The sequence below is a fragment of the Legionella impletisoli genome (assembly GCF_900639875.1).
Classification (GTDB): Bacteria; Pseudomonadota; Gammaproteobacteria; order Legionellales; family Legionellaceae; genus Legionella_A; species Legionella_A impletisoli.
The window spans coordinates 288,358-346,028 of record NZ_CAAAIA010000001.1 but is presented as its reverse complement, the minus strand read 5'-3'; the positions used below and the strand labels follow the sequence as shown (position 1 = coordinate 346,028).

The following is a 57,671-nucleotide window of genomic DNA, read 5'->3' as shown; positions in this document are numbered from 1 at the left end:
AAAGATGATTCAATCATTACCTTAGAATCCGATAAAGCCAGCATGGAAATCCCTTGCCCCAATTCAGGCGTTGTGCAAGAAATGCATGTTAAAGTAGGTGATAAAGTTTCCGAAGGCGATTTGATCTTAATATTAGAAACGACTGATAAAGCTGCGAAAAAGCCTAAATCAGAAGAGGAGCCGAAGAAAAAAGCTGAGTCTGAAAAAGAGCAAGCAGATATTTTGGAGTTAAAAAAATCAGAAAAGCAAGTGCCCGGTGAGCCTTCCAAGGCCTTTGCTTTGCCTTCAGAGTCCTTAACTGAAATTGGCAGCTCTGTTTTTGCTGGCCCCGCCGTCCGTCGATTAGCACGAGAGTTGGGTGTGGATTTGAAGCAAGTTAAAGGAACCGGTCGAAAATCACGAATTTCTAAAGAAGACGTGCAGGAATACGTTAAAGCTAGATTGCAGGATAAATCAGCTGTGACTGGTTTATCATTACCGCCTAGTCCTAGCATTGATTTTAGCAAGTTTGGTGAAACTGAAATAAAGCCTTTGAATAAGATTAAGCGTTTAACCGGTGAAAACGTTCATCGGTCCTGGTTAACGATTCCTCACGTGACACAGTTTGATGAGGCAGATATCACTGAACTGGAAGCGTTTCGAAAGAAAGAAGCTGAACAAGCAAAAAATGAAGGATATAAATTAACCTTGCTTGCTTTTGTCTGTAAGGCTGTCAGTAAAGCGTTAGTTCAATTTCCACAGTTCAATACCTCGCTGGATCCAAGCGGTGAACAATTAATATATAAAAAATATTGTAATATAGGTGTTGCGGTTGAAACACCAAATGGGTTAGTGGTGCCTGTGATTAAAAACGTAGATAAATTATCCGTGAGTGATATAGCAAAGGAAATGTCTCGATTAAGCGCCAAAGCACGCGAAAAAGGACTAATGCCTGCTGATATGAGTGGAGGATGCTTTACCATATCCAGTTTAGGCGGTATCGGGGGTACTGCATTTACACCGATTGTTAATAGCCCCGAAGTAGCTATTTTAGGATTGTCACGTTCTGTTATGAAACCTGTCTATCGTAATAAAGAGTTTGAGGCGCGGCTCATGCTTCCCCTCTCACTTTCCTATGATCATCGTGTGATTGATGGAGCAGAAGCGGCTCGCTTTACGCGGTATTTATGTGAAGCGTTAGAAGATATCAGAAAAATATTATTATAACTTCAAGTTTTAGAAACAAGAGGCTTTAAAATGAGCAAACAAGTAAAAACCGAAGTGGTTGTAATCGGTAGTGGTCCAGGAGGATATACCGCAGCCTTTAGAGCGGCTGATCTAGGGAAAAAAGTCGTTCTTATAGAGCGTTATGAGAATATTGGTGGCGTCTGTTTAAACGTGGGATGTATTCCCTCTAAAGCGTTACTTCATATTGCCAAGGTATTAGATGAAACTGACGAGATGGTTGATTATGGTGTAACCTTCAATAAGCCTAAAGTCGAAGCCAAAAAGTTAGTTGAATGGAAAAACAAAGTCGTTGGGAAATTAACAGGTGGGTTAAAAGCCTTAGCGAAACAACGCAAAGTAGATATTATTACAGGAAAAGCTAAATTCACCGGTTCCCACAGCCTTCAAGTAGAAGGACAAGATGAAACTGTTGAAGTGGAATTTGAGCATGCCATTATTGCCGTAGGCAGTGAGTCGGTTAATTTGCCGTTTATTCCAGAAGACAAGCGTATTTTCAGCTCCACAGGGGCACTTGAATTGGCTGATATTAAAGGCGATATGCTTGTATTAGGCGGCGGAATTATTGGTTTAGAAATGGCGACGGTTTACTCCGCACTGGGCGTTCATGTTACGGTTGTGGAATTCATGGATCAATTGATCCCTGGAGCGGATGCCGACTTGGTCAAAGTGTTACAAAAGAGAATGACTGACAAAGGGGTAAAATTCTTACTAAAAACTAAAGTCACTGAAATGGAGGCCAAAAAGGACGGCATCTATGTCACAATGGAAGGTGAACACGCCACCGATAAGCCTCTTGTATATAAACAAGTGCTCGTAGCCGTTGGTCGTAAGCCTAATGGTGATAAAATCGATGCGGATAAAGCCGGTGTTAAAGTTGATGAACGTGGCTTTATTCATACCGATAAACAAATGCGTACAAACGTTGATCATATCTTTGCCATTGGTGATGTAGTCGGTCAGCCCATGCTGGCTCACAAAGCGATTCCTGAAGGTAAAGTGGCAGCAGAAGTGATTTGCGGTAAAAAGCATTATTTTGATCCCCGTTGCATCGCTAGCGTGGCATACACCGATCCTGAGCTCGCTTGGGCCGGACTCACAGAGAAAGAAGCAAAAGAAAAAGAAGTGGCTTACGAAAAAGCTAGCTTTCCATGGGCTGCAAGTGGTCGAGCGTTAAGTATGGGTCGCGAAGAAGGCATGACTAAATTACTATTTTGTCCAGATACAAACCGTATTTTAGGCGCAGGTATTGTAGGTATTAACGCAGGTGATTTGATTTCAGAAGCTGCTTTGGCTATTGAAATGGGTTGTGATGTTGAAGACATTGCTCTGACCATTCACCCTCATCCAACATTGTCTGAAACAATTGCTCAAGCTGCGGAAATATTTGAAGGCACGATTACCGATTTGTATATGCCTAAGAAGAAGAAAAAATAAAAGAAGGAAGAAGATCCTAGGGTCTGTTGACCTAGATGCTCGAGGAATTTCTTAAAGTGGATGATGTTATGAATCATCCACGGTTAACTACTTCTTATTTCGAGCCATTTAGCTGTACTGTCTCGCTATAGGTGTCAAAGCAGCAAAAAGCCAACAGTTAACTGGAGTGTGTGTGAATAATGAAAACCGGTCGTTAAACACAAATGCTCATTTTCAGCTTAGACCAATGGAGCTTGGCGATATTGACCAAGTTTATGCCATTGAATCTACTGCGCACAAAACACCATGGTGTCGAAAAGTGATACATGATTGTATCCTCATTGGTTATCACGGTCGTGTCTTAGAAATTATTCACAATTCAACCCTTTTGATTGTGGCTTATACTATTTCACGTATTGAAGACTCAGAGTGCCATATTTTAAATTTATGTGTTGCACCTTCCTTTCAAGGACAAGGATACGGACGATTAATTCTCAAAGACTTACTGGAAAGTCTGAATAAATATTCAAACCTTAAACAAACTAGTTTAGAAGTTCGCCTTAGTAATCAAAAAGCGATTCGACTGTACGAACAAATGGGCTTTAGAATGATAGGTATTAAAGAAGCTTATTATAAAGATGAGGATGGGTTTGAAGACGCAGCGGTATACCAAAAATGGCTTTAGTATTACTAATCTAATGCTCTGCTAGTTAAAAGACCTCTCTAAAGCATGAATGAATCCTATTCTGAGTTTAACTGGATTTTAAATGGTAATTACCCCATCTGATTGATAAATTCCTGTAAGTGCATCTTATCAATCTCTGATTTAAGATAATTTTTCAAGCGCTCGATGGCTAGATTATATTCCGATTCATTTATCGTATGACGCATGAGTTCGAATTTTAAATAAACACAATACGTGTTTAATACATCCGTTTCACAGTAGTCTCTAATCCCTTTTAGATTTCCTTTGCAGTACTCATCCCAAACTTTAGCGCCACTCATTCCCATTTTTCCTGGAAATCCAAGCATGCTTGCGATTTCGTCTAACGGGGCAAACGCTTTATTTTGATAGCTGGCTAAAACGTCCATTAAGTCTAAATGACGATAATGAAATCGATTCAAGTAATTGTTGTACCGAAAGGATTGTTGATGATCACCTGTTTCCCAATAAGTGGGAGCCGAGATACCATGGTACAATGCTCTGAAATGCAAGACGGGCAAATCAAAACCACAACCATTCCAACTAACGAGTGTGGGAGTATTTTTGTCAATGCCGTGGAAAAAGCGTTGAATTAATTCACGTTCATCGGCACCTTCATCACCTAGTGACCAAACTTTGAGCTGTGATCCGTTACTTATGACCAAAGAGATTGCCACAACTTTCTGTAAATAATGGGGTAAAAACTCAGACCCCGTTTTGGCTCGTCTCAAAGCGTACATCGCTTTTGCTGTATCTGTGTCTGATAGGTCCTGCAAGCCATAAAGCTTACGTCCGCTTTCAATGTCTGGAATGGTTTCAATATCAAACACAAGCACGGTCATATTGGACAAATTCTCACGATTCGAAATTAATGATAAGCTAACACATCTTTAATTTTAAATAAAATTTTGATACTAATTAAAGTGCGTTCGATATCAGAAAAATCCAAATTTTGCTGATATCGAACTGGCTTATTTTGAATGGATCTCGTACAAAAAGCTTCGCTTTTTTTACTGGATAATGTTCGTTTAGCGCCACAAAAGTCATAAATGACTTTTCTGTCGAACTCACATTAATTAGGAATGCTCTCTACTTGGGACAAGAAATGCTGTCCATTAACTTAGTTTAAGGATGCCTTTAATGATCCACATCAAATATCTATTGATTCTATTCGTTATTGGGTTATTAACTGGGTGTGTGAGCGCGCGCCCCTCCGATGTGAATAATATTTGTCGCATATTTAAACAATATCCAGACTGGTATGCCGATGCTAAAACAGTCGAAAAAAGATGGCATGTCCCCATTCCGGTGCAAATGGCTATTATTCACCAGGAGTCAAAATTCAATGCGAGGGCAAAGCCTCCACGAACGAAACTGTTATGGATTATACCATGGACGCGCCCGTCAACTGCCTACGGATACACGCAAGCATTGGAAAGCACTTGGGAACATTACAAACGTAAGCGAGGAGGACGCTGGGCATCACGAGATGATTTTGGAGATGGTGTAGATTTTATTGGTTGGTATGCCACCATGGCGAATCAGAGAGCAGGTATTTCAAAACATGATCCATATTCACTTTATTTAGCTTACCATGAAGGCATTGGTGGTTATGAACGGAAAACGTACTTAAAAAAACCTTGGCTTATACAGGTTGCGCATAAGGTGTCAGCGCGTGCTCAAATATATCAAGCTCAACTTAAACAGTGCCAGGATAAATTGAAAGGGAAATCTTGGTATAATTTATGGAAATAATAAGAAATTTCACCCTCGAAAGTCAGGGAACTGTATGGGTAAGCTCGCGAGAACGTAAGATATAATTGAGTGTTTTTTTCATCCCTTACGGTGGTAAATAATGATTTCAGGGTGACAATCAAAGTTTGAACGGGTACGATATAATCCGATGTTTCAGTTGGAGTTTATGAATGGGGTTAATGCGATTAATGTTACTAGGTGGTCCCGGAGCTGGTAAAGGAACACAAGCAGCAAAATTGGTTGATCAATATAATATTCCTCAAATTTCTACAGGCGATATGCTTCGAGCAGCTATTGCCGCGAAAACGGAACTTGGATTAAGTGCCAAAAAAATCATGGATGCCGGTCAATTGGTTTCTGATGAAATAATGATTAAATTGGTTAAAGAACGCTTGCGGCAAGAAGATTGTAACCATGGCTTTCTGCTAGACGGGTTTCCAAGAACAATCGTTCAAGCCGAAGCATTAAAGAATGCCGGTATTGAGTTAGATCATGTTATTGAAATCGCAGTGGGTGATGAAGAAATTGTAAAGCGTATCAGTGGAAGACGAATCCATCCTGGATCGGGTCGCGTGTACCATGTTGAATACAACCCTCCCCAAGAGCCTGGGGTTGATGATGCCACGGGTGAAGACTTGATTCAGCGCGAGGATGATCGAGAAGAAATCATCCGAAATCGGTTGGAGGTATATCATAAGCAAACCGAACCCTTGATCCAATATTACAAAAACTGGGCAGCTAACGATCCTGCTAATGCACCTGAGTTTCACAGCATTGAGGGCAAAGGCAGTGTCGAGGAGATTTTTAATCGAATTGTAACGGCTATCGAAGGAGAAGAATAAATGCCAGATAACCATTCCACTCGTGCTCTGACAAGAGCGAACTTCGAGTCCGTGATTAATGAAAATCAAATTGTATTTATAGACTTTTGGGCTGAATGGTGTGCCCCTTGCAAACAATTTGCAAGAGTTTATGAACAAGTCGCTTCTCAGTTTAAAGACGTAATCTTTGCTCAAGTTAATATTGAAGAGCAAGCAGAGCTTGCTGAAACATTTCAAATTCGATCAATACCTCATTTAATCGTATTCAAGGAAGGCATTGTTATTTATTCTGAAGCGGGCAGTATGCCTGAATCCACATTAAAAGAGTTAGTCCAGCAAGCGGTTGACGTAGACGTTAGTGAAATTAAAGCACAATTGGATAAAGAAGGATAAACTAATTGTAACCCCCAGGTTGTGGATGAAGTTCAGGATTGCGTACCTGGGGGAGCGCCCTTTTTTTCAGGAAGATCCCTTAACACGTTATGAGTTGGTTACTAAGAATATACTCCTTTAAGGCCTTTTGGCTTTTTTGATCCATAACGAGACCAAGCTTCGTTCTTCGCCAGAGAATATCTTCAGTGGTTTTTGCCCATTCGTACTTCATCAAATAATCGATTTCAGCTTGGTAAACAGTTTTGAAAAATTCGTTTCCTAGATCGCTTTCTTGATGTTTTCCCAACAAAATATATTCTGTAAGGGTCCCGTAGGTATTAAGAAACCTTTGTAGTGTTTCTACAGGCATCCAGGAATATAGTTCTTGTGCTTTTTGTTTGTATTGATCCAAAGTATGACTTTTATAGAGAGCGCCGGGTAGAGGGGTATTCCCTGTTTTGGAGTGCGACAGTTCCTGAAAAACAGGGTGCAAAGCGCTAACCACATCGGATGCGAGTTGGCGGTAAGTGGTAATTTTTCCTCCGTAGATGGTAATAGAAGGAGCTGGATGAGTGGCATACTCGAACGTGTAGTCTCGGCTTAACTCTTCTGGGTTTTTCCCCGACGCTGCTAATAACGGTCTTACACCGCTCCAGCTATACACGATATCGTCGTTTGTAACACTTTTTTTGAAGTAAAGATTAACGATATCTAATAAGTAGCGGATCTCTTCAGAAGAAACATCCATAGCTTGAGAAGGCAGAGAACATGGTACTTCTGTGGTTCCTATCATGGTAAATCCATGATAGGGAATAACAAAAATTAAACGTTCGTCGGAGTGCTGTAAAAAATAAGCGTGTTCGCCTTCATATAATTTATTCACTAAAAGATGGCTGCCTTTCACTAAACTCATGTCGTGAAGAAAAGGGGCTTTAAGCATCTGATTAATGGATTCAATCCAGGGGCCAGCAGCATTGATAACTACTTTGGCTTTAATTCGATAGCTTGAGCCAGATTGTGGTTTTAGCGTGAGGCACCATAATTTATCTTCAACTTCTGCGTTGACAACCTTGGTGCGAGTTTTTATCCTAGCGCCATGATGACTTGATTGCAAAGCGTTTGTGATGGTTAAGCGCGCATCGTCTGTAGTGCAATCGTAGTAACTAAATCCTTTGTCATAATCTTCTTGCAAGGGTTCAAAAAGTGGTTTGTTGTTCTTTCGGTTAACGTATCTTGCTTTAGGTAGTTTATTGGTAGAGCTGAGATGATCGTAAATAAACAACCCAGTTCTAAGCATCCAAATTGGTCGCATGTGTTTTCGATGAGGTATCACGAGTTCTAAGGGTTTTACTAGATGTGGGGCCAGGGTTAACAGTCTTTGTCGTTCTTGTAATGCTTTTTTGACCATTCCAAAATCATAATGTTCAAGATATCGCAATCCGCCATGGATAAGTTTCGTACTACTCGAAGAAGTTTTAGATGCTAAATCGTCGGCTTCAAATAAAATGACGGATAAGCCTCTTAAAGCAGCATCCGCAGCCACGCCACAGCCGTTTATGCCCCCTCCTATAACGGCAATATCATAAACGTTATCCATTTTAGTTTTCCCCGGTATAATGTACTACCTAATTTTAAGGGTTATTAGGACAGAATAATAAACTCAGAAAGGTTTGACAATTTGTTTACTGAATTTAAAGTGATACCTGTCCCGAAAGATGAGTACAGGGAAGCTAGCAGACAGACCTAACTAGCTCAATCTTAGAGTTGTGCGGATATTGTTGCTGAATTTGCTTAATTACAAAAACACTTTAAAATCCCTTGGATAATATAAGGAAATTGAAATCAATGAAGTACATTTTAGCGATTGATGAAGGTACCAGCAGTACTCGAGCCAGGTTATATACTCTGAAGGGACGCCTTGTTAAAAGTAGTCAATATCTTTTAACACAATATTATCCAAAGCAAGGTTGGGTCGAACATGATCCAGAGGAAATTTGGCAAAAAACCATCGCGGCCATTCACGATGTGACGGAGTCGATTCATACCAAAGATATTTTAACTTGCGGAATTACTAATCAGCGTGAAACAACCTTAATTTGGGATAAGCAAACGGGAAAGTGTCTTTCGAACGCACTAGTCTGGCAAGACCGAAGAACAGAAGAATTTTGTCGATCATTATCGGCTCTATCGGAAACGATAGTAAGAAAAACCGGACTGATGCCTAATTCTTATTTCTCTGGCAGTAAATTACGCTGGCTCTTAAATGAAATCCCTGAAGCAAATACACTTGCTCAGCAAGGTCGACTCGCTTTTGGTACGATTGATAGCTTTCTTATTTGGCGGTTAACTAACGGTAAAAGCCACGTTACGGATGTAACGAATGCTTCGCGAACTTTGTTGTACAATATATTTGAACATAATTGGGATGAGGATTTATTACGGCTCTTTGAGATACCTTATTCTCTTCTTCCGGAAGTATTAGATTGTGATGGAGATTTTGGATGCATTGCTTCGGATATATTGCCGAATAACATTCCAATTACAGGCGTTGCAGGTGATCAACAGGCGGCACTTGTAGGTCAACGGTGTTTTAAAGAAGGTATGATTAAAGCTACCTATGGAACCGGTGGTTTTTTACTGTTAAATACTGGCGTAAATCCAGTGTTATCCAAGCACCAATTGCTGACAACTGTCGCCTATCGAATGAATAACAAAATGGCTTACGGGCTTGAAGGCAGCTTTTATCAAGCCGGTACAACGGTTAAATGGTTACGTGATCAACTGAAATTGATTTCTCATGCTGCTGAAACAGAATCGCTTGCAAGAAGTTTATCCAGCAACGAAGGCGTGTATTTAATTCCATCTTTTACTGGCTTAGGTGCTCCCCATTGGTTATCCGTCAATGGGGCAATGATCACTGGTTTATCATTATCCAGTAATGCTGCGCATTTTGCTAGGGCTGCTTTGGAGTGTGTATGTTATCAAACACATGATATATTGCGCTCCATGCGGGATGACAGTGGGTTAGACTTATCGTTGCTGCGTGTCGATGGTGGTATGTCTGAAAATTCCTGGTTCTTACAATTTCTCGCTTCGCAAGTAAATGCCTTAGTTCAACGACCCCATGACGTTGAAACGACTGCTTTAGGAGCCGCGTTGCTTGCAGCTATAGGAGCGAATTTGGTTGATCCTCTGGAGGGGTTTGAGGAAAATCATTCCTTTGAAAGAGAATTTTCTCCAAGTGATGATTGCGACTCAGCACAAAAGGATTATGAAGGATGGTTAAACACATTATCTTTATTAAAGGATAGGAATTCCAACCAGCAATGAGCCGAATTTAATTCCTACCTGCCATGCTTGAATGGGCAATCAATAATCTTGTGTATATCTTTGTGTATGTATTTCATTTCGGCTTTGATAGCAGCATCTAATGTTCTTGCTTAAAGCACAGCACGTAGGATTGTATGCCAAAAACTAATTTTTATTACATCTACGTACTGCAGCTTTGACCGCAGTACCCAGAAATCTTGCTGGCTTCTAGCATGGATGCTGTGGTCGAGCAATTAGAAACGAAATAAATTGCTCTTATTCAACATCACGTTTTTCTTCGCCCGTGTATAGCTGGCGAGGACGTCCAATTCTTGATTTGCTGGCTGCCATTTCCATCCAATGAGACATCCAGCCAACCGTTCGTGCTAAGGCAAATATCACAGTAAACATATTGGTTGGAATACCTATGGCACTTAAGGTGATGCCTGAGTAAAAATCTACGTTGGGATACAGTTTTTTCTCAATGAAATAATCATCTTCTAAGGCAATGCGCTCAAGTTCCATAGCCAGCTTAAATAAAGGCTCATTGTGTGCATCAACTGCATTTAAAACTTTATGGCATGTTTCCCTCATCACCTTAGCGCGAGGATCATAACTTTTGTAAACACGATGACCGAAGCCCATCAGTCTAAAGGGATCGTCCTTATCTTTGGCGCGCTCGATAAATTCATTGATTCGACTAACATCGCCAATCTCTTTCAACATATTCAAACACGCTTCATTCGCACCTCCATGAGCAGGGCCCCAAAGCGCACCAATACCTGCGGAAATACAAGCAAACGGATTGGCACCGGTTGAGCCAGCTAAGCGTACGGTTGAGGTGGAGGCGTTTTGTTCATGATCAGCATGGAGTGTGAAAATTGTATCCATGGCTTCAACGATGACGGGATTCGGAGTCGTTTCCTCAGTTGGAACTCCAAACATCATGTGAAGAAAATTTTCAGCATATGACATCTTATTCTGAGGATACATGTATGGCTGGCCGATTGAATATTTATAGCTCATGGCAGCCAGTGTTGGCATTTTGGCAATCAATCGCACCGCTGCGGTGTAGCGATCATCTTGATTATTAAGATCCATCGAATCGTGATAAAAAGCGGATAACGCGCCAACGATACCGACCATAATAGCCATAGGATGGGCGTCTCTGCGAAATCCATTTAAAAATTGGTACATTTGCTGGTGTACCATTGTGTGGTTATTAATTAAATCATTAAAATGTTGTTTTTCATCCTTATTTGGTAATTCACCATTTAGAAGCAAATAACAAACGTCAACGAAGTCCTTTTTTTCTGCCAGTTGTTCAATAGGATAACCGCGATATAGGAGCACGCCTTTTTCACCATCTATAAAGGTAATTTTGGATTCACAAGAAGCAGTAGAGACAAAGCCTTGATCCAAGGTGAAAATGCCGTTAGAGCCAAGATTACTGATGTCAATTACATCTTTTCCCAGGGTGGGGCTATATATTGGCAGTTCGATAGGCTCAGACCCGTTTATTGTTAGTTTTGCTTTTTTACTTGTCATTGGGACTCCTGTTGATTAAGAACGGCTAAACAAGTATAGCCCTATTTTGATTTGGTTGATCAGAGGGATATAATTGATTTATACCCACCTCAATTCGAGTGGGTGTATTGCGTTCTGGTGCAGAACTATATAAAAATGAATAGCAGTCGTCAATTTATGTGCATAAAAAAAGCAATGCTTTGCGATACATTGTGATTTTAAAAAAATGGTAAGCATGTGAAAATTTATGCCATATGCGTCATGATAAAAATGATTGGTTATGGAAATTCATCAAACATAGGATATTATCATGTACAAACCGGCCGATTTGCCACTTAATCAACGGGGTGCAGTCTATCATCTTGATTTATTGCCAGAAGAGCTTGCGGATACCGTGATAACGGTTGGCGACCCTTCTCGTGTGCAACTGGTTAGTCAACGATTTGATCGAGTGGAAATTACTCGAATGCATCGCGAGTTTGTTACGCATACTGGGTATCTAGGCGAAAAGCGCATCACCGTATTGTCAACGGGCATTGGGGTCCCGAATATTGATATCGTTATTAATGAATTAGATGCTCTTGCTAATATTGATTTGAAGACAAGAACGCCACGCAATCAGCATAAAACATTAACCATTATTCGATTGGGTACAACCGGGGGCTTAGATCATGCTTGTGTGCCAGGGGATGTATATATTAGCCGCTATGCAATAGGTTTTGGTACCCTACTGAATTATTATCAGCACCAGCCATCAGCAACTCTTAAACAATTACATGCGAATTTACAGATCCATTTAGAGTCAAGATGTGGCTTGTTTTATTTAGCCGAGGCCGATGCGGATTTATTTGAACAGTTTGTGACTCTCGGCGCACCCAGTATTACTGCTACGTGTAATGGATTCTATGGCCCCCAAGGTCGAAGATTACGCATTCCGCTAGCGTATCCGGATCTGTTAGATAAATTAGTATCCTTTGAGTTTGAAGGATACAAAGTGCTTAATTTTGAAATGGAAACAGCAGGTATTTTAGGACTAGGAAGATTGTTTGGACATCGCTGCCTTTCTTTAAGTGTGGTTTTAGCAAACCGAATGACGGGAGAGTTTTCTGAACAAGTGAATGAGAAAGTTGTAGGTTTGATAGATAAAGCACTTCCCTTGTTATAATAAGGTGTTTCAACTATTTTCTAAGTGCATTACATGGTATTATATAATTCCCTCTTGGGTTAAAAAAATAGCTTTTCTACCTGAAGATGTTGGGATTTCACGGGCGTGTTTTACGTTGACAATGGTTTAAATACTTGGTTGTCAAAGAGAAATCAGTTCGTGAAAAAACCAGCATCTTCAGGTAGAATGGATGTATGATTTTCATTTCTTGCATGAGGATGTCAAAGGACCATGGTGTCAGCCAAAGAAGTTACCCCTGTCAATATTGAAGATGAGTTAAAGCAATCCTATTTGGATTATGCAATGAGTGTAATTGTCGGGCGTGCCTTGCCTGATGTTCGAGATGGATTAAAACCTGTCCATCGGCGCGTGCTCTTTGCAATGAGTGAATTAAATAACGATTGGAACAAGCCCTACAAAAAATCAGCGAGAATCGTTGGGGATGTCATCGGTAAGTACCATCCTCATGGTGATACGGCCGTGTACGATACCATCGTTCGAATGGCTCAACCATTTTCAATGCGTTACATGTTGGTGGATGGCCAAGGCAACTTTGGATCGGTTGATGGAGATGCTCCAGCAGCAATGCGTTACACCGAAGTGCGAATGTCAAAACTTGCTCATGCTTTATTAGCGGACTTAGAAAAAGAAACCGTTGATTTTGTCCCGAACTACGATGAAACTGAGTTTGCTCCATCGGTTTTACCCTCCCGTATTCCTAACTTACTAGTCAATGGATCATCCGGTATTGCAGTAGGTATGGCCACTAATATTCCTCCCCATAATTTATCTGAGATCATAGATGCGTGCGTTACCGTGGTTGACAACCCGAATGTTTCTATTGATGAACTAATGGAAATTGTTCCCGGCCCTGATTTTCCTACCGCAGGCATTATTAATGGGCGAGCAGGGATTGTTGAAGCTTATCGCACGGGACGAGGTCGTATACAAATTCGAGCCAAAACCGATATTGAAACGGATGAGGATACTGGGCGGCAAGCCATCATCATTCACGAGCTTCCATATCAAGTTAATAAAGCCAGATTAGTTGAGCGAATTGCTGAATTGGTTCGAGAAAAGAAAATTGAAGGTATATCTGGGTTGCGTGATGAGTCGGATAAGCGAGGTATGCGCGTCGTTATCGAACTTAAGCGCGGTGAAGTGGCGGAAGTGTTGCTTAATAATTTATATGCGCATACCCAAATGCAAACCGTATTTGGAATCAACACAGTCGCTTTGGTTGATGGGCAACCGCGAACCTTAAATTTAAAAGAAATACTCGATTACTTCATTAAACATCGTCGTGAAGTAGTTACTAGAAGGACGATTTTTGAGCTCAAAAAAGCTCGTAATCGTGCACATTTATTAGAAGGGCTTGGCATTGCTCTAGCAAATATTGATGAGATGATTGAACTCATTAAGCAGTCTCCAACCCCGCAAGATGCAAAAGAAAAGTTGCTTTCAAAAGCCTGGCAGCCGGGTCTTGTGAAAGCTATGCTTGAAAAAACAGGAAGCGATGGCTCAAGGCCGGATAATCTTCCTCAGCACTTTGGTTTAAGTGATGAAGGCTATCGTTTATCTCCTGAACAAGCTCAGGCTATACTTGAGCTTCGTTTGCATCGTTTAACTGCATTAGAGCAGGATAAAATTCTTAAAGAATTTGAAGAGCTGCTTGATCTCATTAAAGAGCTACTAGATATTCTTTCTTCTCCTGAGCGATTAATGCAGGTTATCCGCGATGAATTGTTAGAAATGAAACAACAATTTGGTGATGGGCGTCGTACTGAAATCATTGCTTCGCAAGAAGATTTAACTATTGAAGATTTAATCACCGAAGAAGACGTTGTGGTCACAATGTCTCACCAAGGCTATGTAAAATATCAACCGTTATCGGCCTATCAAGCTCAGCGTCGTGGTGGAAAAGGTAAGTTGGCGACGCATGTAAAAGAAGAAGATTTTATTAACCGGTTAGTTGTGGCCAGTACTCATGATACCTTACTGTGCTTTTCGAACTTCGGAAAAGTATATTGGTTAAAAGTGTACGAGCTCCCTTTAGCAAGCCGTATTTCAAGAGGAAAACCTATCATTAATATCCTTCCTTTAGGTGAAGGAGAAACCATCAATGCGATGATGCCTGTTCGTGAATATCAAGAAGGTTGTTTCGTCTTTATGGCAACGAAAAAAGGTACGGTGAAGAAGGTGCCCTTAAACGCATTTAGTCGACCACGATCCAGTGGCATTATTGCTGTCCATTTAGATGAAGATGATAGCCTGGTAGGAGCTGATATGACTGATGGCAATAAAGACGTGATGCTTTTTAGTGACACAGGTAAGGTGATTCGTTTTAATGAGTCGCTCGTACGTCCCATGGGTCGTACAGCTCGAGGAGTTCGTGGCATTCGTCTTGCTGAAAAACAATCGGTCATATCATTGGTTGTTGTTCATGGAGATGGCACCATTTTGACCGCAACGGAATTTGGCTATGGAAAGCGTACGGATATCAGTGAATATCGTATTACAGGCCGCGGTGGGCAAGGGGTTATTTCTATACAAGTTAATGAGCGCAATGGAAAAGTCGTTCGAGCATTACATGTTAGCGAAAATGATGAAGTCATGCTTATCACGGATAAAGGAACGTTGGTTCGTTTTAAAGTAAATGAGCTATCGATTATTGGCCGAAATACCCAAGGGGTTCGTTTAATTAATGTTTCTTCAGGTGAACGTGTGGTTGGTATGCAGCGTATTGAAGAAATACAAGAGGAAGAGCCTGAGGAAAATCCTACGTGTAATTAATACATGCATAATAGACCATATAATTTTAGTGCGGGGCCTTCCATGCTCCCGGACGCCATTTTAAAGGAAGTGCAGAGAGAATTATTAAACTGGCAGGGAACTGGCAAGTCGGTAATGGAAACAGGCCATCGTACTGAAGCCATAAAATCATTAATGAATGAAGCTCAGGATGATTTAAGAGCGCTTTTAAAGATCCCTTCTGAGTATCATGTTTTATTTATTCCAGCCCCGGCTCGGATGCAGTTTTCAATGATTCCTATGAACCTGCTTCAGAATAATAGGGTTGGAGCATATTGGGTTTCAGGCATATGGTCTGAGCTTGCTTTTAATGAAGCTAAAAAAATAGCCGATGCTTGCTGTGTTGGCAGCTCTAAGGCAAATGAGTTTACTAAGGTACCTGAGCTTCATCTAAGCGCTGCTCCAGACAATACTGCATATGTGTACTTCACTCCGAATGAGACCATCAATGGCGTAAAAGTCCCTGTGCCAATGGTTAATATGCCGCTAATTGCCGATATGACCTCATGTCTTTTGACAGAACCTATAAACGTTAGAGATTATGGGCTGATTTTTGCGGGTGCTCAAAAAAATATTTCAATCCCAGGCTTGACAGTTGTAATTCTTCATAACGATATTCTGGCTAACCATCACAATAAGCCTTTGCCAACTATGATGGATTATCAAACGCACATTGCGCATAAATCTCTCTATGCAACACCTCCAGTTTTTAATTGTTATATCGCCCATAAAATGTTTCAGTGGATCAAAACCCAAGGTGGGGTTGATGCGTTATTTATGATGAACCAATTGAAAGCACGCCGATTGTATGAGTTTATTGATGAGTCTTCGTTTTATCATGGTTCGGTTGATGAAAAGGCCCGTTCTATTGTCAATGTTTGTTTTAAATTGATAAATAAAGAACTGGAGGACAATTTTGCCAAACAGGCAGAACAACAGGGCTTACTGGCTTTAAAAGGACACAGAACAGTGGGGGGTCTTAGAGCAAGTTTATATAATGCAATGCCCATGGAAGGAGTGGAAGCGTTAATTCAATTTATGCATCGATATGCTAAGGAACATTCGTGACCAATTCCTATCATTTTATTAGTCACCCGGTTAATACGTTAAAAGGTGATATCACGGTACCAGGTGATAAATCCATTTCTCATCGCGCCATTATGCTTGGTTCTATTGCGAAAGGAACAACTACCATCAGTGGCTTTCTGGAGAGTGAGGATTGCTTAGCAACCATAGCCGCCTTTCGCTCTATGGGTGTTACTATTGAGGGGCCGGTAGCGCAGAAAGTGATCATTCAAGGGGTTGGCAAATATGGTCTTAAAAGTCCTGCAAGCGTTATAGATTGTGGTAATTCAGGAACTACCATGAGGCTAATGGCAGGTTTATTAGCAGCACAATCGTTTGATAGTGAGCTCACCGGCGATAAAAGCTTATTAAAACGACCCATGGAACGTATCGCCCGTCCTTTGATGATGATGGGTGCTGGTATAAAAACTAATGAAGGGAAGCCCCCAATTTTTATCGAAGGTAGCCATACATTACACGGTGTAACTTACGAAATGCCAGAAGCAAGTGCTCAAGTTAAATCATGTCTATTATTAGCTGGTATGTACGCTGAGGGAGAGACTTGTGTAATTGAGTCAGGCATAACAAGAGACCATACGGAACGGATGTTGACGACTTTTTCTTATCCCATTCAAAAACTCGATAACGCCATCATGATTAATAACGCCAGTGAATGTGTTGGAACGGATATTATTGTGCCAGGCGATATTTCTTCCGCTGCCTTTTTTATCGTGGCTGCAACAATAATTCCCGGCTCAGAAATATATATTCGTAATGTAGGTATTAATCCTACTCGCACGGGCGTTATTCAAATTTTGCAAGATATGGGGGCAAACATTACGATACACAATAAACGACTTTGTGGGGAGGAACTCGTTGCAGATTTACATGTTACCTACGCTGAGTTAGAAGGCATTGATATCCCAGGTAATTTAGTTCCTATATCCATTGATGAATTTCCAGCTATTTTTATAGCCGCAGCTTCTGCAAAAGGGCAGACCTTGTTGCATGGAGCAAAAGAGCTAAGATGCAAAGAAAGCGATCGGATTGCTGCAATGGCAGAGGGATTATTACGTTTAGGTATTGAGGCACAAGCACTGGAGGATGGTATATTTATTAAGGGTGGGAGGTTACAAGGAGGTGAGGTAGATAGTCACCATGATCATCGAATTGCTATGGCGTTTGCTATTGCTGGAGCCGTGGCAAATCAGCCAGTAAAAATTAAACACTGTGCCAATGTTGCCACTTCATTTCCGACATTTTTAGATACAGCGAATCAAGTCAGCCTCTCTATTCAATCGAGTAACCACTAGTTCATCAGGATTTATTATGCAAGAACAACATATACCGGTTATTACGATTGATGGTCCTAGTGGTACTGGGAAAGGAACCATCAGCTTAAAATTAGCTCAATATTTAAATTGGCACTATTTGGATAGTGGAGCGCTCTATCGAGTTCTTGCGTATGCTGCTGAAAAGCACAACATTAGATTTGATGATGTTCCCAAGTTAGTAAAACTAGCACGCTCCCTGGATTTACGTTTTGAAATTAAAGAGTCTCAAACCGTTGTTTTGCTGGATGGCGAAGATGTATCGAAAGATATTCGATCTGAATCTTGTGGGCAGAATGCATCAAAGCTCGCATCGATTCAAGAAGTAAGAGAAGCATTATTAAATCGGCAACGTAATTTCGCAAAGCCTCCAGGGTTAGTGACGGATGGTCGTGATATGGGCACGGTGGTGTTTCCTGAAGCCGATCTAAAACTCTATTTGTATGCGAGTGCAGAAGAAAGGGCGTATCGACGATATAAACAGTTGAAAGACAAAGGAAATAATGTTAGCCTCGCGCAGGTTGTCGAAGAATTACAGAAGCGTGACGAAAGGGATACAGCTCGTTCGCATTCACCCTTAAAGCCAGCCGAAAATTCGGTTTTAATTGATACAACCAGACTAAATATTGTACAAGTATTCAACAATGTATTACAATTAGCATTACAGCGAATTAATAATCGCAGTTGAATAATTCGAATAATAAACGGATAATTTGCCCTTTCTAATAGCGGAATCGGCAAAAATAGTTTATTATTTGTTTTTTTGTGCAAAAAAATTAGTCGAAACGTACGCTTTTAACGTACGTATTGGGGGGAAAAAGAGAGGATCTCTGATTCCATTTGTTTACTAAAGAGTTTATTAACATGTCTGAAAGTTTTAAAGAGTTATTTGAGAAGAGCATTGCAGGAGCCCAGTTTTATCCCGGTGCCATTATTAACGCAAAAGTCATCGATATTGATGAGGATTACGTCACGTTAAATGCGGGTTTAAAATCTGAAGGTATCGTTGCCATTGAAGAATTCCAAGATAAAAATGGTGACTTGGAAATTAACGTAGGCGATACCGTTGAAGTGGCCCTAGATTCGGTGGAAGATGGGCACGGGGAAACCGTGTTATCTCGCGAAAAGGCGAAGCGCCAAGAAGCATGGCGTAAATTATCTAAGTCTCATGAAAATAATGAGACCGTTACTGGATTGATTTCTGGTAAAGTCAAAGGTGGCTTTACGGTTGAAATCGGCTCAATTCGTGCTTTCTTACCTGGCTCTTTAGTGGATGTCAGACCTGTACGTGATCCTTCTTATCTGGAAGGCAAAGAGCTTGAATTTAAAGTTATCAAGATGGATCTCAAGCGCAACAACATTGTAGTTTCACGCCGCGCAGTGGTTGAAGAGGAAAGCAGTGCAGATCGCCAAGCACTTCTTGAATCGCTTCATGAAGGTCAAGTCCTTAACGGAATTGTTAAAAACCTCACAGATTACGGTGCATTTATTGATCTAGGTGGTATTGATGGCTTGTTGCATATTACCGATATTTCCTGGAAACGTGTTAAACATCCAAGTGAAGTATTAAGTGTCGGACAAGATGTTAAAGTTAAAGTACTAAGTTTTGATAGCGATAGAAATCGCGTTTCACTTGGTATGAAACAACTTGGCAATGATCCTTGGGTTGATTTGGTTGAACGTTATCCTATCGGCAAACGATTGGAAGGAAAGGTAACCAATATCACCGATTACGGCTGCTTTGTTGAAATCGAAGAGGGTGTTGAAGGATTAGTTCATATGTCTGAAATGGATTGGACTAATAAGAACGTTCACCCCAGCAAGGTTGTTTCAGTAGGTGATGAAGTTGAAGTCATGGTCCTTGAAATTGACGAAGAACGCCGTCGTATTTCTTTAGGTATGAAGCAATGCGTGGGTAACCCTTGGCAAGAATTCTCCAAAGCTCATAGCAAAGGTGAAAAAGTTACCGGCAAAATTCGCTCAATCACTGATTTTGGTATCTTTATAGGTTTAGAAGGGGATATTGATGGATTGGTACATTTGTCAGATATCTCTTGGGATGTTCCTGGCGAAGAAGCAGTAAAACAATATAAGAAAGGCCAGGAGTTAGAAGCCGTTATCTTAGCAATTGATGCGGATCGCGAGCGTATCTCACTCGGTTTGAAGCAGTTAGAAAGCGATACCTTTACAACCTATATTGAAGAGCATGGTAAAGGCTCTGTTGTATCAGGAAAAGTTACGGCTGTTGATCCAAAATCCGTAGTGGTTGAATTGGCTAATGATGTTTTTGGAACCATTAGTGCCAGCGACTTATCGGAAGAAAAAGTAACCGATGCCACCGCCATCATTAAAGAAGGCGACGAAGTTGAAGCGAAAATTGTAAATATTGATCGCAAAAACCGTAATATTAAACTTTCAGTGAAAGCTAAAGACGCGCAAGATCATGCTGAAGCCATCAAGAAGTATTCTCGTACGGGTGAAGCAACAGCGACATTGGGCGACTTGTTGAAAGAAAAAATGGCAACGAAAGAGGATGAATAATCCTCTTCTCATAAAAAAAGCGTAGTTTACTACGCTTTTTTTATATTTTTCGTCTTCATAAATAATCAAACAGGCCCTAAGCCTTTATACCCAAAATGTAGTTTTTTAAAAAGCTCGTAATTTGTGACTAAGCGCGATATGCTTAGCACAATTTAGCCTATTGGAATTCCTTAATAAGAATAAGGATTATTTAATGCGGATATTAATGATTATCGTTTATCTGATAATAATTCTATTTGGTGTAAGCTTTGCTGTATTAAATGCGAAGCCTGTCCTTATAAATTTTTATTTCACTACCTTTCAAATGCCCATATCCGTTTTAATTACATTGACTCTCGGACTGGGTGTTGTGATCGGGGCTCTTTTATTATTATCTAAATATTGGCGATTAAAATTAGAACATCATAAACTAAAAAGCCAACTTAAATTGACTGAAAAGGAAATTAAAAATTTGCGTGCTATTCCGCTGAAAGATCAGCACTGATTGGATCAACTAACGGCTCGATTATTAAATTCTGATTTATTCAAGTGTTTAGATGAGAGCAGTACAGTATCCAATATTTTAGGCAATACAGGCGGGAATTGCCGAATTACGGTAAATGTTTCACGGGAGATCATTGATGATTAATTTGTGGCCATTATTACTGCCTGCCGCGGCTTGGTCGGGTTGGTGGGTTGCAAACCGTAACTATACAAATAAAAGTGCTGGCTCAGGAAGTAACTTCTCCAGAGAGTATGTCGTTGGGTTGAATTATTTATTAAATGAACAGCCTGATAAAGCCGTGGATGTCTTCATTAAGTTACTGGAGGTGGATAGCGATACCGTTGAAACGCATTTAGCGCTGGGAAGTTTATTTCGAAGACGAGGCGAAGTCGATCGCGCGATACGAATCCATCAAAATCTAATTGCACGACCTCAATTGAGTCTGCTTCAACGTAAAGAAGCGTTGATGGCTTTAGGCCAGGATTACATGAGTGCTGGAGTATTTGACCGAGCTGAACGGATCTTCACTGAAGTGGTTGAGCTTGGTGGTACACGGGAAACAAGCAGCCTTCATGGCTTATTAGCTATTTACCAGCAGGAAAAAGCTTGGGAAAAAGCGCTGGACATTATAAGAAAGCTCGAAGATTCAACGGGTAATAGCATGCATGCGCAGGCGGCGCATTACTACTGTGAAATAGCAACCCAATGCCTTAAGCAAGGCGCATACGATAAAGCCTTTAGCGCCATCAAACAAGCATTCATGACGGATAAAGAGTCGGTCCGTGCTAGTTTAATGCTTGCGAATCTTGAAATGAAAAACGGTCGATACAAACAAGCCATTAAGGCATTGAAACGCGTGCCCGAACAAGATCCTGAATTTTTAACTGAGATCATTGAGCCGCTGGTGCATTGTTATCGTGAATTAAATGCCATGAATGAATGTGTCTATTACTTAGAGCAAACCTTAGCGGAATTTCCGCGTGCTTCGGTGATTTTTGTTGTAGGTGAATATTTACGTCAGGAAAAAAATACAGATTTCGCCATTGACTTCGTATCCAACCAATTAAGTCGACATCCATCCATACGCGGACTAAATCGGCTAATTTGTTGGCATTTGGAATCAGCACACGGTAAAGTACGTGAAAAATTGCAGATGCTATATGATATCACCAGCAAATTTTTGGATAATAAACCCATCTACCGCTGTGGCCAATGTGGATATGGAGGTAAACTCTTGCATTGGCAATGTCCAAGTTGCAAACAGTGGGGCAGAATGAAACCCATTCATGGTTTAGAAGGAGATTAAACTTAAATATTTACTCTTATGCTTTATCCCTTCAAGAAACAAACTCTGGAAACAAAATGACTCCAAAACTCATCATCGCACTGGATTATAACAGTGATATCAATGCTTTATCTTTTGTGGAGCAGTTAGATCCCGCTCTCACTGCTTTAAAAATTGGGAGTGAACTTTATACCTATTATGGTCCAAGATTTGTTAAAAAAATTATAGCGAAAGGGTTTAAAGTTTTTCTGGATTTAAAATTCCATGATATTCCAAATACAGTCGCTGCAGCCTGTAAAGCCTCAGCAGATCTTGGTGTTTGGATGCTAAACGTTCATGCCGCAGGTGGTTTTAAGATGATGCATGCAGCTAAACGAGCGCTTGATGAATATGGCTCCGAACGTCCTATCTTGATAGCCGTCACTGTTTTGACCAGCATGAGTGAGCCAGAACTTAAGGATATTGGGATTGTAACCTCGCTACAACAACACGTTGTAAAATTGGCGAAGTTAGCTAAATCGGCAGAATTAGATGGGGTTGTCTCATCTGCTCATGAAGTAAAAGCTGTTAAGGAGGCTTGTGGTTTAGACTTTCTGACGATTACTCCAGGAATTCGATTGCCCTCCAGTGGCCAAGACGATCAAACACGCATTGTGACTCCTGAAGCGGCAGTACAAGCTGGTAGTGACTTTTTAGTTGTTGGCCGACCCATAACGAAAGCAGAAAACCCCAATTTAGTTATCAATCAAATTATTTCAATGCAAGGCTCGTAATGGATAAGGCATTGCAGTGTTACTATTTACACCAATTAGGCATTGAACCCTGGACTTTACGTGAAAAGGCCAATCACGGACAGGCACTTCGCCAGCTTGAAAAAATAGTTCACTCCTGCGTGAAATGTGAACTTCATAAAACGCGAACTCATGCCGTATTTGCACGTGGCAATTTAGAGGCCAAACTTATGATCGTGGGTGAAGCTCCAGGCTATCATGAGGACAAGCAAGGACAACCATTTGTTGGTAAAGCGGGGATGCTGTTAAACAAAATGTTGCAAAGTGTTGGATTGTCACCGGAAGAAGTTTACATTGCGAATGTTTTAAAATGTCGACCACCAAGTAACCGTGACCCCTCTGTTGATGAAATTTCAGCCTGTGAGTCTTATCTTAAGGAGCAAATCGCATTAGTTAATCCATGCGTCATTCTTGGGGTAGGTAAATTTGCCGGTCAATTTTTAACGAATACGAAACTTCCCCTAAATAAAATGCGTCAACAGGTTCACGAATATGGTGGTATATCGGTTTTCATTAGTTTTCATCCGGCTTATCTTCTTCGAAATCCTCTTGATAAAAAGAAAGCTTATCTTGATTTGTTAAGCGTTAAACAATTATTAAAAAAGTTTGCATGTTAAGTCATCGTGGTTATAGCCTCATTGAGCTATTAGTTGCACTCGGAGTGTTTGCCGCGATTTTATTTGCTGCAATACCCTCTTTTGAAGGTACATTTAAAAAAAATAATCTTCAAATACGAATCGATGACGTCAAAAGAATCATTCATTACGCACGATTTAAGGCGCTCACAGAGGGTAAGGCATTACGACTAGTGCCGGTTAATCATCAGAATTGGTCCGAGGGAGTTAAACTTATCGAAAGCGGCCGAATAGACGAAACCAAGGCAGCGTCTTTGCATGAATGGCGCTGGAATTCCCCACGGATTACCGTGAATTGGCATGGGTTTCAATCAAATGAGTATCTTACGTTTTCTCCTACCGTTAATGATCAGGTAGCCAATGGTTACTTTGAAGTCAGTAATGGCACACAAACCTATAAGCTTATTTTAAATCGCATTGCGAGAATAAAAGTTGATGCTATTCTTCAGGGGAAACATATCTAAATTTGACCCTTGCGCACCCGCCTACTTGCCACTGGCAGCTCCCTAATCTGTCTTGTTAATAAAGAACCTACTGGAATGGTCTATGCAAGGCCATAGTGTTCTATAATTGGTATATATGGTCATTGTTTTTGGAAGTATGATATGCGAGAAAAGTTAATGGCCGGATTCACACTGGTTGAGTTTATGACCGTTTTGGCCATCGCAGCCATTTTCACAACATTGGTTGTTCCTGGGTATAAAGCAGTTATTCAGAATAATAAAGTAGTAAGCGCTACGAATAAATTATCAGCCAGCTTACAAACTGCCCGAATGGAAGCCATCAAAAGAGGGATTACTGTTGCAGTTTGCCCAACTGCTAATGCAGCATTTAACGCTTGTGGTACAAATTCACAATGGGCTAATGGTTGGATTGTGTTTCTGGATGCTGATAAAGATAACACAATTGATTCTAGCAGTGATTTAATCAAAGTTTCTCAAGAATTTGCTGATGATGCACAAATTACTTCTTCAAGTAGCATTGTTAGTTATGATAGCAGCGGCTTTGTAACCTCAGGTGCAACAAGTTTTTCATTAAAGACGACGGGATGTACTGGGAATAATGCGCGAATCGTTAGTGTTTCTTCTAGTGGGCGAGTCAGTATCGCAGTTGCTGCGTGCAATTAAAAAGACATACACTAGCTCATTGTTGGCGAATATCTAAATCAGGCCGCTTCATTAAACTACTTTAATGAGGCAGCCCCAGGGCAAGATCATACCATTTTGAACTAAATTTGAAGTCAGTTCATCCTGCGAATTGTGTCATTCCTGCGCAGGCAGGAATCCATTTCTCAACCTGGTACATCACTTTGTTTTCCAGATGGATCCCCGACTGCTCGGGGATGACATAACTTGGATTATAAAAAAGCAAAGTATGCGTTTTCCCTGGAGGCAGCCCTGATATCTAAACTTCGAAAGTGGAAAAAATAGTAGAGGAAAGGTAAGATAGCGCTATCATTTTTGTCTAGTATTCTACTATGCCACCAAATCCAGACTCACTGCTTAAGGTGAACAGTGAACCACCAAGCGGTTTAACTTGTTGGATAAATAGCACCGACTCCTTAACTGAACAACTTAAAACACAAACGGGCGATGCCTGTCTTCAGCTATTGCGACAAGAATGGTGCCTTCCTAACTGGTGGGATAAACAGGTGTTACATATTCAGGATAAATGGGTCATGCATCGTGAAATTTTAATGCATTCCCATCAATATACCTGCTGGTATGCGCGAACTATTGTGCCAGAGAAAAGCTATAAAAATAATGCGTGTTTTTTTAATCGTTTAAATAAAGAACCACTTACCAACTTAATTTTTAATAACTCTTCAGTAGAGCGTGTATCTTTTATCCGTTATCCAATTACCTCTGAGACCATAGAATATTACTGGCTTGAAGACTTCATGCACCAACATCAGCTTGTCCTTTGGGCGAGGTTGGCAGAATATAAAATTCATGCGGTTGATTCTTTTTATTTGCTCGAGCTCTTACTTCCTGATCTTCTAGAGTGTGCGGTATGAAAGTAGGTGCTTATTTAAGGTTAATGCGTTTTGATAAGCCGGTTGGAACGTTGCTTTTGTGGCTTCCTACTGCCTGGGCTTTATGGATATCGAACCAGGGTAAACCCGCACCTAATCTTTTATTTATTTTCTTATTCGGCACGATTATCATGCGTGCCGCAGGTTGTGTGATCAATGACATTGCCGATAGAGATATTGATAAATACGTTAAACGCACCAAGCTTCGCCCGTTAACTCATGGTGAAATTTCACTTAAGGAAGCATTTATCATACTCATTGCGTTACTTTCAGTAGCGCTCTTGATTCTCTTGCAATTACCTTATCACTGCTTTTTTTACGCGTTAATGGCGTTAGGTATTACTATTCTATATCCCTTTTGCAAACGCATTATACAAGCTCCTCAGCTAGTTCTAGGCATCGCTTTTTCAATGGCAATCCCAATGGTTTATTGTGCCTCAGGAGCAGTCATGAGCACTCAAATGATGATTTTAATGGTGTTAAATACGATCTGGATTATTTCCTATGACACCATGTACGCTATGGTGGATCGCGCGGATGATTTACAAATTGGCGTGCGCTCCACCGCTATTTTATTTGCTCATTATGATAGGTTTATCATTTTTGTATTACAAAGTTTTTTTCATATGTTATGGCTTTATTTAGCAATAAAGGCCAATTTATCTTCACCTTTTTATATTGCTTGGTTTATAGGAATAGGAGTTTTGACTTATCTTCAATATTTAGTGAATACGCGTAATGAAATGGCTTGCTTTCAAGCGTTTTTAATGAATGTCTGGTATGGTGTAGTTATGTGGGTTGGCTTGATTATGGCTTATTAAAGGAGTGATAAAGGATGTTTAAATATCATAAGGATTTGATTTGTTATAATCAGACTGATATTGCACACGATCAAGATAACTTATTTTTTTTAGATAAGCACAGCACAAACGAAGGTACGTGGGGGTTATTTCAACTAACGGGCGGGGAGATAGAATTTATTTTTGTGGATGGTGAAGGACATGAGTTGTCGCGCCATTACTTAAACCCCATCGAAGCTCCTGTATTTATTCCCCCTGCAGCGTGGCATAAAATCCAACCGATTAGTGAAGCATTCTATGGCAATCTTGAATTTTATTGTAAACCACACCGTTATTTTAGTAAAAAACATCGTTTAAACGAGGTTCACAGCGATTTACTTTATGTGTATCAGAGTTATTTACAGGATCAAGGGCCCTTAGATATTTTGGATATTGGCTGTGGGGTAGGGCGAAATGCTTTATTTTTAGCTCTCCAAGGGCATAGCGTTCATGGTATTGATATCAACGAATCGAGTTTACGTCAGTTGATGCATATTGCGCATCAAGAAAAATTAAGTAACATGACCACCTCATTGCATGATCTTAATCAACCCATGATGTTAAATGATAGGACTTATGATTGGATAATATCCACTGTGAGTCTGCAATTTCTTCAATCCACACGCATTCCTTCATTGCTTTCTGAACTGCAACAAGCAACACGCCCCCAGGGCGTGCATTTTTTAGTCTTCCCGATTGAGTCTGAAAATTTTACCTTACCTTCATCATTTACATTCATGCCTGAAAGCGAGGAATTGCTCCATTTTTATCAAGATCAAGGCTGGGCTATTTTAGAATATAAAGAAACGGTTGGTCGCTTGCATCGTCTTGATGAATTTGGTAGGCCTATACAAGGGATTTTTGGGCATTTATTAGCACAAAAGCCAGCAGCCTGAGATTATTCGGATCGAATGCGCTATGCGGCTGTTATTATGTGTTGCAAGATAGAAAGCAGGTTTTTTCATATCATCCAACAACGGTTTACTGAATTCCTCACATAAAGCGCGCGGAGCATAGACATTTTTGTTTTATTTAATGCTATTCGATGCGATTACCTTGCTGGAGTATAGACCTAGACTTAGTGTGATAACTATGTTGAAATTTAATAGAAGAAATTTTTCAAATCTGTAAAGGGGGGTACCATGAAAAAATTAATACTGCCTGTGATTTTAAGTTCGATTCCCTCCGTAGTTTTGGCTGAAAGTGCATGTGGCTATTTGCATATCTCTATTCAAAATTACACTGGTGGAGTTTGTAAGCTCCAAGCGGCTAATGTGATGAGCGGGTCTTTGGTCTCGGGTCAAGTTCCAAAACTCATTTACAATGGCGAGATGTCATCAAGTTTTCAAATGCAGCAAGGCTATTTTTCAGGCCCAGCAATTCAGTTGATTTATAATTGCAAAAATAAATCGATTTCACTGACCTCTAAACAAAATCTTTGCTTTTTAGCAGCAGGGGGTATTACTGGAGATGTGAACACGGCGAATAATCTTCATGCTAGATATCTTCCCTATGAGGGAAGTTATTGGTCTTCTAAGCCGGGTGCTATAGTCTGGACCATTGTTTAAAAAAGGTTCTGTCTCCTACTTGCTGTGGCTTTGACCGAAGTACCCATCGGTTTTGCTGCTCCTAGCATGGATGCTGTGCTTAAAGCACAGCAGGTCAGGACTTATGGGCTGCGTCCTATCTGCTTACGGCTTAATCGCGGCACCCCAGTCATTCCTACTTGCTTCGGCTTTGACCGAAGTATCCAGAGGTTTTGAGGACTCCTAGTATGGATACTGTGCTTAAAGCACAGTACGTAGGTAATTATGCTCTATATCTTGACCACAGATCCTATTCCGACTCTGTGGCTTTGACCGAAGCATTCATCAGTTTTGAGGCTCATATCATGATTGCTGTGCTTAAAGCACGGCAGGTCGGGACTTATGGATTGCGTCCTATCTGCTTATAGCTTGATCGTGGCAACCCAGTCATTCCTACTTGCTTCGGCTTTGACCGAAGCATCCAGAGGTCTTGAAGGCTCCTAGCATGGATACTGTGCTTAAAGCACAGTACGTAGGTAATTATGCTCTACTTGCTCAGGCTTTGATCGCGGCATGAAGTTTGGATTAAACAATTTCAGTTTCGCTTAACGATTTTTCTACTAAAAGTTCTTCGAAGTTTGCAATTACTTGATCCGCATTTTTTAATTCCTGTTGACGATGCGTGGTGGCTAAAGCCGTAACCTTTAAACCCGCTTTTTTTGCAGCTTCGATTCCGTAAGGAGAATCTTCAAACGCTTGGCAATATTTGGGTAAAACACCCAGACGGCTTATGGTGAGAAGATAGCCTTCTGGAGAAGGTTTCCCATACTGAATTTCTTCAGAAGTGACTATGACATCAAAATAATGGGTGAGATTTCCTGATTTAAACCGCTCAAGAACGGGAAGGAGTTCCGTTTTTGTTGAGCCAGTGCAAATGGCTATTTTTATAGCTGCTTTACGCAAGTTTAAAAGATATTGTTCAACACCTGGAATGAACGGTAATTTATTGCGACTATTAATGAGATAAGCATAACTTTCAATTTTTTTATCCAGCAGTTGATTGACTTCTTTTGGAGAAAGGTAATGGCCTTTGCTCATCAATAACTGTGGAAACATTTCTTTATCAGATAACCCAAGATAATCCGTCATATAGTCGGTATAGCTAAGCGATATGCCTATGGTTTTTAATGCCATACAGCATGCTTCATAATGAAGAGGCTCGCTGTCTAAAATAACTCCATCAAAGTCAAATATCACCGCTTCCAGCATGGTAGTCTTGGTTTTCATTAAGTCTCAAAAGAAGTCTATGGTACTCGTTCATCATGAAATTTAAAAGAAAATTTTTTTGTAATTTAATACTTTAATGAAACTTGAGCCCAGGTTTGCAGCATTAAAATGACCATAATAATTCCAGAGCCATAAAGAAACCAACGATAGTTCGTTAATCCAGCATCTGGTAACTCCTCCCGAAACACATTTAATAAAACAGAGCCAGCTAAAAAAGCGACCATAAAGGCTGCAATAACCACATTGACTGGATCAAAAATAACGGAGAATAACCAACCTAAAAATAAAAAGGCGATTAAAATAAAACGGCCGAGGTGATTAAATAAATTTTTATAAAGTCGAGAAAATTTACGATCCGTTAATACAAAATGCAAGGCCATGGAGAACGTAAAAAGAATCGTCGCACTCGTACTTTCTTGTGCCCGTAAAGACATCGTATATGTGATGAGAAAGTTATAAAGACAAAACATTCCTAAATGTAGACTATATACAAGCCAATAATCATGATCAGCACGATGGTAGTGTTCGGCAGTTAATTCAAGTCCGTAATAAACAAGAAATCCAATCAAAGCTACAATATATATTGTTAATTCAGTAAACGGGGTTAGCCAATCTTTAGTCATAAGGAATCGCCCAATGGGCTCATTGTATTCGACAAGCTCAGGCAACATATGTAAAAACACATAGGCTACAGCCGTACCTCCGGCAAAGGAGATAAATGTCTTTCCTTTGCCCGGAAGACGATCAGCAAACCAAGGACTTAAGTAATGGAATACAATTAATATGAGCGTGGCTAATAATGCAATCCATAAATGAAATTGGCTAATCCATATCACGTTGAAATTCCTAATTAATTAATTTGAATAGGCCCCATACTAAAGTTTCGCTTGTTTACGGCATAACGTTGGTTTAGCGTCACAAACGTCATCAATGACTTTTCTGTTGTACTCACGTTAATTAAAAGTCCAACCAACAGATAAGCTTGCTACATAATTGATTTTGTTTGTAATACTAAACCATTGTTGAGATGCTGGTATTGCAGCGCCAAATTGGATATATAATTGTTCCGTTGCATAAATGAGAGACGGTGAAACAAAAATTATGTTATTACCTGAATTAGGCTTTGCAAAGCCTCTAATTTGATCAAAACCTGAATAGACTCCATTGACTTCTACTAAAGCAAACCAATAATACCGGTTGGGTACACTGTATAGATTTCTTCCAATCCCCGCATCATAGTAATAGATGATGTTTAGATCGGAGTTGTTATTGGGTGGAATCCAAGTAAATCCTGGAGAAATAAATCCATACCAATCCACATATGTTCGAGCATATGTTGCCCCTAAAAAAACTGAAGCAGCACCATAACCTGTGCTGGGATTTTTATGTGCTGAGCCTGTAGGTACGGTGCCAGCAACAACTAAGGTGGCTTGATCCGTATATCGTCGATTAGAGCCATTATAAAACGCATATTCAAATTGTATTTCAGTATCAGTTGGCCCGTAGGAGTACGAAGGCTTTTCATAATAAGGCGCTGCAATCGGTGTACTAATAAATAGAGCAAGGTTATCAGTTATTCCATAAACGTAAAAGGGTGAAATAGTCCACTCGTATTGTTGAAAGCCATTCAAATAACTTGGGTTTAGAAACAATTGAGATTGGTTTTGATTAATGGTGAATTGTCCAAAAGCAAAAAGAGGTCCGGGTTGTTGTGAGCCTTGGACAGAATAATTACCGATACTAGGAGGTTGATTCGCGTCGTTTGCTGATCGTGTCATCCCTTTAGAAGCATAACTGTTTGATATAAAAATCAATAGGGCTGTAGCGATTAAGCGTTGCATCGCTTTTAGGAATAGTATTTCATTACCCATGCCGCGATCCCACATCGAAGCTTGCTGAACTCGAGCAATCTTTGTACATCTCCCATGTTTCTACAGGTGTAAATGTTTTGTGATGTTCGTCGTAAATCTGTAATTCGCCTGTTCCAATGTTATAAACACAACCATGAATTTTTATGGAGTCTTCACTAAGTGCTTCACCGACTGCAGGGTGCGATTTTAAATGTTCAAGTTGGAGAAGAACATTTTCTTCTATAGCACGTTGAAGCCGCTCTCTTGGGTTAGGAATTTCTCCAATTTTTTCTAAAACAGGCGCTGCAATGCGTAAAAGTTGGCGAGTAGCAGGCAAATCTTCTACCAGCCTAGGATTAATTAATCCTTGCATGGCGCCGCATTCAGTATGACCACACACAATAATTTCTTTAATTTTTAGGACTTTTAAAGCATATTCTATAGTTGCAGCCACTGGTGCATCTGTGGGGGCAGGGTGAATTATATTTCCAATCGTACGATCAACAAATAATTCACCAGGTTTGGTTTCGGTAAAAATACTGGGAACAACGCGTGAATCACAGCAGGTAAACAACAAGGCTTCGGGACTTTGTCCTTTTTCTAATGATTGAAAAAAGCGCTGGTCTTCGAGTGATCGTGATCGAAGAAAATGTGCATTTCCTTGGCCCATTCGAAACATGTTGATTCTCCACATTCTAATTCTAGAAAAAATCAGGCGAAATCAGCATTTTTAAGATTTACCTAAATTTGGCAATCGAATTTAGGTAAAAGCGCTCCTGTGGGTTCGTTCTTCATCACACTCATCGTCACTCATGTCGTTTGAACTAGAAAACCGATGATGAAAAACGGGTTGATGATGAGGGTCGCTTGCTTTAGCTGCTATTAATTCCGCTCTGGATTGAATATCAAAGTCCTTATGAAACTCATTAAGATCATTGCATATTAATTTGATGCTGGATTTTAATGAATTCAGTTTATGCAATTCAGCAGTATTTCGGATCGCTTGTGCCGCAACGAGTATAGCAAGAGCTAGGGCAACTCCTAATATGCTTACCCCAAGCACTGGCAAAGCAGCAAAACCACTGATCACTCCTAGGCCTGATAGCAACCCCATAAATCCTGCTGAACACCCTGCAATCGAGCCAAATGCTCCTGCAAATGCTACAAAACCGGTTTTAAAACTACTTGAAAATGGCAAAGGACTCAAGGGGATATCTAAAACTAGTTTATTAACGAGGTTTTTAATGCATAATCTCTCAAGCGCTTGATCTTCTTCGTTTGTAATTTTATGCATTATAAAAGCAGACAATAATTTGTTGCTTTTTTCTTGTTCAATTAAATCCTCTAAGAGGTTTAATAGGTAAGGAGAATGCAATGGAGTCGGTGACTTTGATTTTTTGATTTTAAATTTAATCCATCCTAGCATGAATTGCAGTGCTTCTTCCGGATCTACTGCTTTACTGTGTAATTGACTATGTGCTAAATATCTCTGGTAACCGTCTTCAAGTAATTGATGGATTTGAGCGTTTAATTTATTTACGTATTTTGTAACTTTTTCAGATGCCATCGAATTTTGTTTTAAGGCATTTTGATAAGAAATTAGAAAAGTTCCACAACAAATTCCACAAAATAACAAACTAGCTACAGAGCCAGTTGCTAGGGCAATCGTACTGCCCGCAGCAATACCAAGCGAAGAAGTAATGATCCCAAATAAAGGCCAAGCAACTCCAGCTCCAGTACCAACACCATCTAATGTGGATCGCATAAGCTGCATTTTTAGCCCCTTTTTGTTAAATATGCTCTAGAATAAAACAGGTATTTTAGATGCTCAATAGGGGAATAAAAATATATTTTATTGCTAATAAGAAAGTTGTTCTTTTTAGAAAATTTCACTTAGTTGTTGATTAATTGTAATATGCTATTTTTCTTAAGACCGTAAATTAGAATAACGCAAGGAGCGCACTTTGAATGCAATTCTCACCAATACCATTACGGATTTACTTTTAGCGATTTGCTTGTTTTATTTTTTTGTTGTTTCGTTAATTCATCGCGTTAAAGGAAATACAAAGTTTACAAGGTTTATAGTCACTTTCTTTTTTGTTACGTTTGCATTGAGTCTTTTAAGTTCCGTTGCGCATTATCTAACGGAGAGTGCATCTAAGCAAAGTCTGGAACAACTATGGTTAGTTATTGCATTCGGTATTGTTTATTTAAACTATTGTGTGATTTATGCCATAAAAGTGCCTGATTTAGTGCGAATGTTGGTCATTTTTATTTCGTTGCTGCTTTTATACTTGTTTACTATTCACGCTGAATATATGTACATTGCTATCTCGATGCTCTTTATTTACATTTTGGCAGCACTCTATTCGGAAAAATTAACCAAAGTTGGGTTTCTTGCTGTGGTTTTTTCGAATGTGATCTGGATTGTTCTTCGTGAAGGTGCCAATTATGAATTGGGGTATACTTTACCACCACACTATCGTTACGATAATGATGTCTATCATATTCTCTTAATTCTTTCGATGTTTTTTATTTATCGGTCCATCCAACAAGGCGATTGGTCTTACCCTTAAAAATTTTTTTAAAACCCTATTTACATAATTCTAGTTTTGACACTATATTTCAACATTATATGGGTATGTGCGTATCGTTCTCGTTTGCTTTGGAAGAGTCCATCATGTCTCGAAAAAAACAACTCGTAGTAAAGCTTGTCGGTAAATTCATGCGTGTAATGGTAAAAATTGGCTTTACGTTACTGGATGCGTTTTCTACATTTGCTTCGGATAGTCGTATAAAACGAAGCGAACAAAACATTAAAAAACCATCTCGAAAATATTCTTGTTAACTCAAAATATATAGGGAATTTTTTGTTTATTCAATTTCTTGGCGCAACACAAACCGTCACGGGCTCAAAATATCTGATAAGAGCAGGGGGAAAAAAACTATTAGTTGATTGTGGTTTGTTTCAAGGTTATAAACCGCTTCGACTTCGCAATTGGCAACCGCTACCCATTTCTCCAGCAAGCATTGATTATGTGCTGTTAACTCATGCTCATATTGATCATAGTGGTTACATTCCTTTGTTGGTTAAGCATGGATTTAAAGGCCGAATTTATTGTACTGAAGCGACGCGAGATTTATGCGCTATATTGCTCCCTGACAGTGGTCATCTTCATGAAGAAGAAGCTCGATATGCAAATCGTAAAGGCTACTCAAAACATCATCCTGCACAGCCCTTGTATACTTTAGAAGAGGCTGAGAAGTCTTTTGAATATTTTGAACCCGTATTATTTGAGGAGCTTATTACACTTGCCAAGAATTTAACGGTGAGCTTTCATTATGCAGGACATATATTGGGCGCCTCTTTGGTTCGAATTCAGCATTTTGAAACGTCTATTTTATTTTCCGGTGATTTAGGCCGACCGAATGATCCTATTATGTATCCTCCTAATCATCCCCCTAAATCAAATTATTATGTCGTGGAATCGACATATGGTGATAGACAGCATGAAAAAACCGATCCTTTAAATGAATTGGGGAAAATCATCAATAAAACCGTTAAACGAGGTGGTACAGTTTTAATTCCCTCTTTTGCTGTAGGGAGAGCTCAAGCTGTTTTATACGATATATATCGTCTTAAATCCTCAAAAACGATTCCTGATGTCCCTGTGTTTATTGATAGCCCGATGGCCACAGATGCAACAAAATTATTTGTGAAGCATGCTCAATTACATCGACTGAGCCCAGAAGAAAGCGAGGCCGTTTGTCGAACAGCGCAGTATATTCATACTCCTGAAAAATCGATGGCTTTAAATTTAAATAAAATGCCAAAAATTATAATTTCAGCAAGCGGCATGATAACAGGGGGTAGAATACTCCATCATGTTAAAAATCTAGCTCCTGATTATAAAAATTCGATTGTGTTTTGTGGTTATCAAGCAGGTGGCACAAGGGGTGATCGAATTTTGCAAGGTGAGAAGTCAGTTAAAATGTTTGGTATGATGGTTTCTATCCAAGCTGAGGTGTTCAAATTAGATAATATATCCGCTCACGCAGACTATGTAGAGCTTCTAGAATGGCTTAGTAGAATCCATGAGCCACCTAGAAAACTTTTTATAACGCATGGAGAAAAACAAGCCTCAGTTGCATTGAAAGAAAAAATCGCAGCAAAATATGCATGGAATTGCGTAATTCCTGAATACGAAGAAGAAGTGGAGTTAATTTAAAACGTTACAACGCTTTTATGTGAGCTAGAGCCGCTTTGCCTAATACTGATAATTCATATCCTCCTTCAAGCACAGAAACAATGCGGCCATCACAATGCTTATCCGCAAGTTTTTTAACCTGTTGTGTTATCCATGAATAATCTTCTTCTGTTAAGTTAAAATCAGCCATATGATCTGCCTTATGACCATCAAATCCAGCTGAGAAAAAAATGAAATCTGGTTGAAACTTATCGATAGCCTCTAACCATTGAGCTTCAACATGTTGGCGATATGAGCTGCTGCCTGTGCCTGCCGCTAGCGGAAGGTTCAATAAATGATCACTTTCTGTTGCAAAAGGTTTGTTGGGGTAAAATGGATGCTCAAATGATGAACATAATAGCACGTTTTCATTTTCTTTAAACATGGCTTCTGTTCCATTGCCATGGTGAACATCAAAATCAACAATAGCAATTCGGTTTAATTTACAGCGTTCAAATGCATATGCCACGCCAATTGCAACATTATTAAAAAAACAAAATCCCATAGCTTGCTCAGGCTCTGCATGATGGCCAGGGGGACGAACGTTGCAAAAAGCTGCATGACATTTTTTATTCATAACCAAATCAACAGCAAGCACAACACTGCCCGCAGCTCTAAGTGCTGCTTCTAGGCTATGTGGATTAAGACATGTTTCTTGATCCAGGCAGACCAATCCTTCATCAGGAGATAACTTGAAAAGCTCAGTTACATAGCCTTCACTATGAACTCGAACTAAGTCTTCACGTGTCGCTTTGGGCGCTTCATAAAAATGAATATCATCTTGCAGGGAGGAGTGTTTAACCGCATCGGTTATAACTTGGAGACGTTCTGGGCATTCGGGATGAAAATCACCAATTATATGCAACAAACAATCCTTGTGTGTGATGAATGCAAGCATCCGTTATCCCTACTTATAAAAAAGCCCACAAATTAGCTTATTTTGATAACGTTCGTTTAGCGCCACAAAATTTATACATGCCTTTTCTGTCGAACTCACATTAATTAACCGATCGAAACGCCTCATGATCAGCATTGTAGTCAAAATCATGAGGGGCATAGCTAATTTCCTTATCGGTTCGCCCAGTTTTTTTATTTTCTTTTTTATTTAAATGCTTAATGGATTTTTTAGAATCATTATTTTGTTTCACTGATTCCTTTTGATGTTTGTTCATAATGCTTCATGCTCCAAAATAGTTCTTATTACATAATAATAGAGCATAAACTTGGTTTGTGTCGGGTTTGGGCTAAGATTATTTTTCAAATACGCTCTAATAAATTAAAGCTAGATAGCGACATTTAAATTGTCAAATAGCTTTATATTAGTAAAAAATTACTTTACTGGCCTATAGTTATCAAGAAGAGGCAGGAAAAAAATGATATGCGGATTCGAATCTTAACTAGTCAAAATGATAGACAATGGCGAATGTTGTTAATTTATAACATTTATCGCCTGGTTAGCATCGCCGTGTTTGTAAGCGCGTACTGGTTTGTAGCGTTTACAAAAGTTAACGAATTCCAATATTTTGGAATGCTGGCTGGTTTTTTGGTGTATGGCATTTTCATTTTTTATCTTTATCAGAAGCGGGCGTTTCGGTTTGAACAACAGGTGTTTGTCTCAGGGTTAATTGATATCGTCATTGTCGTGTTATTAATTAACAAAATTGGTTTTATTGATTCTGGCCTGGGAATATTGTTGTATGTCTATGTTGCGATGCTTAGTATTTTAGCACCTGGTCGACTAGCTATTTTCTTTGCGGCCATGGCGAGTTTTCTTTTGTTGTCCATCAGTATTATTCGTTACTTGTACATGCCTTATGAAAACATAGATATTATTTTTACTACGGGAGTATACGGAGCTGGATTTTTCGCGACGGCATTAACGGCTTGGTATTTGGCCCACTGGGTCAGAATGAGCGAGCTGTTAGCTCAACAACGTGGAAGGGAGCTTGAAAACATCCATAAACTTAATGAATACATTGTTGAGCGATTGCAATACGGTGTGATTTATGTGGATGGAAACAATCAAATCCAGGTTATCAACTCATCTGCATGTAGTCTTTTAGACTCAGAACGGTGTAAGAATATGACCATTAAAGACCTGTCACCCTTGTTGCATGAGAAATACCAGAAGTTTTTGAGCACATTAGATAATAAAAAAATCGATTATTCCGCGTATTCAACCATTGATGAACTTAACCTACAAGTTCGTTTTTATTCTTCCGCTTCCTCCGCTGAAAATCCTGCTGTATTAATCATTCTCAATGATATGGCTGAAATTACCCAACAAGCTCAACAACTTAAGTTAGCATCCCTTGGTTTTTTCTCAGCGAGCATCGCCCACGAATTACGAAATCCATTGGGTGCTATTTCACATGCCTGTCAGTTGTTAGGAGAAGAAGATGAAGAAAATGAGGAAAGCGTTCGATTAAAGGAGCTTATCTTAAATAATTGTGAACGCATGAATAAAATTATTAAAAATGTCTTGCAAATGTCTAGAAGCCAGAGATCTGAACCAGAAGAAATTGATCTTAATGTATTTTTAATACAGTTTCGAAAAGATTTTTGCTCCGTCAATTCGTGTAAGCTTACCATAAAAATGCCTCGGGTTCGTAAGAATGCTATTAAGTTTGATAAGTCTCAATTGGAGCAGATTTTAGTTATTTTATGTGATAACGCCATAGCGCATGGAAAAGACAAAGAGTATGATGAGGCGCTCATCACCATGCAAGTGTTTCATGAAGGAGAAAAAATAAGGCTTGAAGTTTGCGATACAGGCCCTGGCATCAAACCAAAAGACCGCAAGCATGTTTTTGATCCTTTCTTTAGTACATTAAGTTCGGGGAACGGTATGGGACTCTTTATCGCAAAAGATTTATGTTTCATTAACCAGGCACGACTTGAGTTGCTTGAGACCGATACAGGCTGCTGTTTTGCTATTCATTTCAATCAGACTAACGAGGTAGCTATATGAACCAAGAAAAAGTCCTTGTTATTGATGATGAACCAGATATTCGAGAACTGCTTACTATAACTCTAAAGCGAATGGGCCTTGAATGCGATACAGCAGAAAGTTATACCCAAGGAATCGAATCCATTAATAAGCGAGAATATTTTTTGGTTTTGACCGATATGAAACTGCCAGATGGGGATGGTTTTGATATTGTTCGACATATTCAAAAGAACAAGCCTCAATTACCAGTCGCGGTGATTACTGCTTTTGGTAACGTTGAAGGGGCGGTAAATACCCTTAAAGCAGGTGCATTTGATTATGTGTCTAAGCCTGTAGATTTAACCATGCTTAAATCATTAGTCAATACCGCATTACGAATGTCTCAACGTCCTGAACAAGAGGATGAATTATTAATTGGCCAAAGTCCTGCGATGAAATCCTTAAGAGAAAATATTCATAAGCTTGCTAGAAGTCAGGCTCCCGTATTTATTCACGGAGAGTCTGGGGTAGGGAAAGAGTTAGTTGCTCGACTCATTCATGCGCATGGCCCAAGAAGTGATAAACCATTTATCGCAGTGAACTGCGGTGCGATACCCAGTGAACTCATGGAATCTGAATTTTTTGGGCATAAAAAAGGAAGCTTTACAGGGGCTTATGCGGATAAACAGGGTTTGTTTGAAGCCGCACATGGAGGCACATTATTTTTAGATGAGGTGGCAGAACTGCCTCTGGCCATGCAGGTTAAATTATTACGAGCTATTCAGGAAAAAGCAATAAAGCCTATTGGTGGCTTACAGGAAATCCCAGTAGATGTTCGTATTTTAAGTGCTAGTAATAAAAACTTACTGGAAGAAATTGCTGAAGGGCGATTTCGACAGGAATTATATTATCGTATCAACGTTATTGAGCTACGTGTTCCAACATTACAAGAGCGAGTATCAGATATACCTTTATTAGCAGAAAACATTTTAAAACGTTTAGCAAAAGAGAATCAAACTGAGCTTGTAGCTCTATCAAAAGAAGCTTTGGATGCTTTAAAACATTATGACTTTCCTGGGAATGTCAGAGAGCTTGAAAATATTCTTGAACGAGCCATGACGCTTTGTAACGGCAAAACGATAGAAATTGAAGACTTGCGCTTACCTAAATCACAAGGCATAAACCAAGAAACACCAACTTCAAATAAACCTGAAGTTTTGGCTTCTGAAGCTAAATTAGACTTGGATCAAACACTGCTCGAGCAAGAGAAAGAATTAATTTTACAAGCGCTTGAAAAAACCAAATGGAATCGAACTGCTGCGGCAAGATTATTGGGCGTTAGTTTCCGAACCTTGCGCTATCGCTTGAAAAAATTAGGACTTGATTAAAGATGATCTGTTGACCGATTCTAATTGTTTGCTAAAAACTTAATTTCATCCATTTTGGCTGAAATTCTAGCTTTAAGAAACGAGTCGTTTTTCACGAGTTTTTTCGCAGTTTTTAGTTGTTGCATCGCGCTTCGTTTTCGTCCTTGTAATAATTCGCATTGGGCTAAGGAGAAATAGGCATAATCTTTTTGCCCGGCGTTCGCTTGAGCTTGTGAAAGCATATGGCAGATGGTTAAATCCTCTTTATATTCACGGCTTCCTTTTAATAAGATGCTCGCTGCTTTTTCTGCATTTCCGGCATCCATTAATCCTCGAGCATAGAGTACTAAAGCGGCGTAATTATCAGGGTAATTTTCATAGAGCTCATTCAGTCGCTTTAGAGCTTGGTCAAATTGTCGTTGGCCAATTTCAGCTTGAGCAATAGCGGCCTGAAGATAGAGGCTCTCTGGTGATAAACTCAGCGTCATGAGTAGTTTTTTTGCCTCGCTAAATTGATTGTTCTTAGTTAATGCCAACGCAAGCCCATATTCGCAGGGGGTTTTATGAGTGGTCTGTTTACACTGTGTATGATAGAAATCTAATAAAGGCTTAGCATCATCCGTCGCAAGATTACGAATTAATTCTTTAAATAAATAATAATCGATGGGATCAGAATATGTTTTTTGACGAATTTGTGCACTACGATTTTCTGCCTCAGCAATTCGGTCTTGATCGAGCGGGTGAGTTCGTAAAATCGCAGGAATATGTTCCGTATAGTAATACCTTGTATTTTGCTGCATTTTTTTAAAAAAACCGGCCATGCCAGTCGGGTCAAAGTCTGCTTTAATCAACATACCAATCCCAATTCGATCCGCCTCTTTTTCATTGGCGCGTATATAATTAATATTATCTTGAGCCATTCCTGATAAAGAAGCCATTAAAGCGCCGCTACCTAGTGTTGGGTTAAGGATGCCAAGAGCTGCGGAAGCTAGAATGGAAGCGAGCAGGGGAATGCGCATTTGTTTTTCATGCTGAATCATGCGATAAAGATGGTGCAATCGAACGTGAGCCATTTCATGCGCCATGACCGCAGCTAACTCATGCACATTATCGCTGGCTAAAATCAGCTGCGTATTAATGCCAATATGGCCTCCTGGCCCTGCAAATGCATTAATTTCTTTTGATTTGACAATGAAAAAATCCGGAACCGACTGATGAGAGTGTTTCGCAAGTAATCGCCCTATGTGATTGATGTATTGGGTGGCTAAAGGATTACGAATGACGCTATTTGATTGATTGATTTGTTGGACAAACTCTTTTTCCAGTTCATCTAATTCCCTAGTAGTATAGGGAGAGTAGGCACAAGCATTTTGAAACATTAAGCTAAAGCCTAGTACCATAGGTATGCTAAAGCAGAAAAACTTGCAAAGCTTAAAGTAAGTTCTATTCGCACGGCTAAGTGGAAGGTGGCTGTTCATAGCGATACCAGTTTTTGTTGATGATTATCAGAGCGGATTTTGTTGACAGACCATCTTCTCAGCGACAGAAGAAAGTTGCGTTTACGTTCAACAACCGCTTCAGATTGAATTTGAATTCTGATATATCATAACATTTCTTTCAGGTCGCTAGTCTACTCAAAAATTGAATAATTTGTTATCATGCGCCCACGTTTGACGGGTAATTTGACGTATGCATTTAGAGTTTTTGCTTACCGCACTTCAACAGGCCGAGCTTGGTCGTGGTTCGTGCGCGCCTAATCCCGCAGTAGGAGCTGTTGCTGTTCAAAACAATATGGTTATTGCTAAGGCCTGGCATCGTGGCGCAGGAACTCCTCATGCAGAACGATTGATTTTTGAAAAATTACCGACTGACTTAAACGATATCACATTATACGTCACCTTAGAGCCGTGTAATCATTGGGGAAGAACGCCTCCTTGTGTGGATGCAATCATTCATTATGGCGTGAAACGAGTGGTTTATGCTTACCCTGATCCAAATCCCTTGGTTCAAGCCAATAATACACCTGCTCATTTAAAAGAGCATGGTGTGGAAGTTATTCATTTTCCTGTTCCCGAAATAGATACTTTTTATCGAAGTTATCGACACTGGACTAAAACGGGTAAACCGTGGGTGACAGCAAAAATAGCACAAAGTTTGGATGGAAAGATTGCAGGGGAGCAGTGTAAGCGACTCACTTTATCCAATGATTCTTGCGCGCTATTTACCCATCGACAGCGAAAACGCAGTGATATTATTTTAACCACCGCCAGCACGATTAATCATGACGATCCATCATTAAATGTACGGTTACCAGAAGGTGTTTTTAGTAAGCCGATTGCTATTCTTGATAGCTCACTTCGATTAAATTTAGACGCTAAAGCTTTAACCAACAATGAACCATGCCATGTGTTTTATGCCAAAGAGGCAGGAGCTCCTCAACATTCAAACGTTATTTATCATCCCATTCCTTTAAATGCCGATGGACTTCATCTTGAAACTATTATTGCCGAACTCGGTGCCTTGGGGTATCACGATGTCTGGGTTGAAGCGGGTGGTCGATTATTTAGTGCGTTACATCAAGCGGATCTGGTTAATCAAACGTATATTTACTTAACGCCGAACGTGGTTGGACCAGCTGGAATAGCGGGATATCATTTTCCTGACTTGTTTAAAAAGCCCCACACAATAAATTGGCATGCCATGGACAATAATATGATAGTATCCTTTCTCTGGGAAAATGCAGTTGAGGAGAATAGATGTTCACCGGCCTGATAGAACGGACTGGCGAGGTTGCAGAGAGCCATGTAAAGGACCATGGTGGTCAATTAACGATACAATGCTCCATTTCGTCACCAGAGCTTGGTGAAAGCATTGCCGTAAATGGCGTTTGCTTAACGTTGCAGTCCATTTCTTTAAATCGGCTTTCGTTTGATGTTTCTAAAGAGACCTTGCGATGCACGACATTAGGAGTACTTCGCTCTGGTTGTTTAGTAAATTTAGAACGTGCTATGCAATTGAATACCCGTTATGGGGGGCATTATGTAACAGGACATGTGGATACCACAAAAGTGGTTAGAACAATGACTAAAGAGGGTCGTTACATTGAGCTTTCTATCGGTGAATTCACCCAGGATGAACTCAATTATTTAACCCATAAAGGAAGCATCACCATAGACGGCGTGAGTCTTACCATTAATGCAGTGGAAAATGACAGAATTAAATTATTATTGGTTCCGCACACCCTATTAGCTACGAATCTTAAACAGCGAAACATTGGTGATAGAGTAAACGTTGAGTTTGATTATTTAGCTAAAATGGTCTCGCATCAAGTAGAAAGAGCCATCCAGTATAGACTTAAGAGCAGTGAAACGGAGCTTTAGTGCTCACAGACATGAGGTGTATTGAAATGACAAATCCGTTTACCACCATATCCCATGCAATTTCAGAATTACAAAAAGGACGGATGATTATCCTGGTCGACGATGAAGATCGTGAAAACGAAGGCGATCTGATTATTGCGGCTGAACACGTAACGGACGAAGCAATTAACTTCATGTCTAAATATGGTCGTGGACTCATTTGTTTGCCAATGGCGAATGAATTGATTGATAAACTCGCTTTGCCTATGATGGCGCGCAATAACCAATCCCCTTTCGGCACGGCATTTACCGTTTCAATCGAAGCAGCTTGTGGTGTCTCTACCGGAATTTCTGCTAAAGATAGGGCACATACAATTCAAGTTGCGATTGATTCAAACAGTGGCCCTAACGACATCATTTCTCCAGGACATGTTTTTCCGTTAAGAGCACGGGAGCGAGGGGTGTTGGAACGGGGGGGGCAAACGGAAGGAAGTGTCGATTTGATGAAATTGGCGGGATTAAAGCCGGCTGCTGTAATTTGTGAAATCATCAATGAAGATGGCACGATGAGTCGTCGCGATGAGTTGACTCAATTTTCGAAAAAGCACGATATAGTCATGGTAACCATAAAAGATTTAATCGAATATCGAATTCGCCATGAGCAATTAGTTCAACCTGAGGCAACTAGTCGATTACCTTTGCACCAGCATGGTGATTTCACCATGACCGTTTATTCAAATCAATTTGATACTTTAGAGCATTTTGCATTAATTAAAACACCTAAATTCAGTAATAAAATTCCGTTAGTTCGCATTCATTCCGAATGCATCACCGGCGATGTGTTTGGTTCTTGTCGTTGTGATTGTGGATATCAATTGCAACAGTCGTTATCGTTGATTTCGAAAGAAGGTGGGGTGCTGATTTATTTACGCCAGGAAGGGCGGGGAATTGGGCTTGCAAATAAATTAAAAGCTTATGCCTTACAAGAACAGGGGTTCGATACGGTGGATGCTAATGTACAATTAGGTTTGCCCATTGATGGACGTGATTACGCCGTGGCTTATCAAATTCTTAAGCATTTAGGCATTGAGGTCGTGCGTATTTTGACCAATAACCCACAAAAACTAGATAGCCTCACTCGCTATGGCATTAAAGTCAGCGAGCGTATTTCATTATCGATAAAGCCGACTCAAGATAACCTCAGTTATTTAAAAACTAAGAAGGAAAAACTTGGTCATATGTTGGCGGTTGAATAAAAGGAGCCTAAATGAAATTGATTAAAGGGGACTATGTCAACAATCAAATATCTTTTCCAGTGGCGGTTGTGGTTAGTCGATTTAACCAAGAGATTACTCAGGCGTTATTGAGTGGAGCAGTGCAGCGATTAAAGGAGCGAGGCATTCAAGAACATGATCTTGTCGTGATTGAAGTTCCTGGTGCAGTGGAGATCCCTTTAATTGCTCAACATCTGGCGAAGAAAAACGAGGTAAAAGCCATTATTGCACTAGGGGCGGTTATTCGTGGTGAAACCACACATTATGATTATGTGTGCCAGCAAGTCAGTCATGGTTGTCAACAGGTCTCTTTAGCATACCATATCCCCGTCATATTCGGAGTGCTTACCACTGAAAATGAGGAACAAGCTTGGGATCGACTGGGTGGAAGTCACGGCCATAAGGGAATGGATGTCGCCGATGCAGCCATTGAAATGCATCTTGTCTTAAGCCAATCCTAATTCTATAGGGTTAAGCAATTCTTGTTCTAACTAATCTTGAGCTTAAGTAGAAGGAATTGCTGTTAAAATGTATTTTTCTTTGCTTTTATTTGATACAATTTATGCCCGTTCATATGCATTTGATTCTCACCGCATGTAGCGCGGTTAAGCATTTCAACGGGATTTTCTATGACTAATTATATTTTCATCACCGGCGGTGTTGTTTCTTCCTTAGGGAAAGGTATCGCAGCCGCGTCTTTAGCCGCGATTTTAGAAGCACGTGGGCTTAAAGTTACTTTAATCAAACTCGATCCCTATATTAACGTTGATCCAGGAACCATGAGTCCATTTCAACATGGTGAAGTATTTGTTACTCATGATGGCGCGGAAACTGATCTGGATTTGGGGCATTATGAGCGTTTTGTTCGCACTACAATGACAAAACGAAACAATTTTACTTCCGGTAAAATTTATGAAAATGTGATCAAAAAGGAGCGCCGAGGGGATTATCTTGGCGGTACAGTTCAAGTTATTCCACATATCACAAATGAAATTAAGCGCTGCATTAAGCTTGGTGCCGATGGATTTGATGTGGCCATGGTTGAAATTGGCGGAACAGTCGGAGATATTGAATCTTTGCCGTTTCTTGAGGCCATTAGACAAATGCGTATTGAATTAGGATCACAACGTTCTTTGTTTATCCATTTGACTCTGGTGCCTTATATTCCAACCTCTGGTGAAACTAAAACCAAACCCACTCAGCATTCTGTTAAAGAATTGCGCTCAATTGGTATTCAACCCGATGTGTTGATTTGTCGCTCTGAGCAACCTTTATCGAATCATGATCGAGCCAAAATTGCCTTATTCACGAACGTAGAAAAAGAGGCGGTTATTTCATTGCAAGATGCCAAAAGTATTTATCAAATTCCAAAATTGCTTCATGAACAACACCTAGATGAGTATGTCGTTAAAAAACTAGGCATTGATGCAAAGCCTGCGGAGTTATCGGAGTGGGATAGGGTGCTTGAAGCGCAATCAAAGCAAACCATGACGATTAAAGTGGCTATGGTGGGTAAATATACAGAATTAAACGATGCTTATAAATCTTTAAATGAAGCGCTTATCCATGCCGGAATACATACCGAAACTCGCGTTGAAATTGTTTATATTGATGCAGAAACCATTGAAAAGCATGGTACAGAAGTCTTATCTCCTGTGGATGCTATCCTTGTGCCAGGTGGTTTTGGTGAACGAGGGATTGAAGGAAAAATTAAAGCCATTCAATATGCTCGTGAACATAAAATTCCTTTTTTAGGGATTTGCCTAGGAATGCAAACTGCGGTGATTGAATTTGCGCGCAACGTAGCAGGTTTATCGCAAGCGAATTCGACGGAGTTCGATAAAGAAACTCCTTATCCTGTAATTGGCCTAATTAGTGAGTGGATGGAGTCCGATGGTAGCATAAGTCAGCGTGATGAACACAGCAACTTAGGGGGTACTATGCGCTTGGGAGCCCAGCGCTGTAATCTCGAAAAGGACTCTTTAGCTGGTCGGGTATATGGCAGTGATTCAATTATCGAGCGTCATCGGCATCGTTACGAATTTAATAACCAATATATGGAATCGCTGGTTAAACAGGGGCTTATCATTTCAGGGCTTTCTGCGGATAATAATTTAGTTGAAATGGTTGAGCTTGAAAATCATCCATGGTTTTTAGCATGCCAATTTCATCCGGAATTTACGTCAACACCAAGAGATAGCCATCCCTTATTTAAGTCATTTGTATCAGCAGCACGTGCTCATCACCAACAAAAGGAAAAAGAATGAAATTATGTGGATTTGAAGCGAATATTTCATCCCCTCTATTTTTGATTGCAGGACCTTGCGTGATTGAAAGTGAGGAGCTTGCACTGGAAACGGCGGGTTATTTAAAAGAGATATGCTCAATGCTTGGGATCCCTTTTATTTATAAATCATCGTTTGATAAGGCCAATCGTTCTTCAATCAGTAGCTATCGAGGCCCAGGGTTTGAGCAAGGGCTTAGAATTTTGGAAAAGGTAAAGACTCAAATTGGTGTGCCTGTCTTGACAGATGTTCATGAAGACACCCCTTTACTTGAAGTTTCAAGCGTGGTCGATGTGTTGCAGACCCCAGCATTTCTCTGTCGTCAGACAAACTTTATTCAAAATGTCGCCGCCATGAATAAGCCTGTTAATATTAAAAAAGGACAGTTTCTTTCTCCATGGGAAATGAAGCATGTGGTGATGAAAGCAAAGGCATGCGGAAATGAGAGCATTATGGTTTGTGAACGAGGCGTGAGCTTTGGGTATAACAACCTCATTTCGGATATGCGCTCGTTAAAAATAATGCGAGAAACACAATGCCCAGTTGTTTATGATGCAACACACTCCGTACAACTTCCCGGAGGAAATAATGGAGTAACCGGAGGGCAGCGTGAATTCATTCCCGTTTTAGCAAGAGCTGCCGTTGCGGCCGGTGTGGCAGGGCTTTTTATGGAAACGCATCCTAATCCAGATAAAGCGTTGAGTGATGGTCCAAACAGCTGGCCACTCGATAAAATGCAATCTTTGCTTGAATCTTTAATGGTTATTGACGCTGCGTTTAAAGCTATTGGTGAAGTAGATTAAATCACGAACTAATGTCTTGCCATATACGCAACCATTACCTCCTCGCAAGAAGCAAGAGGAGTTTGGTTTTTAGACAGGGCCTACGCATGAAAAATATACCGCCGTCATTGCGAACGAAGTGAAGCAATCCAGTATAAAATTTCAACCAAGCATCGATCTGGATTGCTTCGCTAGTGCTCGCAAAGACGAGTTGTTTTTCGTATTGAGCTAAAAATAACCTTTTCATGCGTAGGGCCTGGGTTTTTAGATGGTTTAAAACTGAATTCCCCCCCTCTTGTTGGGGCTTATCGCAACAGAATCAAGGAACCCAAAATCTCGCATTTTCACTGGTTATAGGCATAGTAATTAACGACTTCGGAGCTCTAACGTTAATTCTTTTAAGGGCTGGAAATAAAGAATAATGATAAGTCAGATCAGCATGGCTGATTTGGCGGAGAGACAGGGATTCGAACCCTGGGAAGGTTGCCCTTCAACGGTTTTCAAGACCGCCGCATTCGACCGCTCTGCCACCTCTCCGCCGCAAATACTATCGCAACAGAGTATTGTTTGCAATGATTTTCTTAATTAATTTTGATTTCTGTTTCGTATCGTATTCAAGATAACCAAGGCGTCATGAAAATGAGTCTAAAAACATTTCGCTGTCTTAATTAAATGCATACAAAGTTCGCAAAATAATTTTCAATGAGTATAATGTGGTGCATTTGCTTCGTCTGTTACAGGGTGTAACAAGCGGATGATTGATAGGTGTTTTTTATGAAACAATTAAAATTATTCATACTGATTTTTCTTTTTATCTCCATGGCAGCATGTTCTAAATGGAGTTCGACCGATGATGAGGGTTTAAACGGCCCTTTTAAAGGAATGAGTGCAAAAGAGCTCTACTCTAAATCCAAAGAGGCCTTAGCTAAAAAACAATATGAAAGCGCGATTAAGCGGCTTGAAGCATTAGATACCATGTATCCTTTTAATGATCATGCAGAGCAGGCGCAGCTGGATTTAATGTATGCTTATTATCAAAATGAAAATTATCCCTCCGCTGCAGCAACAGCAGAGCGCTTTATTCATTTGTATCCACGTTCAAAACGAGTGGATTATGCATATTACATGAAAGGGCTTGCCAACTTCCAACAACCGAGAGGAACGTTTACAAAATTCTTTTCGATTGAAGAATCTTGGAGGGATCCTGGTACGCAATTACAAGCCTATTCAGACTTTGCAACCTTAGTTCAACAATTCCCAGAGAGTCGCTATAAGGCGAATGCATTGCAACGCATGATTTATCTACGTAATGAGTTTGCCAAGCACGAACTCAATGTTGCTAATTATTATTATGACCGTAGAATGTATGTTGCAGCAGCTGAACGAGCAAATTACTTAATTGAAACATATCCTGAGGCGCCCAGTACTCAGGCTGCTTTAGTGATTGCCTATCATGCCAATAAATCTTTGGGGTTAAACGATGCGGCTGAAGATGCTTTAAAGGTTTATCAAGCAACATACCATGCCAATCCTCCAAGGGTTGAAGAAATCACAGCATAGAATGGTAATCCCAAGTGCTTTAAGTGCTGCAGTTCTCCTCGGAATGATGAAATAAAATGGATGCCACGGTCAAGCCGTGGCAAGTAGAGGTAGGGTTAGGTATGTTACTAACGTGCTGTGCTCAGAGTCCTATTAGGTAGGTTCATGCATGGCAGTTGGTTCAACCTGTGGACAGCTTACTGCTTGGTGATAAGGCAAGGATAAAATAGATAATAAATCATCAACTAATCCTCTAAGTTCTCCAGCGAGTAAGGTCAATGCGGCATCTTGCTGCTGGTATTCTTCATCAAGCTCTTTAAGTTCATGAAACTCGTCAATTAAATAATCTAAGCATTTCATGCGCTTAATCGTTAAATCTTGCGTTAAAGTAAATTGAATTCGCTCATTCCAAACTAAAGAGACTTCGGCTGGAGTTAATCCTTGTGATAATAAGGTTAAAATTTCATCCGCTGGCAGTTCGTAGCCTTTGCAGTTAAATCGCTTTTTATCATCGTCAGGAGAAAATAATAAACAATCAGAAGCCAATTGAAAGTTAGACGGTAACGATGCTGGATTATTAATCCATTCGCCAAAGCGGGATGATAAATTTTCTTCGTAATGAAGAGGCTCAATACTTAAACCAGGAATAGATTTTCGTAACAACGACGTTAATTGCGACGCTTGGTTGCTGCTGGCGCTGTTAATCACTAATCGCTTATTAACCGTATCAAATAAAGCCAGCATACGTTTTTGTAAACAGAAAGATTTAGGCAATAACTCAAACTCAAGCTCTTCTGCCAGTTGCGCTTTTTCGGCTCGTTTCATAGCACGATTATTTTGTGTTTCCCAGGTTAAAACGCGTTCTTCTAAAATACGTTGGATGACGCCGCGAGGCAAAATACGCTCTTCTTTTCCCATGCAGATCATCATAGCACCGGCAACCTCATGGACTAACTCGTCAGCATAAGGTGGCAGCCAGCCATAGATAAAGCGAGCGTGTGGTGGGCAGGGCTTTAGGGCTTCTGCGGCGAGTTGGTTTATAAAATCTACAGGAGCATTGAGTTGATATTGAAAAATTAAAGCATTATTAAACCACATCATTTATCCCTCATGACAAAAAAAGGGATGCTATCATAGGTCATGGGTATAATTCATCATCGAGTTACCAATACGCATTAAAGGCGATAATGGTGGATCGAAAATCAGGAGTATCTTTACCTCTTACAGCAAACCAGCAACCACCAATAATTCCAAAGTGCTCATTAAAATTAAACTCAACCGCAGGTGCAAGCGAAATTTCTTGCACATTAGGATGTCCCACCATTGGAACTACACCTCTTACTGGCATGCCAGGAAACCCCCTGAATACACTGGCACCGCGGTTAAAATAATATCCTTCCATCACCGCTACCCAATGTTTTGTTACCGTAAATTCTCCGGCTAGATCAACACCGGTTAAATCCCCGGGTTTAATACTTCCATTCGTGGTCGCATTGCCTCCATAAGCATTAAAGCCTCTTAGACGAACGGAAGAAGCGTATAAATGGCTTAAAATGAAGCGTGTGCGTAGGTAGTTTATTTCAGTAAATTGCAATAAATGTTCGAAGTTTAAAGCAAATATCGATTGATAGCTGCCTGCTCCAGTCCCATCAGTGCCTTCATTCGCAGGGTTAAATTCTTCAAATTTCCCAGTTGGGATGCTTAATTGATACGTCACTCTTAAATTGGGAACCCATTTAGAATCTTTCTGCAAAATAGCCTGATATCCAAGAACTAATGCTGTATCACCAATGTGATGGCTGCTTTTTCTAGATTCTTTATTAATAACGTAAGGCAAATTGAGTTGAACATCGACCTTTTCAGCTAAACCATAAGTAAAAATTGGGTTGATTTGATAGTTTTCAGAGCCTGGCGTATGTACTAATTTCCAGTGACGATTAAAAAAGCCAATGTTTTTGGTATCAAATCCATATAATTCGAAATTAAAATGACCTTTGGGAATTGTTTTTCCAGCAGGAGCTAACAAAGGGCCGGTAAACCAAGGTTCGGCATAAGTTATATTAGAAAGGGTAATAAAAAAAACACCCAGAAGCTTCCTACTGATTCTCATTTCATCTTATTCCTTAAATCAATGACTTCTAGCCAGTTAAGAGTAACTGACTTTGTATCGCTTGAAAATACTTTTGCCCACCCACGAGGTAGAGAAAATGATTTAAAAACAGTGATTAGCTAAATATACCTATGACCAATGAAACTGCGATTTTTATGCATTTATTTGCCCCCTCCTCTAATTAAAAACTCCCAATAGGGTTTGCTATTATTCGCTTTTAATCCATAGAGAAGCAACAAAATCATGGAGTCTAAAATCTCGCATTTTCATTGATCATGGGTATAGAATGAATAGTACGAATGAGGAGAATGCGATGCTATTAGAAAAAGATAAATCTTGTTTATTGTTAATTGATGTACAAGAGAAGTTAACTCCCTATGTTATAGAGCCAGAGCGATTAGTGCATGGATGTGAATGGTTATTGAAATTGGCTAATAAGCTAGGCGTGCCATTACTGGTAAGTGAGCAATACCCTAGAGGGTTAGGACAAACGGTTGATGAGCTCTCTCCTACGCTTACAGAAGTAAAGCGAGTTGAAAAAGTTCATTTTTCTTGTGGCAGCGATGAAGGATTTATGGCGCATTTAAAAACATTGAACCGTAAGCAAATCGTTTTGATGGGAATTGAGACACATGTTTGTGTGATGCAAACGGCGATGGAGCTAAAAGAAAAGGGTTTTGAAGTATTTGTTGTGGTAGACGCGGTAAGCTGTAGGCATGAAATAGATCATCGATATGGCTTAAAGCGAATGAAAGCGGCAGGTGTTCAATTAATTACGCGAGAAATGGTGTTTTTTGAATGGTTAAGACAAGCCGGTACCCCGGAATTTAAAGCACTCAGTCAAGAATTTATGAAATAATTTTGGTTTAAAATAAGGAAAATCTATGAACCTTGAGCATCAAGTTGCAGTGATTACTGGTGGAGCTTCTGGCATGGGAAAAGCCTGTGCAGTTAGGTTTCGTCAAAAAGGGATTCGAGCAATCGTTTGGGATTTAAAAATTGAAAACCATGAGGAAGATTCTATCGAATGCGATGTAAGCTCTGCGAGTGCAGTAGAAAAGGCCTTAGAGCAAACGATTGAAAAGGTAGGTGTACCTCGAATCTGTATTAACTGTGCGGGTATTGCGCCTGCTAAACGGATGGTCGGAAAAGAAGGCGCTATGCCGCTAGATGCTTTTAAACGTGTGATTGATGTGAATTTAGTGGGTACGTTTAACGTGATGCGAGTCATTGCAGAAGCCATGACTCAGCTAGACCCTTTAGAAAACTCGACTGAGCGCGGAGTTATTATCAATACGGCTTCCATTGCAGCGTATGAAGGACAAATTGGACAAACTGCCTATAGTGCATCAAAAGGAGGAATTGTAGCTTTAACGCTTCCAGCAGCTCGAGAACTGGCTCAGTTTGGCATACGAGTCAATACAATTGCCCCTGGCTTGATTGCAACGCCATTATTGCTCAATATGCCGAAAGAAGTACAAGATGGACTTGCTGAATCTGTCCCTTTTCCAAAACGACTAGGAAAACCTGAAGAATTTGCCTTTTTAGTTGAGCATATCATTCAAAACAGTTTAATTAATGGTGAGGTCATTCGTTTGGATGGTGCCTTAAGAATGCAACCTAAGTAATAACGACATAATCGCTTTATCTTTAGATTTTTTAAGGTATATTAGAGGTGGGGTTTGTACAATTTGACCCTTTTTTTGATGACGCTAAATTATTAAAAGGATGTATGGTATGGGAAATTGTTGTCGTAAATTTTTTGACCGGAATAAAGACGGGCAAGTAGATGCTGATGAGGTGTTAAAAACGATTGCTGAAGCACTTCATTTACTCAGTAAAGCCGCACTAGCTGCCGAGGCGTATGTCAAAGCCCTAGAAGCTGCGGGTGTCGATACCAAAGGCACGTTAGATGTGCTGCAACGCATTAAAACGATTGCCGATGCTAGTGGTGATGTAACGGATGCACTTTCCAAAATTAAAGTGCCGAAAAAACTCGAAGATATAGGTGACTTCGATGGCGATGGTGATTTCGATAAAGAAGACATGCTCGCTTACTTAAATCATTCACTTAGTGTTTGCGATGCACTCATTGCCGCAAATGTTAAAACAGAAGAAGTAGAAAATTGCCGAAAAGACATTCAACGAGTCATTGATGCGGTAAAAGAATTCGAAGCACCCACGGTAAACGCCGGTGCAGCCGCAGCAGCGCTATAAGAGTATTTATACTTCGTGCGGTCAAAAACCGCAGATTGTGACCGCGCGAAGTATACGATCTCCAATATAAGTTAATGCAATATTGAATTTCTTGATAAGTTTTTTCCTGGAAGATTAATAAAAGCCATAATCATCGAGTATACCGAAATATACTCCTGTAGAATGAATTAAAGGCTAAATAAAATGCAGCAAATATCAACTGTCAGATCAAGTTTGAACGACTACATATAAGCCGGCATAACTACCTACTCTCATCAATTTTCATCCGACGGGAGCTAGGGGAGCGGATCCAAATCTTCCCCAAGCACATTAAACAATAAAACCTTCTCCCCCTGCTTCAACCCTATAAACTTATCTTGATCTTCCTTCCGTACTACACAACTAATGCTCTTCCCATCCTCTGTTTTAAAGGTAGCCATGTTATGGTTATCGTCCTTAAACAATGAGACCTTCTCCCCCTGCTTCAACCCTATAAACTTAGCTTGATCTTCCTTCCGTACTACACATCCAATGCTCTTCCCATCGTCTGTTTTAAAAGTGGCCATCATATGGTTGTCGTCCTTTTTGTCGATGGCAAATGCGAAAGAACTAGTTAAAGCGAGTCCTAGGAATGTTGCTAATAGTGTCTTAGTCATCATGAGCCTCTCCAATGCAACCGTTATTGTTTCTTTAAAACCAAACACCATAAAAGTATAGTCGCATCCTGCGAAGTCATCGATGCGATCAGAATAAATTATCTCTTATAGAAAGAAGAAGGTATTAAGTTGTAAGCCGATATAGTCCATTAAAATATTCGCAAAGCATAACTTTACATCACTAATGCAACCTTCAATGCGGCTAAAAAGAATCTTTAAGCCGCGACTTCTGCATCCTTGGCATGAATGAATTGCTCTTCTAGCATTTTCAAAGCAATATTTTTAGCTTCGGATTGGTAGCGGCCTGCTGCAATTTCTTCTTTAATAAAATCGATTTTAGCTTGGTTGATATCTGGACCGTTAAAGATTAGTTCTTTTAAGGCTTCGATTTGCTTTGATGGTTCAAGAGATAAATTATCGATTAAATCATCAATGACCGGGGAAGTATCGTTTTGCTTTGTCATAATGTCGTCCTCAGTTGCACCCAAGCTGTTTATCGACGTCAACACTTAAAACTTTAGTGTAAAATAAAAAAATATTGAGTTAACTTTTGATAAGTTCAGATAAAATCAACTTATCATATTCAATTAATGATGAACAATTAAATCTAGCCAAGATATGAAAAAACTTTCAAGAGATTTTTACAAGCGTGATACACAAATAGTTGCCAAAGAACTGCTTGGTACCTATTTAATAAGAAAAATAAACGATGTGGAATATATTGGACGGATAGTCGAAGTAGAAGCCTATCTTGGTGAACATGATTTGGCAGCTCATTCTTCTAAAGGGATTACCAAGCGAACAAAAATTATGTTTGGCCCACCAGGATTCGCCTATGTCTATATGATATACGGGCTTCATTATTGTTTTAATGTTGTTACCGAAGAAGAAGGGCAGGGAGCCGCCGTTTTAATCCGAGCTTTGGAGCCGGTTAAAAACCTTACCCAAAACACCAGAGGTCCTGCCTTACTTTGTAAAGCAATGTCCATTAATAAAACGCTAAATGGTCATGATCTTCTCAGTACTGATTTTTATATTGCTAAACCATTAGAAGAACCTAACTTTTCAATAATCGCCAAACCAAGAATTGGTGTCCATTACGCAAAAGAATGGGCTGACTGTCCTTTAAGATTTTACATCAAAGATAATCTTTATATCTCAAAATCTTAAACTACCGAAAGCCATTCTGTACTACACTAATTAAAATTAATAAGGATTGCGTCATGAATATAAAAATCAAAGAATTTTTTTCATCGAATGCGTATGGAGTGGTAGGCGCATCCGCTGATCGGTCAAAGTATGGTAATAAAGTTTTACGCTGCTATATGCAGCATAATCATGAAGTATACCCAGTTAATCCAAAAGAAAAGAGTATTGAAGGATTAAAATGCGTTCATACAGTATCCAACCTTCCAAAAGAGGTGAAGAGCATATCTATCATTACTCCCCCGAGCGTGACGAAACAAGTGGTCAATGAAGCGATTAAAAAAGGGATTAAAAATATCTGGATGCAACCTGGTTCTGAGCATGATGAAGCCATTGATCAATGCAATAAAAATAACATTAATATCATTGCTAATGGCCCTTGTATCTTAGCTGTTTCAGGGTTTAAGGATTCATAGGTAGAAAGAGGTGTCCGGGTTAAAATTTTCCACACCTCCTATAGCCATTCATTATAAATTTTAAGTAACGTTCCATCGTTTTCCATATCAGTTAACGCATGATTAATTTTTTCAATTAAATCGGTTTGTTTTTTTGTGGCCATCATCCCATATCCGTCTCCGAAGGGATATTTTTGACCGACTAATTGATAGCGATCACTATTGGCTACCCAATACGTTGCTTGTTCAGGGTTGGTAATGATGGCTTTTACTTCCTGATTATCTAATGCCGAAAGCATATCCATAGAAGTTTCATATGTTTTAATGGTTACTTTATTTTGAAGTATCTTATGAATAAGCTCAGTTGATGGTGAGTCTTTATAAGCTCCTATTGTTTTATTTTGTAATTTATCTACGGATTTAATGGTTGAATTAGCTAGAGTCATAAATTGTAAGTTACTGACTTTATAGGGAGTACTAAATAAGAAGTTTTCCTCGCGAGCTGGTGTGATAATGAGGGCTGCTAATCCCAAATCAATTTTATTTTCATTCAGAAATTCAGGAATTTGATGAAATAATACCGTTTGGAATTTACAAGACATTCTAACTCTTAAACACACCTCGCGCATGATTTCGATTTCGAAACCAGAATATTGTTCATTGGTCATTAATTCAAAAGGGGGATTGTACGAGATGGTTCCTATGACAACTTGCTGAGGGGCACCAGCGAAGCAGGCATTGTGGCTTAATATAAACGCTAATAAAACTAAGCGGTTCAGCCATCGTTTGATTGAATTCATAAGTACCTTGTTTAAGTGATAGCGTTTAAAACTTATAATAAATTATAGGTTGTGGAACAAGAACATTGTCAAATAGACTTACTAAGCTTACGATGGCGCTTTGTCTAGAAATTAAAAACAGGAGCTTTCTGCTGATGATCAATTATACGGGAACATACACCGATCAATATCAACTGACCATGGCAGAGGTATATTTTTTAAATGGACAAAAAGATACGCCCGCAGTATTTGACTACTTTTTTCGTAAACTCCCATTTGATGGTGGGTATGTCATTTTTGCTGGGCTCGAGGATTTAATTAAAATCCTTGAGACCCTACGATTCGACGAAAAGGATATTAAATTTCTTAAAGAACAAGGGTTTCATGATAAATTCTTAGACTATCTCAAAACATTCAAGTTTTCAGGAAACATTTATTCCACACAAGAAGGCGATATTGTCTTCCCAACTCGTCCAGTGCTAACGGTTGAATCAACACTATTAGAAGCTCAGATTCTAGAAACCTTGATCCTAAATGTATTGAATTTCCAGACCCTAATTGCAACTAAGGCAAGAAGAATGCGTCAAGTTGCAGGTGATAGTATGCTCATCGACTTTGGTTTAAGAAGAGCTCACAGTGTTGGAGGTTATCATGCTAGCCGTGCTGCAATGATCGGCGGGTTTGATGCCACCAGTAATGTCAGGGCAGGAAGAGATTACAATATTCCTGTTTCTGGTACCATGGCTCACTCATTTGTTCAAAGCTATGATAAAGAGATTGACGCATTCAGAGCGTTCGCTAGTGTTTGGCCAGATAATTGCGTTTTATTAGTGGATACCTACGATACACTCGAGAGTGGTGTTGTTAATGCGATTATCATTGCCAAGGAAATGGAGGCACGAGGGGAACGACTACAAGGGATCCGTTTAGATAGCGGTGATCTCGCTAATCTTGCAAAAAAATCACGCAAAATGCTCGATGAGGCTGGGTTAACTTATGTAAGCATCGCAGCGTCTAATCAGCTTGATGAATACGCTATTAAAGAGTTAATCGATAAACATGCGCCAATTGATGTATACGGAGTGGGTACAAGCCTTGTCATTGGTCGCCCTGATGCCGCACTGGATGGTGTTTATAAATTGGCCATGGCAAAAGAGCAACCACGCATTAAACTATCCGAAACAATCGAAAAAATTACGTTGCCATGTAAAAAACAAGTGTATCGTCTTTTAGATGATGAGGGTCAGTTTATTGGAGCCGATCTGGTTGCTTTAGAAGGGGAATCAACGTTTGATAAGGCATACTATCCTTTTAAAGAAAATAAGACTTGGTTGATAGGTCAAGGCCAAAAAGAACCGCTATTAACGCTTGTAATAAAAAAGGGTCAACGCGTTGAAGAACCTAAAAGTATTAAAGAAATTGCAACGTATAGTCAACAACGCTTAGACCTGTTACCTAACGACTATAAGAAATTAGTAAATCCCAAGGTCTATACTATTGGATTAAGCGAAGGATTAAACCGAATTCGCAATCAATTAATAGCAGAGCATAAACATGGATAATGCATGAAAACACTCATCTTGATTGATGTACAAAACGATTTTATGCCAGGAGGAAGTCTAGCTGTTGCAGAGGGCGATGAAATTGTACCGGTAATTAATACATTAATCGATGATGCTTTTGACCTAGTCGTAGCGACGCAAGATTGGCATCCAACCAATCATATAAGTTTTGCATCGAATCATAAAGAACAGAGCCCTTTTGACACAATAACC

The 57,671-nt window shown here is 39.8% G+C and carries 59 protein-coding genes and 1 tRNA gene (2 of these 60 only partly in view); 43 read left to right on the top strand and 17 right to left on the bottom strand.

Annotation, left to right across the window (positions count from 1 at the left end; translation table 11 throughout):
• The 3 genes from aceF to rimI form a co-directional block, all read left to right on the top strand.
• Positions 1–1,206, top strand: partial view of a dihydrolipoyllysine-residue acetyltransferase gene (gene aceF / locus E1O41_RS01635; protein WP_131775559.1) — the 3' portion only. 456 nt of this gene lie to the left of the window's left edge; the window shows 1,206 of its 1,662 coding nt (coding positions 457–1,662); its start codon lies off the left edge, out of view; its stop codon occupies positions 1,204–1,206.
• 30 nt (positions 1,207–1,236) lie between these two features.
• Positions 1,237–2,661: a dihydrolipoyl dehydrogenase gene (gene lpdA, locus E1O41_RS01630; protein ID WP_131775558.1), complete on the top strand. Its 1,425-nt coding sequence runs from the start codon at positions 1,237–1,239 to the stop codon at positions 2,659–2,661.
• 172 nt (positions 2,662–2,833) lie between these two features.
• Positions 2,834–3,325, top strand: coding sequence for a ribosomal protein S18-alanine N-acetyltransferase (rimI, locus tag E1O41_RS01625; protein WP_229669293.1), 492 nt, complete (start codon positions 2,834–2,836; stop codon positions 3,323–3,325).
• Positions 3,326–3,414: 89 nt separating this feature from the next.
• Here the strand turns inward: rimI and E1O41_RS01620 are convergent, their stop codons facing one another.
• Positions 3,415–4,185: a 3'-5' exonuclease gene (locus tag E1O41_RS01620; protein ID WP_131775557.1), complete on the bottom strand. Its 771-nt coding sequence runs from the start codon at positions 4,183–4,185 to the stop codon at positions 3,415–3,417.
• A 298-nt stretch (positions 4,186–4,483) separates the two neighbouring features.
• Here E1O41_RS01620 and E1O41_RS01615 point away from each other — a divergent pair, with 298 nt between their 5' ends.
• The 3 genes from E1O41_RS01615 (at position 4,484) to trxA (ending at position 6,312) form a co-directional block, all read left to right on the top strand.
• Complete coding sequence (locus E1O41_RS01615) at positions 4,484–5,098, top strand: transglycosylase SLT domain-containing protein (RefSeq protein ID WP_373288382.1); 615 nt, start codon at positions 4,484–4,486, stop codon at positions 5,096–5,098.
• 179 nt (positions 5,099–5,277) lie between these two features.
• Positions 5,278–5,940, top strand: a complete 663-nt coding sequence (gene adk / locus E1O41_RS01610; protein ID WP_131775686.1) for an adenylate kinase — start codon at positions 5,278–5,280, stop codon at positions 5,938–5,940.
• Positions 5,941–6,312 (top strand): thioredoxin, encoded by a 372-nt coding sequence (trxA, locus tag E1O41_RS01605; protein WP_131775555.1) that lies wholly within the window; start codon positions 5,941–5,943, stop codon positions 6,310–6,312.
• Between the two features lie 79 nt (positions 6,313–6,391).
• On the opposite strand, the gene glpD is transcribed toward trxA, so the two are convergent.
• Positions 6,392–7,888: a glycerol-3-phosphate dehydrogenase gene (gene glpD / locus E1O41_RS01600; protein ID WP_131775554.1), complete on the bottom strand. Its 1,497-nt coding sequence runs from the start codon at positions 7,886–7,888 to the stop codon at positions 6,392–6,394.
• 248 nt (positions 7,889–8,136) lie between these two features.
• Here glpD and glpK point away from each other — a divergent pair, with 248 nt between their 5' ends.
• Positions 8,137–9,621, top strand: a complete 1,485-nt coding sequence (gene glpK / locus E1O41_RS01595; RefSeq protein WP_131775553.1) for a glycerol kinase GlpK — start codon at positions 8,137–8,139, stop codon at positions 9,619–9,621.
• Positions 9,622–9,876: 255 nt separating this feature from the next.
• Here glpK and gltA read toward each other — a convergent pair whose 3' ends face one another.
• A complete protein-coding gene (gltA, locus tag E1O41_RS01590) occupies positions 9,877–11,148 on the bottom strand; it encodes a citrate synthase (RefSeq protein ID WP_131775552.1) in 1,272 nt (423 codons plus the stop codon).
• 289 nt (positions 11,149–11,437) lie between these two features.
• Between gltA and E1O41_RS01585 the strand changes: the two genes are divergently transcribed.
• The 17 genes from E1O41_RS01585 (at position 11,438) to E1O41_RS01505 (ending at position 28,063) form a co-directional block, all read left to right on the top strand.
• Entirely contained in the window at positions 11,438–12,292 is an 855-nt protein-coding gene (locus E1O41_RS01585; protein ID WP_131775551.1) for a nucleoside phosphorylase, read from the top strand.
• Positions 12,293–12,523: 231 nt separating this feature from the next.
• Positions 12,524–15,085 carry a DNA gyrase subunit A gene (gene gyrA, locus E1O41_RS01580; RefSeq protein WP_131775550.1) on the top strand — a complete coding sequence of 854 codons (2,562 nt, stop codon included), beginning with the start codon at positions 12,524–12,526 and terminating at the stop codon, positions 15,083–15,085.
• Positions 15,086–15,088: 3 nt separating this feature from the next.
• A complete protein-coding gene (serC, locus tag E1O41_RS01575) occupies positions 15,089–16,171 on the top strand; it encodes a 3-phosphoserine/phosphohydroxythreonine transaminase (RefSeq protein WP_131775549.1) in 1,083 nt (360 codons plus the stop codon).
• On the top strand, positions 16,168–17,481 hold the full coding sequence (aroA, locus tag E1O41_RS01570; RefSeq protein ID WP_131775548.1) for a 3-phosphoshikimate 1-carboxyvinyltransferase: 1,314 nt from the start codon (positions 16,168–16,170) through the stop codon (positions 17,479–17,481). The genes serC and aroA overlap by 4 nt, the downstream gene beginning before the upstream one ends.
• Before the next feature lie 16 nt (positions 17,482–17,497).
• Positions 17,498–18,187, top strand: a complete 690-nt coding sequence (cmk, locus tag E1O41_RS01565; protein ID WP_131775547.1) for a (d)CMP kinase — start codon at positions 17,498–17,500, stop codon at positions 18,185–18,187.
• 176 nt (positions 18,188–18,363) lie between these two features.
• Positions 18,364–20,040: a 30S ribosomal protein S1 gene (gene rpsA, locus E1O41_RS01560; RefSeq protein ID WP_131775685.1), complete on the top strand. Its 1,677-nt coding sequence runs from the start codon at positions 18,364–18,366 to the stop codon at positions 20,038–20,040.
• Positions 20,041–20,233: 193 nt separating this feature from the next.
• Positions 20,234–20,524 (top strand): LapA family protein, encoded by a 291-nt coding sequence (locus tag E1O41_RS01555; protein WP_131775546.1) that lies wholly within the window; start codon positions 20,234–20,236, stop codon positions 20,522–20,524.
• A gap of 136 nt (positions 20,525–20,660) precedes the next feature.
• A complete protein-coding gene (gene lapB / locus E1O41_RS01550; RefSeq protein ID WP_131775545.1) occupies positions 20,661–21,830 on the top strand; it encodes a lipopolysaccharide assembly protein LapB in 1,170 nt (389 codons plus the stop codon).
• Between the two features lie 56 nt (positions 21,831–21,886).
• Positions 21,887–22,582, top strand: a complete 696-nt coding sequence (gene pyrF / locus E1O41_RS01545; RefSeq protein WP_131775544.1) for an orotidine-5'-phosphate decarboxylase — start codon at positions 21,887–21,889, stop codon at positions 22,580–22,582.
• Complete coding sequence (locus E1O41_RS01540; protein ID WP_131775543.1) at positions 22,582–23,217, top strand: uracil-DNA glycosylase; 636 nt, start codon at positions 22,582–22,584, stop codon at positions 23,215–23,217. Before pyrF ends, E1O41_RS01540 begins: the two co-directional genes overlap by 1 nt.
• Complete coding sequence (locus tag E1O41_RS01535) at positions 23,211–23,699, top strand: pilus assembly FimT family protein (protein ID WP_131775542.1); 489 nt, start codon at positions 23,211–23,213, stop codon at positions 23,697–23,699. The genes E1O41_RS01540 and E1O41_RS01535 overlap by 7 nt, the downstream gene beginning before the upstream one ends.
• Before the next feature lie 141 nt (positions 23,700–23,840).
• Positions 23,841–24,362, top strand: coding sequence for a GspH/FimT family pseudopilin (locus E1O41_RS01530; protein WP_131775541.1), 522 nt, complete (start codon positions 23,841–23,843; stop codon positions 24,360–24,362).
• A 350-nt stretch (positions 24,363–24,712) separates the two neighbouring features.
• Positions 24,713–25,252, top strand: a complete 540-nt coding sequence (locus tag E1O41_RS01525; RefSeq protein WP_131775540.1) for a chorismate--pyruvate lyase family protein — start codon at positions 24,713–24,715, stop codon at positions 25,250–25,252.
• The gene (gene ubiA / locus E1O41_RS01520; RefSeq protein WP_131775539.1) at positions 25,249–26,091 is read left to right on the top strand and encodes a 4-hydroxybenzoate octaprenyltransferase; all 843 of its coding nucleotides are present in this window, start codon (positions 25,249–25,251) and stop codon (positions 26,089–26,091) included. The genes E1O41_RS01525 and ubiA overlap by 4 nt, the downstream gene beginning before the upstream one ends.
• A gap of 14 nt (positions 26,092–26,105) precedes the next feature.
• Positions 26,106–27,005 (top strand): SAM-dependent methyltransferase TehB, encoded by a 900-nt coding sequence (tehB, locus tag E1O41_RS01515; RefSeq protein WP_131775538.1) that lies wholly within the window; start codon positions 26,106–26,108, stop codon positions 27,003–27,005.
• Between the two features lie 246 nt (positions 27,006–27,251).
• Positions 27,252–27,677 (top strand): hypothetical protein, encoded by a 426-nt coding sequence (locus E1O41_RS01510; protein WP_131775537.1) that lies wholly within the window; start codon positions 27,252–27,254, stop codon positions 27,675–27,677.
• 206 nt (positions 27,678–27,883) lie between these two features.
• On the top strand, positions 27,884–28,063 hold the full coding sequence (locus E1O41_RS01505; protein WP_131775536.1) for a hypothetical protein: 180 nt from the start codon (positions 27,884–27,886) through the stop codon (positions 28,061–28,063).
• A gap of 157 nt (positions 28,064–28,220) precedes the next feature.
• Here the strand turns inward: E1O41_RS01505 and E1O41_RS01500 are convergent, their stop codons facing one another.
• The 5 genes from E1O41_RS01500 to E1O41_RS01480 form a co-directional block, all read right to left on the bottom strand.
• Positions 28,221–28,922, bottom strand: a complete 702-nt coding sequence (locus E1O41_RS01500; protein WP_229669292.1) for an HAD family hydrolase — start codon at positions 28,920–28,922, stop codon at positions 28,221–28,223.
• 65 nt (positions 28,923–28,987) lie between these two features.
• Positions 28,988–29,758, bottom strand: a complete 771-nt coding sequence (locus tag E1O41_RS01495; RefSeq protein WP_131775535.1) for a ZIP family transporter — start codon at positions 29,756–29,758, stop codon at positions 28,988–28,990.
• A 117-nt stretch (positions 29,759–29,875) separates the two neighbouring features.
• Positions 29,876–30,793 (bottom strand): hypothetical protein, encoded by a 918-nt coding sequence (locus E1O41_RS01490; RefSeq protein ID WP_131775534.1) that lies wholly within the window; start codon positions 30,791–30,793, stop codon positions 29,876–29,878.
• Positions 30,786–31,451 (bottom strand): carbonic anhydrase, encoded by a 666-nt coding sequence (locus E1O41_RS01485; protein ID WP_165481062.1) that lies wholly within the window; start codon positions 31,449–31,451, stop codon positions 30,786–30,788. Before E1O41_RS01485 ends, E1O41_RS01490 begins: the two co-directional genes overlap by 8 nt.
• An 81-nt stretch (positions 31,452–31,532) precedes the next feature.
• Positions 31,533–32,546, bottom strand: coding sequence for a hypothetical protein (locus E1O41_RS01480; RefSeq protein ID WP_131775532.1), 1,014 nt, complete (start codon positions 32,544–32,546; stop codon positions 31,533–31,535).
• Positions 32,547–32,736: 190 nt separating this feature from the next.
• Between E1O41_RS01480 and E1O41_RS01475 the strand changes: the two genes are divergently transcribed.
• The 3 genes from E1O41_RS01475 to E1O41_RS01470 all read left to right on the top strand — a co-directional run bounded on the left by E1O41_RS01475 (position 32,737) and on the right by E1O41_RS01470 (position 35,001).
• Positions 32,737–33,348, top strand: coding sequence for a DUF6962 family protein (locus tag E1O41_RS01475; RefSeq protein WP_131775531.1), 612 nt, complete (start codon positions 32,737–32,739; stop codon positions 33,346–33,348).
• Between the two features lie 104 nt (positions 33,349–33,452).
• A complete protein-coding gene (locus tag E1O41_RS11685) occupies positions 33,453–33,620 on the top strand; it encodes a hypothetical protein (RefSeq protein ID WP_165481061.1) in 168 nt (55 codons plus the stop codon).
• 22 nt (positions 33,621–33,642) lie between these two features.
• The gene (locus tag E1O41_RS01470) at positions 33,643–35,001 is read left to right on the top strand and encodes an MBL fold metallo-hydrolase (protein ID WP_131775530.1); all 1,359 of its coding nucleotides are present in this window, start codon (positions 33,643–33,645) and stop codon (positions 34,999–35,001) included.
• 4 nt (positions 35,002–35,005) lie between these two features.
• On the opposite strand, the gene E1O41_RS01465 is transcribed toward E1O41_RS01470, so the two are convergent.
• Positions 35,006–35,917 carry a histone deacetylase family protein gene (locus E1O41_RS01465; protein WP_131775529.1) on the bottom strand — a complete coding sequence of 304 codons (912 nt, stop codon included), beginning with the start codon at positions 35,915–35,917 and terminating at the stop codon, positions 35,006–35,008.
• A gap of 100 nt (positions 35,918–36,017) precedes the next feature.
• Positions 36,018–36,191 (bottom strand): hypothetical protein, encoded by a 174-nt coding sequence (locus E1O41_RS11680; RefSeq protein ID WP_165481060.1) that lies wholly within the window; start codon positions 36,189–36,191, stop codon positions 36,018–36,020.
• Positions 36,192–36,397: 206 nt separating this feature from the next.
• On the opposite strand from E1O41_RS11680, the gene E1O41_RS01460 reads away from it, so the two are divergent.
• A complete protein-coding gene (locus tag E1O41_RS01460; RefSeq protein ID WP_131775528.1) occupies positions 36,398–37,990 on the top strand; it encodes a sensor histidine kinase in 1,593 nt (530 codons plus the stop codon).
• A complete protein-coding gene (locus E1O41_RS01455) occupies positions 37,987–39,336 on the top strand; it encodes a sigma-54-dependent transcriptional regulator (RefSeq protein ID WP_131775527.1) in 1,350 nt (449 codons plus the stop codon). The genes E1O41_RS01460 and E1O41_RS01455 overlap by 4 nt, the downstream gene beginning before the upstream one ends.
• A 20-nt stretch (positions 39,337–39,356) precedes the next feature.
• Here E1O41_RS01455 and E1O41_RS01450 read toward each other — a convergent pair whose 3' ends face one another.
• Entirely contained in the window at positions 39,357–40,694 is a 1,338-nt protein-coding gene (locus tag E1O41_RS01450) for a M48 family metalloprotease (RefSeq protein WP_229669291.1), read from the bottom strand.
• Positions 40,695–41,004: 310 nt separating this feature from the next.
• On the opposite strand from E1O41_RS01450, the gene ribD reads away from it, so the two are divergent.
• The 6 genes from ribD to kdsA all read left to right on the top strand — a co-directional run bounded on the left by ribD (position 41,005) and on the right by kdsA (position 47,036).
• Positions 41,005–42,087 (top strand): bifunctional diaminohydroxyphosphoribosylaminopyrimidine deaminase/5-amino-6-(5-phosphoribosylamino)uracil reductase RibD, encoded by a 1,083-nt coding sequence (ribD, locus tag E1O41_RS01445; RefSeq protein ID WP_131775525.1) that lies wholly within the window; start codon positions 41,005–41,007, stop codon positions 42,085–42,087.
• A complete protein-coding gene (ribE, locus tag E1O41_RS01440; protein WP_131775524.1) occupies positions 42,072–42,695 on the top strand; it encodes a riboflavin synthase in 624 nt (207 codons plus the stop codon). Before ribD ends, ribE begins: the two co-directional genes overlap by 16 nt.
• Positions 42,696–42,721: 26 nt before the next feature.
• Complete coding sequence (gene ribB, locus E1O41_RS01435; protein ID WP_131775523.1) at positions 42,722–43,930, top strand: 3,4-dihydroxy-2-butanone-4-phosphate synthase; 1,209 nt, start codon at positions 42,722–42,724, stop codon at positions 43,928–43,930.
• An 11-nt stretch (positions 43,931–43,941) separates the two neighbouring features.
• A complete protein-coding gene (gene ribH, locus E1O41_RS01430) occupies positions 43,942–44,409 on the top strand; it encodes a 6,7-dimethyl-8-ribityllumazine synthase (protein ID WP_131775522.1) in 468 nt (155 codons plus the stop codon).
• Positions 44,410–44,577: 168 nt separating this feature from the next.
• Positions 44,578–46,215 (top strand): CTP synthase, encoded by a 1,638-nt coding sequence (locus E1O41_RS01425; RefSeq protein WP_131775521.1) that lies wholly within the window; start codon positions 44,578–44,580, stop codon positions 46,213–46,215.
• Complete coding sequence (kdsA, locus tag E1O41_RS01420) at positions 46,212–47,036, top strand: 3-deoxy-8-phosphooctulonate synthase (protein ID WP_131775520.1); 825 nt, start codon at positions 46,212–46,214, stop codon at positions 47,034–47,036. The genes E1O41_RS01425 and kdsA overlap by 4 nt, the downstream gene beginning before the upstream one ends.
• Positions 47,037–47,464: 428 nt before the next feature.
• On the opposite strand, the gene E1O41_RS01415 is transcribed toward kdsA, so the two are convergent.
• Positions 47,465–47,552, bottom strand: a tRNA-Ser gene (locus E1O41_RS01415).
• Positions 47,553–47,789: 237 nt separating this feature from the next.
• Here E1O41_RS01415 and E1O41_RS01410 point away from each other — a divergent pair.
• The gene (locus tag E1O41_RS01410; RefSeq protein ID WP_131775519.1) at positions 47,790–48,575 is read left to right on the top strand and encodes an outer membrane protein assembly factor BamD; all 786 of its coding nucleotides are present in this window, start codon (positions 47,790–47,792) and stop codon (positions 48,573–48,575) included.
• Between the two features lie 132 nt (positions 48,576–48,707).
• Here the strand turns inward: E1O41_RS01410 and E1O41_RS01405 are convergent, their stop codons facing one another.
• Both E1O41_RS01405 and E1O41_RS01400 read right to left on the bottom strand, forming a co-directional pair.
• Positions 48,708–49,652 carry a recombination-associated protein RdgC gene (locus E1O41_RS01405; RefSeq protein WP_131775683.1) on the bottom strand — a complete coding sequence of 315 codons (945 nt, stop codon included), beginning with the start codon at positions 49,650–49,652 and terminating at the stop codon, positions 48,708–48,710.
• Between the two features lie 64 nt (positions 49,653–49,716).
• Positions 49,717–50,664 carry a hypothetical protein gene (locus E1O41_RS01400; protein ID WP_131775518.1) on the bottom strand — a complete coding sequence of 316 codons (948 nt, stop codon included), beginning with the start codon at positions 50,662–50,664 and terminating at the stop codon, positions 49,717–49,719.
• 313 nt (positions 50,665–50,977) lie between these two features.
• Between E1O41_RS01400 and E1O41_RS01395 the strand changes: the two genes are divergently transcribed.
• The 3 genes from E1O41_RS01395 (at position 50,978) to E1O41_RS01385 (ending at position 52,881) form a co-directional block, all read left to right on the top strand.
• Entirely contained in the window at positions 50,978–51,523 is a 546-nt protein-coding gene (locus tag E1O41_RS01395; RefSeq protein WP_131775682.1) for a hydrolase, read from the top strand.
• Positions 51,524–51,548: 25 nt separating this feature from the next.
• Entirely contained in the window at positions 51,549–52,292 is a 744-nt protein-coding gene (locus tag E1O41_RS01390; protein WP_131775517.1) for an SDR family NAD(P)-dependent oxidoreductase, read from the top strand.
• A gap of 109 nt (positions 52,293–52,401) precedes the next feature.
• On the top strand, positions 52,402–52,881 hold the full coding sequence (locus E1O41_RS01385) for a hypothetical protein (protein WP_131775516.1): 480 nt from the start codon (positions 52,402–52,404) through the stop codon (positions 52,879–52,881).
• Positions 52,882–53,156: 275 nt separating this feature from the next.
• On the opposite strand, the gene E1O41_RS01380 is transcribed toward E1O41_RS01385, so the two are convergent.
• Complete coding sequence (locus E1O41_RS01380) at positions 53,157–53,519, bottom strand: hypothetical protein (RefSeq protein ID WP_131775515.1); 363 nt, start codon at positions 53,517–53,519, stop codon at positions 53,157–53,159.
• Between the two features lie 212 nt (positions 53,520–53,731).
• Complete coding sequence (locus E1O41_RS01375) at positions 53,732–53,980, bottom strand: flagellar biosynthesis anti-sigma factor FlgM (protein ID WP_131775514.1); 249 nt, start codon at positions 53,978–53,980, stop codon at positions 53,732–53,734.
• Positions 53,981–54,134: 154 nt separating this feature from the next.
• Here E1O41_RS01375 and E1O41_RS01370 point away from each other — a divergent pair, with 154 nt between their 5' ends.
• Positions 54,135–54,686, top strand: a complete 552-nt coding sequence (locus E1O41_RS01370) for a DNA-3-methyladenine glycosylase (RefSeq protein ID WP_131775513.1) — start codon at positions 54,135–54,137, stop codon at positions 54,684–54,686.
• Between the two features lie 53 nt (positions 54,687–54,739).
• Complete coding sequence (locus E1O41_RS01365; RefSeq protein WP_131775512.1) at positions 54,740–55,138, top strand: CoA-binding protein; 399 nt, start codon at positions 54,740–54,742, stop codon at positions 55,136–55,138.
• 38 nt (positions 55,139–55,176) lie between these two features.
• On the opposite strand, the gene E1O41_RS01360 is transcribed toward E1O41_RS01365, so the two are convergent.
• Positions 55,177–55,917, bottom strand: coding sequence for a transporter substrate-binding domain-containing protein (locus E1O41_RS01360; protein ID WP_131775511.1), 741 nt, complete (start codon positions 55,915–55,917; stop codon positions 55,177–55,179).
• Positions 55,918–56,051: 134 nt separating this feature from the next.
• Here E1O41_RS01360 and E1O41_RS01355 point away from each other — a divergent pair, with 134 nt between their 5' ends.
• Together E1O41_RS01355 and pncA are read left to right on the top strand one after the other, a co-directional pair.
• Positions 56,052–57,458: a nicotinate phosphoribosyltransferase gene (locus E1O41_RS01355; protein ID WP_131775510.1), complete on the top strand. Its 1,407-nt coding sequence runs from the start codon at positions 56,052–56,054 to the stop codon at positions 57,456–57,458.
• Between the two features lie 3 nt (positions 57,459–57,461).
• Positions 57,462–57,671, top strand: partial view of a bifunctional nicotinamidase/pyrazinamidase gene (gene pncA, locus E1O41_RS01350; RefSeq protein WP_131775509.1) — the beginning only. Its footprint extends 420 nt past the window's final position; 210 of the gene's 630 nt are visible here — the first part of the coding sequence; it begins with the start codon at positions 57,462–57,464; its stop codon lies off the right edge, out of view.

What these genes read in the sequence shown, in the direction of transcription:
- E1O41_RS01375 (WP_131775514.1), bottom strand. Translation starts at nt 53,980, where the DNA reads ATGACAAAGCAAAACGATACTTCCCCGGTCATTGATGATTTAATCGAT.
- lpdA (WP_131775558.1), top strand. Translation starts at nt 1,237, where the DNA reads ATGAGCAAACAAGTAAAAACCGAAGTGGTTGTAATCGGTAGTGGTCCA.
- E1O41_RS01380 (WP_131775515.1), bottom strand. Translation starts at nt 53,519, where the DNA reads ATGATGACTAAGACACTATTAGCAACATTCCTAGGACTCGCTTTAACT.
- E1O41_RS01425 (WP_131775521.1), top strand. Translation starts at nt 44,578, where the DNA reads ATGACTAATTATATTTTCATCACCGGCGGTGTTGTTTCTTCCTTAGGG.
- E1O41_RS01530 (WP_131775541.1), top strand. Translation starts at nt 23,841, where the DNA reads ATGCGAGAAAAGTTAATGGCCGGATTCACACTGGTTGAGTTTATGACC.
- E1O41_RS01390 (WP_131775517.1), top strand. Translation starts at nt 51,549, where the DNA reads ATGAACCTTGAGCATCAAGTTGCAGTGATTACTGGTGGAGCTTCTGGC.
- ribD (WP_131775525.1), top strand. Translation starts at nt 41,005, where the DNA reads ATGCATTTAGAGTTTTTGCTTACCGCACTTCAACAGGCCGAGCTTGGT.
- E1O41_RS01555 (WP_131775546.1), top strand. Translation starts at nt 20,234, where the DNA reads ATGCGGATATTAATGATTATCGTTTATCTGATAATAATTCTATTTGGT.
- E1O41_RS01620 (WP_131775557.1), bottom strand. Translation starts at nt 4,185, where the DNA reads ATGACCGTGCTTGTGTTTGATATTGAAACCATTCCAGACATTGAAAGC.
- E1O41_RS01385 (WP_131775516.1), top strand. Translation starts at nt 52,402, where the DNA reads ATGGGAAATTGTTGTCGTAAATTTTTTGACCGGAATAAAGACGGGCAA.
- trxA (WP_131775555.1), top strand. Translation starts at nt 5,941, where the DNA reads ATGCCAGATAACCATTCCACTCGTGCTCTGACAAGAGCGAACTTCGAG.
- E1O41_RS01450 (WP_229669291.1), bottom strand. Translation starts at nt 40,694, where the DNA reads ATGTTTCAAAATGCTTGTGCCTACTCTCCCTATACTACTAGGGAATTA.
- E1O41_RS01585 (WP_131775551.1), top strand. Translation starts at nt 11,438, where the DNA reads ATGTACAAACCGGCCGATTTGCCACTTAATCAACGGGGTGCAGTCTAT.
- E1O41_RS01505 (WP_131775536.1), top strand. Translation starts at nt 27,884, where the DNA reads ATGGATACTGTGCTTAAAGCACAGTACGTAGGTAATTATGCTCTATAT.
- E1O41_RS01500 (WP_229669292.1), bottom strand. Translation starts at nt 28,922, where the DNA reads ATGAAAACCAAGACTACCATGCTGGAAGCGGTGATATTTGACTTTGAT.
- E1O41_RS01360 (WP_131775511.1), bottom strand. Translation starts at nt 55,917, where the DNA reads ATGAATTCAATCAAACGATGGCTGAACCGCTTAGTTTTATTAGCGTTT.
- E1O41_RS01400 (WP_131775518.1), bottom strand. Translation starts at nt 50,664, where the DNA reads ATGAGAATCAGTAGGAAGCTTCTGGGTGTTTTTTTTATTACCCTTTCT.
- serC (WP_131775549.1), top strand. Translation starts at nt 15,089, where the DNA reads ATGCATAATAGACCATATAATTTTAGTGCGGGGCCTTCCATGCTCCCG.
- E1O41_RS11680 (WP_165481060.1), bottom strand. Translation starts at nt 36,191, where the DNA reads ATGAACAAACATCAAAAGGAATCAGTGAAACAAAATAATGATTCTAAA.
- ubiA (WP_131775539.1), top strand. Translation starts at nt 25,249, where the DNA reads ATGAAAGTAGGTGCTTATTTAAGGTTAATGCGTTTTGATAAGCCGGTT.
- ribB (WP_131775523.1), top strand. Translation starts at nt 42,722, where the DNA reads ATGACAAATCCGTTTACCACCATATCCCATGCAATTTCAGAATTACAA.
- ribE (WP_131775524.1), top strand. Translation starts at nt 42,072, where the DNA reads ATGTTCACCGGCCTGATAGAACGGACTGGCGAGGTTGCAGAGAGCCAT.
- E1O41_RS01485 (WP_165481062.1), bottom strand. Translation starts at nt 31,451, where the DNA reads ATGTTTCGAATGGGCCAAGGAAATGCACATTTTCTTCGATCACGATCA.
- adk (WP_131775686.1), top strand. Translation starts at nt 5,278, where the DNA reads ATGCGATTAATGTTACTAGGTGGTCCCGGAGCTGGTAAAGGAACACAA.
- E1O41_RS11685 (WP_165481061.1), top strand. Translation starts at nt 33,453, where the DNA reads ATGTCTCGAAAAAAACAACTCGTAGTAAAGCTTGTCGGTAAATTCATG.
- E1O41_RS01535 (WP_131775542.1), top strand. Translation starts at nt 23,211, where the DNA reads ATGTTAAGTCATCGTGGTTATAGCCTCATTGAGCTATTAGTTGCACTC.
- E1O41_RS01525 (WP_131775540.1), top strand. Translation starts at nt 24,713, where the DNA reads ATGCCACCAAATCCAGACTCACTGCTTAAGGTGAACAGTGAACCACCA.
- cmk (WP_131775547.1), top strand. Translation starts at nt 17,498, where the DNA reads ATGCAAGAACAACATATACCGGTTATTACGATTGATGGTCCTAGTGGT.
- gltA (WP_131775552.1), bottom strand. Translation starts at nt 11,148, where the DNA reads ATGACAAGTAAAAAAGCAAAACTAACAATAAACGGGTCTGAGCCTATC.
- E1O41_RS01455 (WP_131775527.1), top strand. Translation starts at nt 37,987, where the DNA reads ATGAACCAAGAAAAAGTCCTTGTTATTGATGATGAACCAGATATTCGA.
- E1O41_RS01405 (WP_131775683.1), bottom strand. Translation starts at nt 49,652, where the DNA reads ATGTGGTTTAATAATGCTTTAATTTTTCAATATCAACTCAATGCTCCT.
- E1O41_RS01460 (WP_131775528.1), top strand. Translation starts at nt 36,398, where the DNA reads ATGCGGATTCGAATCTTAACTAGTCAAAATGATAGACAATGGCGAATG.
- E1O41_RS01370 (WP_131775513.1), top strand. Translation starts at nt 54,135, where the DNA reads ATGAAAAAACTTTCAAGAGATTTTTACAAGCGTGATACACAAATAGTT.
- ribH (WP_131775522.1), top strand. Translation starts at nt 43,942, where the DNA reads ATGAAATTGATTAAAGGGGACTATGTCAACAATCAAATATCTTTTCCA.
- E1O41_RS01480 (WP_131775532.1), bottom strand. Translation starts at nt 32,546, where the DNA reads ATGCAGCTTATGCGATCCACATTAGATGGTGTTGGTACTGGAGCTGGA.
- glpK (WP_131775553.1), top strand. Translation starts at nt 8,137, where the DNA reads ATGAAGTACATTTTAGCGATTGATGAAGGTACCAGCAGTACTCGAGCC.
- glpD (WP_131775554.1), bottom strand. Translation starts at nt 7,888, where the DNA reads ATGGATAACGTTTATGATATTGCCGTTATAGGAGGGGGCATAAACGGC.
- pyrF (WP_131775544.1), top strand. Translation starts at nt 21,887, where the DNA reads ATGACTCCAAAACTCATCATCGCACTGGATTATAACAGTGATATCAAT.
- E1O41_RS01465 (WP_131775529.1), bottom strand. Translation starts at nt 35,917, where the DNA reads ATGCTTGCATTCATCACACACAAGGATTGTTTGTTGCATATAATTGGT.
- E1O41_RS01540 (WP_131775543.1), top strand. Translation starts at nt 22,582, where the DNA reads ATGGATAAGGCATTGCAGTGTTACTATTTACACCAATTAGGCATTGAA.
- E1O41_RS01510 (WP_131775537.1), top strand. Translation starts at nt 27,252, where the DNA reads ATGAAAAAATTAATACTGCCTGTGATTTTAAGTTCGATTCCCTCCGTA.
- kdsA (WP_131775520.1), top strand. Translation starts at nt 46,212, where the DNA reads ATGAAATTATGTGGATTTGAAGCGAATATTTCATCCCCTCTATTTTTG.
- E1O41_RS01355 (WP_131775510.1), top strand. Translation starts at nt 56,052, where the DNA reads ATGATCAATTATACGGGAACATACACCGATCAATATCAACTGACCATG.
- rpsA (WP_131775685.1), top strand. Translation starts at nt 18,364, where the DNA reads ATGTCTGAAAGTTTTAAAGAGTTATTTGAGAAGAGCATTGCAGGAGCC.
- E1O41_RS01410 (WP_131775519.1), top strand. Translation starts at nt 47,790, where the DNA reads ATGAAACAATTAAAATTATTCATACTGATTTTTCTTTTTATCTCCATG.
- E1O41_RS01365 (WP_131775512.1), top strand. Translation starts at nt 54,740, where the DNA reads ATGAATATAAAAATCAAAGAATTTTTTTCATCGAATGCGTATGGAGTG.
- E1O41_RS01615 (WP_373288382.1), top strand. Translation starts at nt 4,484, where the DNA reads ATGATCCACATCAAATATCTATTGATTCTATTCGTTATTGGGTTATTA.
- E1O41_RS01490 (WP_131775534.1), bottom strand. Translation starts at nt 30,793, where the DNA reads ATGGGTAATGAAATACTATTCCTAAAAGCGATGCAACGCTTAATCGCT.
- lapB (WP_131775545.1), top strand. Translation starts at nt 20,661, where the DNA reads ATGATTAATTTGTGGCCATTATTACTGCCTGCCGCGGCTTGGTCGGGT.
- gyrA (WP_131775550.1), top strand. Translation starts at nt 12,524, where the DNA reads ATGGTGTCAGCCAAAGAAGTTACCCCTGTCAATATTGAAGATGAGTTA.
- tehB (WP_131775538.1), top strand. Translation starts at nt 26,106, where the DNA reads ATGTTTAAATATCATAAGGATTTGATTTGTTATAATCAGACTGATATT.
- E1O41_RS01395 (WP_131775682.1), top strand. Translation starts at nt 50,978, where the DNA reads ATGCTATTAGAAAAAGATAAATCTTGTTTATTGTTAATTGATGTACAA.